The 57,671-nt window shown below is 34.0% G+C and carries 46 protein-coding genes and 1 other RNA gene (1 of these 47 running past the window's edge); 24 read left to right on the top strand and 23 right to left on the bottom strand.

Annotated features, from left to right (window positions below; genetic code table 11):
- The 12 genes from AP058_RS02245 to mobA all read right to left on the bottom strand — a co-directional run.
- Positions 1–1,440: the 5' portion of a DUF262 domain-containing protein gene (locus tag AP058_RS02245; RefSeq protein ID WP_082706549.1), read on the bottom strand. The gene continues 639 nt to the left of window position 1, outside the view; the window shows 1,440 of its 2,079 coding nt (coding positions 1–1,440); it begins with the start codon at positions 1,438–1,440; the stop codon falls past the left edge of the window.
- Positions 1,441–1,465: 25 nt separating this feature from the next.
- Complete coding sequence (locus AP058_RS02240) at positions 1,466–2,710, bottom strand: restriction endonuclease subunit S (RefSeq protein WP_082706546.1); 1,245 nt, start codon at positions 2,708–2,710, stop codon at positions 1,466–1,468.
- Positions 2,710–4,428, bottom strand: a complete 1,719-nt coding sequence (locus tag AP058_RS02235; protein WP_066306448.1) for a class I SAM-dependent DNA methyltransferase — start codon at positions 4,426–4,428, stop codon at positions 2,710–2,712. Before AP058_RS02235 ends, AP058_RS02240 begins: the two co-directional genes overlap by 1 nt.
- Before the next feature lie 19 nt (positions 4,429–4,447).
- Positions 4,448–5,629: a hypothetical protein gene (locus tag AP058_RS02230; protein ID WP_066306446.1), complete on the bottom strand. Its 1,182-nt coding sequence runs from the start codon at positions 5,627–5,629 to the stop codon at positions 4,448–4,450.
- Between the two features lie 2 nt (positions 5,630–5,631).
- Positions 5,632–8,232 (bottom strand): N-6 DNA methylase, encoded by a 2,601-nt coding sequence (locus AP058_RS02225; RefSeq protein WP_066306441.1) that lies wholly within the window; start codon positions 8,230–8,232, stop codon positions 5,632–5,634.
- A 68-nt stretch (positions 8,233–8,300) separates the two neighbouring features.
- The gene (locus AP058_RS02220) at positions 8,301–9,311 is read right to left on the bottom strand and encodes a YafY family protein (RefSeq protein ID WP_066306437.1); all 1,011 of its coding nucleotides are present in this window, start codon (positions 9,309–9,311) and stop codon (positions 8,301–8,303) included.
- A 172-nt stretch (positions 9,312–9,483) separates the two neighbouring features.
- Positions 9,484–10,374 (bottom strand): type II toxin-antitoxin system HipA family toxin, encoded by an 891-nt coding sequence (locus tag AP058_RS02215; protein WP_231739473.1) that lies wholly within the window; start codon positions 10,372–10,374, stop codon positions 9,484–9,486.
- Positions 10,375–10,542: 168 nt separating this feature from the next.
- Positions 10,543–10,689: a hypothetical protein gene (locus AP058_RS17055; RefSeq protein WP_231739471.1), complete on the bottom strand. Its 147-nt coding sequence runs from the start codon at positions 10,687–10,689 to the stop codon at positions 10,543–10,545.
- 130 nt (positions 10,690–10,819) lie between these two features.
- Entirely contained in the window at positions 10,820–11,110 is a 291-nt protein-coding gene (locus AP058_RS02210; protein WP_066306435.1) for a helix-turn-helix domain-containing protein, read from the bottom strand.
- A gap of 159 nt (positions 11,111–11,269) precedes the next feature.
- Positions 11,270–13,270 (bottom strand): conjugal transfer protein MobC, encoded by a 2,001-nt coding sequence (gene mobC, locus AP058_RS02205; RefSeq protein ID WP_066306514.1) that lies wholly within the window; start codon positions 13,268–13,270, stop codon positions 11,270–11,272.
- A gap of 116 nt (positions 13,271–13,386) precedes the next feature.
- Positions 13,387–14,691, bottom strand: a complete 1,305-nt coding sequence (gene mobB, locus AP058_RS02200) for a conjugal transfer protein MobB (protein WP_066306431.1) — start codon at positions 14,689–14,691, stop codon at positions 13,387–13,389.
- Complete coding sequence (mobA, locus tag AP058_RS02195) at positions 14,688–15,137, bottom strand: conjugal transfer protein MobA (protein ID WP_197413371.1); 450 nt, start codon at positions 15,135–15,137, stop codon at positions 14,688–14,690. Before mobA ends, mobB begins: the two co-directional genes overlap by 4 nt.
- A 723-nt stretch (positions 15,138–15,860) precedes the next feature.
- Between mobA and AP058_RS02190 the strand changes: the two genes are divergently transcribed.
- From AP058_RS02190 to AP058_RS02180, 3 genes are read left to right on the top strand one after another with little or no spacing between them, the layout of a single operon-like run.
- Positions 15,861–16,628: a ParA family protein gene (locus tag AP058_RS02190; protein ID WP_066306425.1), complete on the top strand. Its 768-nt coding sequence runs from the start codon at positions 15,861–15,863 to the stop codon at positions 16,626–16,628.
- Positions 16,629–16,632: 4 nt separating this feature from the next.
- Positions 16,633–17,058, top strand: coding sequence for a DUF3408 domain-containing protein (locus AP058_RS02185; RefSeq protein ID WP_066306423.1), 426 nt, complete (start codon positions 16,633–16,635; stop codon positions 17,056–17,058).
- A 7-nt stretch (positions 17,059–17,065) separates the two neighbouring features.
- Entirely contained in the window at positions 17,066–17,695 is a 630-nt protein-coding gene (locus AP058_RS02180; protein WP_066306513.1) for a conjugal transfer protein TraD, read from the top strand.
- Between the two features lie 363 nt (positions 17,696–18,058).
- Here AP058_RS02180 and AP058_RS02175 read toward each other — a convergent pair whose 3' ends face one another.
- Genes AP058_RS02175 through AP058_RS02155 form a run of 5 tightly spaced genes read right to left on the bottom strand, consistent with a single transcriptional unit; the run spans position 18,059 to position 24,180 of the window.
- Complete coding sequence (locus tag AP058_RS02175) at positions 18,059–20,140, bottom strand: hypothetical protein (RefSeq protein ID WP_066306413.1); 2,082 nt, start codon at positions 20,138–20,140, stop codon at positions 18,059–18,061.
- A complete protein-coding gene (locus AP058_RS02170; RefSeq protein WP_157492585.1) occupies positions 20,124–20,978 on the bottom strand; it encodes a hypothetical protein in 855 nt (284 codons plus the stop codon). The genes AP058_RS02175 and AP058_RS02170 overlap by 17 nt, the downstream gene beginning before the upstream one ends.
- Positions 20,968–21,984, bottom strand: coding sequence for a hypothetical protein (locus tag AP058_RS02165; RefSeq protein WP_066306407.1), 1,017 nt, complete (start codon positions 21,982–21,984; stop codon positions 20,968–20,970). The genes AP058_RS02170 and AP058_RS02165 overlap by 11 nt, the downstream gene beginning before the upstream one ends.
- A gap of 1 nt (position 21,985) precedes the next feature.
- Positions 21,986–23,038: a GTPase-associated system all-helical protein GASH gene (locus tag AP058_RS02160; RefSeq protein WP_066306404.1), complete on the bottom strand. Its 1,053-nt coding sequence runs from the start codon at positions 23,036–23,038 to the stop codon at positions 21,986–21,988.
- Positions 23,035–24,180 (bottom strand): hypothetical protein, encoded by a 1,146-nt coding sequence (locus tag AP058_RS02155; RefSeq protein ID WP_066306402.1) that lies wholly within the window; start codon positions 24,178–24,180, stop codon positions 23,035–23,037. The genes AP058_RS02160 and AP058_RS02155 overlap by 4 nt, the downstream gene beginning before the upstream one ends.
- A gap of 733 nt (positions 24,181–24,913) precedes the next feature.
- Between AP058_RS02155 and AP058_RS02150 the strand changes: the two genes are divergently transcribed.
- The 9 genes from AP058_RS02150 (at position 24,914) to AP058_RS02105 (ending at position 33,372) form a co-directional block, all read left to right on the top strand.
- Entirely contained in the window at positions 24,914–25,216 is a 303-nt protein-coding gene (locus tag AP058_RS02150; protein WP_066306400.1) for a DUF4134 domain-containing protein, read from the top strand.
- A gap of 10 nt (positions 25,217–25,226) precedes the next feature.
- Positions 25,227–25,559, top strand: coding sequence for a DUF4133 domain-containing protein (locus AP058_RS02145; RefSeq protein ID WP_066306396.1), 333 nt, complete (start codon positions 25,227–25,229; stop codon positions 25,557–25,559).
- Complete coding sequence (locus AP058_RS02140; protein ID WP_066306395.1) at positions 25,556–28,060, top strand: TraG family conjugative transposon ATPase; 2,505 nt, start codon at positions 25,556–25,558, stop codon at positions 28,058–28,060. The genes AP058_RS02145 and AP058_RS02140 overlap by 4 nt, the downstream gene beginning before the upstream one ends.
- Before the next feature lie 24 nt (positions 28,061–28,084).
- Complete coding sequence (locus AP058_RS02135; RefSeq protein ID WP_066306393.1) at positions 28,085–28,717, top strand: DUF4141 domain-containing protein; 633 nt, start codon at positions 28,085–28,087, stop codon at positions 28,715–28,717.
- Between the two features lie 2 nt (positions 28,718–28,719).
- Positions 28,720–29,712 (top strand): conjugative transposon protein TraJ, encoded by a 993-nt coding sequence (gene traJ / locus AP058_RS02130; RefSeq protein ID WP_066306387.1) that lies wholly within the window; start codon positions 28,720–28,722, stop codon positions 29,710–29,712.
- Between the two features lie 19 nt (positions 29,713–29,731).
- Positions 29,732–30,355, top strand: coding sequence for a conjugative transposon protein TraK (gene traK / locus AP058_RS02125; protein WP_066306385.1), 624 nt, complete (start codon positions 29,732–29,734; stop codon positions 30,353–30,355).
- 285 nt (positions 30,356–30,640) lie between these two features.
- Positions 30,641–31,942 carry a conjugative transposon protein TraM gene (gene traM / locus AP058_RS02115; protein WP_066306380.1) on the top strand — a complete coding sequence of 434 codons (1,302 nt, stop codon included), beginning with the start codon at positions 30,641–30,643 and terminating at the stop codon, positions 31,940–31,942.
- Positions 31,943–31,975: 33 nt separating this feature from the next.
- Positions 31,976–32,878, top strand: coding sequence for a conjugative transposon protein TraN (gene traN / locus AP058_RS02110; protein WP_066306511.1), 903 nt, complete (start codon positions 31,976–31,978; stop codon positions 32,876–32,878).
- Positions 32,879–33,093: 215 nt separating this feature from the next.
- A complete protein-coding gene (locus AP058_RS02105) occupies positions 33,094–33,372 on the top strand; it encodes a molybdenum ABC transporter permease (RefSeq protein WP_066306379.1) in 279 nt (92 codons plus the stop codon).
- 377 nt (positions 33,373–33,749) lie between these two features.
- Here AP058_RS02105 and AP058_RS02095 read toward each other — a convergent pair whose 3' ends face one another.
- Together AP058_RS02095 and AP058_RS02090 are read right to left on the bottom strand one after the other, a co-directional pair.
- A complete protein-coding gene (locus AP058_RS02095; protein ID WP_066306375.1) occupies positions 33,750–34,823 on the bottom strand; it encodes a DUF932 domain-containing protein in 1,074 nt (357 codons plus the stop codon).
- Positions 34,824–34,868: 45 nt separating this feature from the next.
- Positions 34,869–35,261 (bottom strand): single-stranded DNA-binding protein, encoded by a 393-nt coding sequence (locus tag AP058_RS02090; protein ID WP_066306372.1) that lies wholly within the window; start codon positions 35,259–35,261, stop codon positions 34,869–34,871.
- Positions 35,262–36,595: 1,334 nt separating this feature from the next.
- Here AP058_RS02090 and AP058_RS16820 point away from each other — a divergent pair.
- Positions 36,596–36,745 carry a hypothetical protein gene (locus tag AP058_RS16820; protein ID WP_157492583.1) on the top strand — a complete coding sequence of 50 codons (150 nt, stop codon included), beginning with the start codon at positions 36,596–36,598 and terminating at the stop codon, positions 36,743–36,745.
- A complete protein-coding gene (locus tag AP058_RS16815) occupies positions 36,729–38,285 on the top strand; it encodes a recombinase family protein (protein WP_157492581.1) in 1,557 nt (518 codons plus the stop codon). The genes AP058_RS16820 and AP058_RS16815 overlap by 17 nt, the downstream gene beginning before the upstream one ends.
- Here the strand turns inward: AP058_RS16815 and ssrA are convergent.
- Positions 38,240–38,636: a transfer-messenger RNA gene (ssrA, locus tag AP058_RS02085) on the bottom strand. The two genes, AP058_RS16815 and ssrA, sit on opposite strands and share 46 nt — an antisense overlap.
- 72 nt (positions 38,637–38,708) lie before the next feature.
- Positions 38,709–39,905, bottom strand: coding sequence for a serine hydrolase (locus tag AP058_RS02080; protein ID WP_066306369.1), 1,197 nt, complete (start codon positions 39,903–39,905; stop codon positions 38,709–38,711).
- A gap of 226 nt (positions 39,906–40,131) precedes the next feature.
- Between AP058_RS02080 and AP058_RS02075 the strand changes: the two genes are divergently transcribed.
- From AP058_RS02075 to AP058_RS02055, 5 genes are all read left to right on the top strand, one after another.
- Entirely contained in the window at positions 40,132–41,328 is a 1,197-nt protein-coding gene (locus AP058_RS02075; RefSeq protein WP_066306366.1) for an NAD(P)-dependent oxidoreductase, read from the top strand.
- A gap of 145 nt (positions 41,329–41,473) precedes the next feature.
- Positions 41,474–41,911 carry a response regulator gene (locus AP058_RS02070; protein WP_066306364.1) on the top strand — a complete coding sequence of 146 codons (438 nt, stop codon included), beginning with the start codon at positions 41,474–41,476 and terminating at the stop codon, positions 41,909–41,911.
- A gap of 12 nt (positions 41,912–41,923) precedes the next feature.
- Positions 41,924–45,892, top strand: coding sequence for a PAS domain S-box protein (locus AP058_RS02065; RefSeq protein ID WP_066306362.1), 3,969 nt, complete (start codon positions 41,924–41,926; stop codon positions 45,890–45,892).
- Between the two features lie 126 nt (positions 45,893–46,018).
- Positions 46,019–47,152: an N-acetyl-alpha-D-glucosaminyl L-malate synthase BshA gene (gene bshA, locus AP058_RS02060; RefSeq protein WP_066306358.1), complete on the top strand. Its 1,134-nt coding sequence runs from the start codon at positions 46,019–46,021 to the stop codon at positions 47,150–47,152.
- Between the two features lie 18 nt (positions 47,153–47,170).
- On the top strand, positions 47,171–47,626 hold the full coding sequence (locus AP058_RS02055) for a protease complex subunit PrcB family protein (RefSeq protein WP_066306355.1): 456 nt from the start codon (positions 47,171–47,173) through the stop codon (positions 47,624–47,626).
- Here AP058_RS02055 and AP058_RS02050 read toward each other — a convergent pair.
- Positions 47,592–49,364 carry a DNA mismatch repair protein gene (locus tag AP058_RS02050; protein ID WP_066306348.1) on the bottom strand — a complete coding sequence of 591 codons (1,773 nt, stop codon included), beginning with the start codon at positions 49,362–49,364 and terminating at the stop codon, positions 47,592–47,594. The genes AP058_RS02055 and AP058_RS02050 overlap by 35 nt on opposite strands.
- Before the next feature lie 116 nt (positions 49,365–49,480).
- Positions 49,481–50,314 (bottom strand): universal stress protein, encoded by an 834-nt coding sequence (locus AP058_RS02045; protein ID WP_066306346.1) that lies wholly within the window; start codon positions 50,312–50,314, stop codon positions 49,481–49,483.
- Positions 50,315–50,526: 212 nt separating this feature from the next.
- On the opposite strand from AP058_RS02045, the gene mnmE reads away from it, so the two are divergent.
- The 5 genes from mnmE to AP058_RS02025 form a co-directional block, all read left to right on the top strand.
- On the top strand, positions 50,527–51,927 hold the full coding sequence (gene mnmE, locus AP058_RS02040) for a tRNA uridine-5-carboxymethylaminomethyl(34) synthesis GTPase MnmE (RefSeq protein WP_066306344.1): 1,401 nt from the start codon (positions 50,527–50,529) through the stop codon (positions 51,925–51,927).
- A 337-nt stretch (positions 51,928–52,264) separates the two neighbouring features.
- Positions 52,265–52,834: a helix-turn-helix domain-containing protein gene (locus AP058_RS02035; protein WP_066306339.1), complete on the top strand. Its 570-nt coding sequence runs from the start codon at positions 52,265–52,267 to the stop codon at positions 52,832–52,834.
- On the top strand, positions 52,827–53,969 hold the full coding sequence (locus AP058_RS02030) for a site-specific integrase (RefSeq protein WP_066306335.1): 1,143 nt from the start codon (positions 52,827–52,829) through the stop codon (positions 53,967–53,969). Before AP058_RS02035 ends, AP058_RS02030 begins: the two co-directional genes overlap by 8 nt.
- Before the next feature lie 339 nt (positions 53,970–54,308).
- Positions 54,309–54,443 (top strand): hypothetical protein, encoded by a 135-nt coding sequence (locus tag AP058_RS17190; protein ID WP_255357067.1) that lies wholly within the window; start codon positions 54,309–54,311, stop codon positions 54,441–54,443.
- Positions 54,444–55,032: 589 nt separating this feature from the next.
- On the top strand, positions 55,033–57,671 hold a 2,639-nt coding region (locus AP058_RS02025; RefSeq protein WP_369815128.1), incomplete at its 3' end, for a lectin-like protein.

Raw genomic sequence — 57,671 nt, 5'->3', positions numbered from 1 at the left:
CTTTGGTTGTAAATAATATTCTCGCAATAAATCTGGTTTGATTAGAAAGTGTATACCATACTTATCATCCCACCACATTAATTCATTCAGTGGTTCCTCCCAGAAGTTCTTATTGCTGATTTTTTCGTTCCATAAACGAGGAATATTGTCAAAATCAAACCAAGCAAATGCCATTAGCTTAGCCACCATTTTAAGTTTAGTCTGATCGGTTAGCTCTATCTTGTTGATGTGTAACCAATACACTAAAAATAAAAACAAATCTTGATTTCTCTTGATGAACTGTTTGATAATGACTGGAGGAATTTTACCGTCAAACAAGGAATTATCTTCACAGGATAGAATACCTATTGCTTGAGCGAATAACTCTTTTAATTGTTGTGTTTGAATTTGATTTTTTAAGCCTTCTTTAAATTCTTCGTTTTTTATTCTACGTTGAAAATCTCTAACATTAATTTTTTTTACAAAGGCATTTTCACTTAAATCAGAAGCAACTATACGAGATGCTAATGAAAGGACTTGTGTAGGTGCAATAAAATCTAACCCTATATTTTCCATCAAAGTTTTGGCTTCTGGAAAAATTGCTTTGTAAATCGAATAGATTAAGTCGTCACCGTTTAAAGTGGTTCCTGAAGAATTTATCCTTACAAAAAGAGTGGGGTTTTCGGTCTCGTTTTCTTCTTGTAAAACTCGATCTTCAATAATGTTTGACTTAATCAGTAATTGATTAAGATGTTTTACATTCTCAAAAATATTGTCTAACTCTGGTTTTAATTCTGTTTTGAGTAAAGTAATAAATTCACTTTTATCTTGAAAGTTCCCTCTTAAGGTAGCAAAATAATCTGGTAAATATTGTTCTACCATTTCTATCACTTCATCCGTGTTTTTTGCCTCCAAAATAAAAGTTAGAGGTATTGGATGCGCAGCATCAAACGGAAAGGTTGTGGTGTTTTTAAACGAAGTATAGCCACCAGTATTATCAGGATGTTGCTTGAATAGTTCTAATGCTTTGCGTCTTTCTGATACGGTTAATTTTGCATCATTGTTATTTGCCTGATATCCCCAGGGATGTGAGCGGGTTGTTAAACGGAATAAATATTTGCTTGTGGTTGGCTTTGCTAAATGCTTAATATCCAACCATAAAACGGGTAATTCCCCTTTTATTGACCATGCTTTGGTAGCATCTGTCGCATTGTAGGGGTTGAAATGCCCTAAAAAAATAGATGTTGCTCTTTGTTGGCCATCCATTAAATGGAGCTTGTCGCTTGTTTTTGAAAACAAAAAAGAACCAATAGGATAGCCTCGTAAAAGAGAATCCCATAAATCTTCTACTTGTTTGGGTTTCCAAACAAAGCCACGCTGAATAGAAGGCAATTCAACAGTTGAGTTTCCGGAATCTAATTGCCAGTTTGCAATATCTTGTAAAGAGAAAGTGTCTTTCATTTTCATTTTTTTTTTAATTATGATTTTACACTAATTCTCCTTTAAACGCTTTTTGCAACAAACAATTAAACAAATCGTGGCTTTCTTGAAGCTCTTGTTTTGCTAATTCTTTTTGCTTTTCGATTAATATTATTTTTTCTGCGAATTGCTTTTGGAGATCTATGGGTGGAAAAGGAGCTTCAATTTTAAGAAATTTTGACATTGAAATATTAACCATTGATCCAGATGTTCCAGTAGATACTTTCTCAATATTATATCTAAAACCACTATGTGATAATATAAATTTTAAAAACGTTTTATTCAAAAGATGGTTAGTATCTATTCTCCATAATTTATCTGGAATAAAAATATTATTATAATCTCTATCTACAGTTGCAATAGCACCAACTTTTTCTTTTGTATTAGCTCTGGAAAATAATAAATCTCCTTTTTTAGGAAAAACAAGGAATTTACTGATGTTGGTTTTATCAACAACTTTATATTCAGTATTAATAAATTCACCAGTTGTAATTGCACTTATTTTCAATACTGCAATTTCTCCTTCTTTCAAGTCTCTTTCCTCACCAGATAAACTTAAACCTGATTGGAGATTAATAATACCATTTTTCAACTTTCTTTTTTCCCAATTTTGAGGATTAATAACTGGATCTCCAAACATGTCTAAAAAGATAGATTGTGCTAAAGCATCATATTCTTTAAGAAGTTGCTCTGTTTTATCGCGTAAAGCAGCTGCATCGTCTTGAATTTGTGCGATGTGTTTTTGTGTTTCTAGTGGAGGTAATAACAAGTCAATTTTCTTGATATGGCTTGGACCAAAATTAAGTTGTGCAGAACCTGTAATTAATTTTCTTAATTGTGCCGTAAAATGAACTGTTTGTAAATAATATTTGAAATAATTTAAATCTACCTTATCATTCAATGCTTTAAAACGCATTGTACTTGTATTTAAACACAGTGGTAAATGTTCTTTTTTAGCAAAAGCAATTTTGTTATGAAAATTATCTACAACAATGCCAGAGCAAGCAATTAATAAATCGCCATCATCCACTAGAAAATGCTTGTATTTTCCATTAGCTTCTTCATCGGATAAGTGAATACTTGTTTTGCTTAAATCAATCTTTCCTAGATTGATATTACCAACATTAAGTAATTTGACACCTGTCTCTGTAAACTGCCAATTTCTAACACCTGGTCCTTCTTGAAAAAATAAGACTTTAGGTATTTTAATTTTTTTCCAACCTTTTGGAACGTAATTTAAATCAACTATCACTATAAATTACTTTTTAGATTAGACATTAATTTTGCTCTTTCCTTTTCAGTTTCTAATATTCTATCGATAATAATTTTAGGCGCATCGTATACGACTTCTTCATACACTATTTTCTTGTATGAGTTTATCGATAAATCCCAATCGTTTTCTTTTATTTCTTTAAAAGGCACTAAGAAACTTTGAGAGGTTCTGTCGCTGTAATCGTGGGTACACGTACCGTTCATAAACTTGTCCCATCCTAAATTTTCTGGTACATCATGAACATGTAACACTTCTCCGTTTTTACCGTGCATTTTTTTGAAATAATCACTTTTTAAATAACGGTAATGATCAAGAATTTGCGGTAAATTGAATTTAGCGTGTAGGGTATCTTGTTTTTCTTTTTTATTAGGCAAAAAGTCAAACTCATCTTCACTGTCGTTGTCTCCTTTTTTTGGAGTACTTGCATCTGCATCTTTAATAATTTCTTTTCTTTTTGAAAAGGCATCACCAAAGGCAAAATCCATGAATAAGTCTTCGTCTACTAATAAACTACGTTTGTCGTCTAATGATTTTCCATCGGCAAGCATATCGTAGAACCAAACATTATCAGTTCCACCAGTTCCTGTTTTTGTAAAAATGATTATGGCAGTGCTTACTCCGGCATAAGGTTTAAAAACTCCACTAGGCATTGAGATAACTGCTTCTAGTTTGTTATTAGCTATGATTTCTTCTCTAATACTTTTGTACGCTTTTCCGCTTCCGAATAATACACCATCAGGTACAATTACTGCTGCACGACCACCGGTTTTTAATTGTCGAAGCATAAGGGCTAAAAATAACAATTCGGTTTTCGAGGTATCGGTAACATTTTTTAATCCCGGAGCAATACTTTCTTTGTCGATTGTTCCTTTAAACGGAGGATTTGCTAATACTAAGGTATAGGCATTTGAAATTGTATTGTCTTTAGAAACAGCATCGACATCTATAATATTTGGTTCTTCAACACCGTGCAGGTATAAGTTCATAGAAGCAATACGCAACATCGTCGCATCGAATTCTGTACCGTTGAACATCTTTGTATTGATGTGGTTTGCGTATCGGTCCAATTTAGTGACGTCGTTGTGTTTGTCGATGTATTCTTTGGCAGCTACTAAAAACCCCGCAGTCCCTACTGATGGATCACACACTGTGTCTTCTAAAGTAGGTTGCATCAGCTCTACCATTAATTTAATAATGTGTCGTGGTGTACGGAATTGTCCAGCTGTTCCACCGCCTTCTAATTTTGACAATAGGTATTCGTAAATATCTCCTTTTGTGTCTTGCTTAGACATGTCGATATTTTCTAGCTTCTCCATTACTTGGTCCAATACAGCAGGTTTAGAAATGCCAAATGTCGCTCCTTTCATGTGGGTAGCGAAAAGACTTGTTTCTTTCCCTAAGGAACGAATGAATGGAAAAATTCCATCAACTGTATTGGTAAAGAGATTATGTCGTGCATTTACATCTAGTTCTTTTATATTTTTCCAACGGAACTGTTGTTGTTCTTGGTTAAAAATAGGTGTGTATTTGAAACCGTGTCGTGCTTTTAACTCGTTTCTTACCTCTGACTCGTCTAAATCTTTAATGAAGATGAGGTATGTAAGTTGCTCTACGATTGTTATGGTGTTGGTAACTCCTCCTGTCCAAAAGGTGCTCCATATTGCGTCTATTGATGATTTGAGGTCGCCTGTTATCATGGGTATTATTGTATTTATTTTAAATTTTTGTTATGTTTTGTGCTAAAGAAGAGTCTTTAACATTGAACTTAATTTGATCTCCGACAGCCAAATTACTTTGCGTAATAGCATCTTTGTGTATACTAATTTTTTTAGTTCCGTTATTGATTTCAACTGTTCCCCAACCGCTATGAGTAATGTTTGTTATTTTTTCTATCTCAATTTTGTTACCAAATTGGTCTCTATTAAAACTTTTCCACAATGATCGATTTAATGCAATATCATCATTGGTTTTGCTATAGCTATCAAACCATAATAAAACATCCATTAATTGGAAAGCTAAAGAATATAAGAGGTATGGTGATATTATGTCCTTTCTGTAAGCTTGTATATCGATATTTTGAGTTACATTGACATTAGAAGTGTGAGATGCAGCTCCTGTGGTATAAATTATGTTTTTTACATTTTCAGCGATTAACTTCGGAAAATGGGTTATGGCACAGTTAACATTCAAATGTTTTGTATCAAAACCAGCTAAAAACAAACTTGACTCTGTTAAGTTAACTTGATTATTTCCTTTTTGAACACAGGCATCGTGCAGTATTCCAATATCGTTTGCTTTTCTAAATAAATGTTCTAAAATAATTCTTAATTGCGTAAAGTATAATTGATCATCAAATTGATTATTACCTTCTTTTTGATTTCTGAAAATAGTAATAAATGTGTCTCTAACTTCGTCGGGATATTCTTTTAAAACATTAAAAAGTAATTGATTTTCATGCTTAATTTGAGTTACAATTTGATTATCCGCTTCAGTCTTAATATTGATTAACAACTCTTTAACATCATCGGGATTCTTTTTGTTGTAACATCTAATCTTGAAAGCTTCAAGTATAGGATTGGTAACATCCGTAAAATGAGTTTGTCCAGACAATACAAAATATGGAAATGTTTTTCTGCTTCTTAATTCATGTATTTTCTGAATAGCAGAGCCTAAACCTGCAGGGTTAGGAGTTTCTGATGTTTCATCTTCAAAAAATAATGCATCAAGAAGAATAAGATCGTAATTATTTATATTTGATTCAAGCGCATAAAAACCTTCTTTAAAGGAACCATATCCTTCTAATATAATGCCCTGAGCTTCAGCTTGAAGAATAAATGGTAATAATGCATCGTCATCATGTTCATCATCTATCCAAAGTATTTTATATATTTTACTCATAATTAAATTATTGGTATTAAAAATGAAACAGTTGAACTGTATTTTTTATCATCTTCTGAAGAAGATATATTCAGCGCTTTTTTTCCTTCATTGTGAGCTTTAATTATCTCATTAACTTCATAACCACCCAAACCTCTGTTACGAGTTTTTCCAACAGCAAAATTTTTTCTTGTGTAGTCTTCTAATGTAAAATCTTTTGGAAAAGGTTTTCCTGTATTTGAAATTCTTATCTCAACATATGATTTTCGTCCATTAATATCATAATTTAACAAATAGGCCTCTCTTTCATTTCTGGTAAAAGGAAGTATTTCAATATTTATTTTATTTTCCATGTCTGGCTCTATGAAAGCATGATTTTTAGCATTATCGATAAGGTTTATCAAAACAATTTTTAGTTTTTGTTCGTTACCAAAAACGAAAACTTTATTGTTCATTTGTTCTTTTATATCTTCATGAATATCTAGTTTAATGTCAATATTGTTTTTTAGACTTTTCTTTTCATTTTTGACGAATTCAGATAGAAATTTCAGAAAATTAATTTCTATTAAATTGAATGAATATACACTTACTAAAGCAGTATTTTCATCTGCTAGTTCTTGAATATATTTGACATTTTTAGAAATGGATTCAAATGCATCAATCATATAAAATTGTTTGGTTTCACTAATTAATAAATCTTTCCATTCTGGATATACTTTAGATAAAGTATTTTGAATTATTTCAAGAGAAGATCCTATACTTAATAAAGGTTTTCCTAAAATATGACTTAAAGAAGTTGAACTTTCGGTTTCTTCTTTTTTAATACCTTTTAATAAATTTTCTTTCTCTACCTCAAGTTCCTTTAGTTTTGAAGAAAGTTCAATAATTCCACTAACTTTTGCATGTTGTTCCTCCAATGAAGGTAATTTAATTACCACATTGAGTAAATCAACCTGACGAATAAAAGGAATAGTAGCACCCAAGCGATATGAATCCAATTGCTTCTGAACATATTCTGATTGAAGCTCATTGATTAAATAAGCTATGTTAACTTCATCAATTTTTACTTGTTTAATTTTGGCTGAAAAAATATCCTGACTTTTGAAAATTGGGCTACCCTTATACTCAAAAAAAGTAGGCTTTAATGTTTTCCAACGTATTGCCAATAATAAACATGATTCATCAATTTGGTGAATCATGTGTCTATTCAATTCTGTTTCTTCAACAGCTTTATCATCTAATAAAAAATTTACATTATCATCTTTTAAATCACGAATACGAATTAGCTTTCCAGTTTCAGGAAGATTTCCTCGTAGCCCTCTGTATGGTTCAATAATATCTCTAAGTTTTACACCTTCAATATGTTCTTGGAAATAGCGTGTAACACTCAGATTGTAATCATTTTCTTTTATTTGACTGTTGTCAACCAAACGAACTAAATAATTAATCTTTGCTGAACTAGTTGAATTATATGTTTCAGAAGGTTCATTAACCACGTTTTGATTGTCAGAATAATCGATAATTGAAGTGTCCATTATTTGACTAAGTAATTCTTGGTCATTCAATACCTTTTCTCTTGGTCCTTTAAGATTGACAAAATTCTTAGCATCAACAAATTTTACTCTACCAGGTAGTTTCTTGTTTCTATCAAGAACTAAAATAATTAATGGTATTCCCGTATTTAATAACAAGCCTCCGGGTAAGGAAATAATAGTGTCTATTAAATCTTCTTCAATTAGCAACGTTCTTAATCGTTCTTCTTGCATTCCTCTAAATAAAAAACCTTGTGGTAAAAGGACAATTAATTTGCCATTTTCAGATAAAGAATCTACTCCATTTTTAATTAAAAATTGTTCAATAGTCCTAAATTCATGCTCAACACCTTTATAATTATTGCCAAATCTAACACCGTAAGGAGGATTCGAAATAATCAAATCAAACTTTTCTGTATTTTTAGGCCAATTTAAAATAGAATCCTCGCAAATATATTCTGAACTTACTCGTTTACCGTAAGCCATAAGTCTTAAAGCACCAAGTGCCCAGGTCTTTTTATTTAGCTCTTGGCCAAAAAATTCTTGATTTTTATTAAGATAAATATCAAACGAAGCTAAACCTGCAAAAGGATTGAATACTTTTGAATTCATACTTAAGTTTGCTAAGCCACACATTAATCGAGTCAATTCTAAAGGTTGAATAAATTCACCCGCATGACGCCCTTGCGATTTAGAAATCTTATAAATAATGTCGTCTATTACATTTGAAAAATTTTCTGAAAGCATTTCTTTCCCGTTTTGAAAAAGATGAAAGTTTAGATAACCAAGTGGTTGACTAAATACTTTTGACAAAGAATCACTAAGTACATCAAAAATCAATAAATAAGTATCCTTAGTCTCTTTATCTAGATTTGACTCAAAAATGAGTGTTTTAAGATCTGAAAGACTGAAATTATTAGTGAACGTTTTTTCACAAATTACACCATCTTTATATAATGATACAAGCAAAAGAACAACTGGTACAGAATCCTCTAAATGACTTAATTTAGGATTTGTTCTAAAAGCATCGAAAATACCAAAAATTTTGAATGAGATAACTTCCACTGGGTTTGAGTATACTACTTTCGCCATAAAATCAATTGTTTTTTAATTACAGTTCAAAGGTCTTAACTATTTGTGCATTATGAGTGCACAGTTCATTAATAACTTTCAAATTGCCTATTTATTCTATTTAAAATAATATTGAGTAATACAGCTGGCTCTACAACTTTTACCTTTTCTCCAAAGGAAAGTATTCTAGTTTCTAATTCATAATTTAGAATAACATTGATCCGAACTTCTAAAGTACCATCCTCCTGTATTTTAATTTTTTGTGTACTATGTATCGGTTTTGTTTTAATATAAGGAGCTTGCTCTTTGCTGAATAATAATTTAACTTCTGTCACTTTGTTTCCTATAGGTTTTGTAACTCCAATTATCTCCTCAAAATATTCTTCCCAGTCCGTTGTGTCGATATTATATTTATAAGAAGTAGTTGAGATTTCACCTTTTATTCTATCTAAGGCTAAGTTCCAATGAAGACTTTGGTTAAACTCATTATAACCTAATACAAACCAACGATTGTTATATTGTTTTAAAAAATAAGGATGAAATATCACATCAAAAGGTTCTTTGCCAAATGGCTCGTAATTTATTTTAACTACAGTTTTATTAATGATCGCATTAAATAATGGGGTAATATAATCGTAACCGCTGTAATCAATATTAGATTCCAAAGACATTACTTTCTTTTCTTGACTTTTTAATCCAAATTTATCATTAAGTAAAGGAGCAATTTCATTTACCCATTCAAATTCTGGACTGCCTTCAAAACGGCTTAAAATAGAAATAGCATTTTTTAATTGTTCAGCTTCAGTATCATTTAAAGGACTTTTATTTATAGAAAAAATTTTATCATCATATCGATAATAATTAATTCCATTACTGCTTTTATAAGTTTCTATAGGTGCATTGTATCCCGCTTCCGAACGCATAAATGCAATGTCTTTTCTTAAAGTTCTAAGTTGTATTCCTGCACTTTTAGAATCATAGTCAATAATCGCTTGGTTTACATTAGCTAAAAGAGCATCAATAGTATATTCTTTTCCAAAGTTTTGAAAGCATCGATCTAATCTATTATACCTAATAATTTGATATTTTGTAGTTGACATATTTTAATTTAGACTAACCAATTTAAAGTAGTAATTTGTAAATCTAGAAAAATTAACCAAATGAACCTATTCAAATTTTGACTGGAATTTTGAAACTGGTCATTCTTACGAAAGGTTTTTTTGTATATTTATTAGGAAACAAATTTACAAAACAACTTAGTATTATATGAAACTAATTAAATAGAAAAGCCTTTGTCATCAATTCCTGTTCTGATCTAGAAATCCCAATTTCTTTAGCTATCAATTTCCAGTCTATTAACGCATTATGTATATCAGCAAAGATCTTGTCCATTTGAGAATTATTTGATCTATAATACTCTCCCACACTTCTAGCCAATTCGAAATCGAGTTCGTTATTATCGATATCAATATTGAGGGCTAAACCATATTTGTTAATAGAGGGATTGAGGTCGTAAGCTGGAGATAGAATCCAACCTTGATTGCTTAGGATAAATCCATGGTTGCGTAAATGGTCGTCAGTATTAGAAATAGCTATATTGAAGACTAATCTTCTCCATAATTGGTACAGATTAGCTTCTACATTTGCCCCATGATTGCTGATGAATTCGGCTATATCTAAATAGCTAGCAGGATTATCTCTTATAGTATCTTCATTGTTGCCTGTCATGGTCATGGCTGATGCAAAATGAATTCTCGTACCATTTTCTCTGTCAAAGCGTTTCGTGAAAAAAGTGTGATGGTTTCCCATGATTTTATCGATACGGCAGGGTGCCATATTGATTCCAGCATTAATTGCTATTTGATACGCTAAAAATTCCCAAGCTGCTTTGTCTATGGTATCTGTCTTGGATGGGAATTTGGCAATCCAAAGGCTTTTATCATTATCTAAAATATTTGCTTTTGGTCTTGCTCCACCCAAAGAAGAACCTGGTGCCATGAGTATTGTTAGCCATTTATTCACTTCTTCATCGTCGTTATCATTTTCGAATAGAGAAGCTGCATTTTGTAATTCTCGAATGGAAGACCAAGGTGGAGTAGAACTGGTTTTGTTGTTGTCTAAGAAATCTCCATTTGGGTCAGTTTTAAATAGTAACGCTCCCATACGACTTTCGTCATATACACCCAATAGAAAATCAATATCATAAAGTGTTTTTCGTTTTTCATTATGTTCTCTAGCTTGTTGGGTTTCGCGACGTTTCATTAAGGTACGTCCCCAATTGTCTGGCATACTGTCTAGAAAGATTCCGAAATTTTGTTTTTGATTGGTTTATTACAGACCACCGAATAATTGTATGTCTGTATCTAAGAGAAATTTTTGTTCGGTTTTTAACCAAGTTTTATCATATTCAAAACTAAATGCCTTTTTTTCTTTGGCTTGTTTAGTTCTTTCAACACCTCTTATTTTAGGTTTCTGCATTTGTTGCCAATACGAATAAACGTAAATATCGGTTTAGGCTGGAGACGTGTTGAGTATTGTTTTTAAATATTTTTTTCCACCATGTCTAATGGGCAGCCCTCCATTGGAGGGGAATTATGAGGCAAATTGATTATTTTAGTAAGTCTAGATATTGAAGTTTTCTTCCTAGTTCATCATCCGCGGCTAGTTTTAAAAAATCATCTTGTAACCCTAATACTCTTAGTACATTGAAATAAGCACCTATTGCCACACTAGAATTTCCTTTTTCTATTTGATATAATGTGGTTCTTTCAATATCGGCTCTTTCAGAAACTTGTATAGCAGTTAATTTTCTTCTTTTTCGAGATAGTTTGATATTCTCACCCATTTGCTCTAGAAGGAGTTGGTGTTTAGGGAACAAGATTTGTTTTTTCGCACTCATTTTTACAAACGTTCGTTAATATGAACACAAACAATAAATTTGCACATAATAACAAACATTTTGCGATTGTTTCTTGAATGGTCTTATATAAACAGAATGCTTAGTTACACTATTTGAAGATTATATATAAGTCTGCTAAATAGTCGATATTCTTTTCAATTACCCCTCCTGTACCAAATGCTGCAAATCAGGATCATTTTTGATGCGTTCCAGTTCGGTTTCAATAATCAGAACAATATCCCGTTTTATCTGTTTATAATTAGCCTCAATTTCTGCTTTCATTTTATCTTCTCCATTTTCATCAACGAAAGATAAGATAACGGGTATCTTCTTATAAGCCTTTGTTTCTGCAGCTACTTTCTCATTATCGACTACAATTTCAGAATGGAAAATTTTCTGTTCAATACGTTCGTCAAAGTTATCTGCAACAGCTCCTACAAAGATTCCTTGCGTAAGTGTAGAGATTTTAGAAGCTGGAATCAGGCTGTCTAATTGTGTGGAAATCGAAGTTGATTTATCGTTTCGATTAATGGTTAGACTTTGACGTTTTTGTAATACTTTCCCAAAGCGTTCCGATAAGCTTTTCGCAGTATCTCCTACAACTTGTCCACTAAAGATATTACCCACTGTATTTTGGATCACCTTACTTTCCTTATCGCCATAATCTCGTGTCAGTTGCGAATAGTCTTGAAATCCCAAGCAGACCGCTACTTTATTACTTCTAGCTGTGGCAATCAGGTTATCCAATCCTCTAAAGTAGATCGTTGGTAATTCATCGATTATAACTGAACTTTTTAATTTACCTTTCTTATTGATGAGTTTTATAATTCGCGAATTATACAAGCCTAAGGCCGCCGAATAGATGTTTTGTCTGTCGGGATTGTTTCCAACGCAAAGAATTTTAGGTTCATCTGGATTATTAATGTCCAGCGAAAAATCATCTCCAGTCATCACCCAATACAGTTGAGGTGAAATCATTCTAGACAAAGGAATTTTTGCGGAAGCGATTTGCCCTTGCAACTGATCCTGAGCACCACCTTGCCAAGCATCCATAAACGGCGATAAATAGTTTTCGAGATCAGGGTAGGAAGTAAGGATGGTAAATACATCAACATATTTCTTGTTCAGTAATTCAATAGCATGCGGAAAAGTACAGTACTTTCCATTATCATAAATTTTCAGGTACCAGATTATAGCGGCTAGTAATATAATTGGAGATTCGACAAAGAAATCTCCTTGTTTTTGTATCCAACTTCGGTTGAGGTTTAACATAATCGTATAAGCCGATTCGTAAGCATCTGAGATATCCGTCATGAAATCCGGATTTATAGGATTACAGCGATGGCTTCTACTAGGGTCATCAAAGTTGATAATATAGAACTTTGGTTTTACCTTGTACTTATCGCTATGCTTTAGTAAATGATTGTAAGCAATAGTGGAAAGATCATCGAATTTAAAATCATAGATATACATTGAAAATCCTTTTTCGATATGCTGTTTGATATAGTTATTTATAATTGCATAACTTTTACCCGATCCAGGTGTTCCCAAAACAATAGAAGCTCGAAAAGGGTTTACCACATTAATCCATCCTTTATTCCATTTGCCCTTACAATAAAATTGCGTAGGCAGATTAACGGAATATTCATTTTGCATCAATTTGGTTTCCTGCATGAAACTTTCATTTTCGTTATTAAATACATCGTTCATGAGATTGGTACGAAGCAAACGGCTAATCCAAACGCCAGCCATCATTAACGAAATATAACCTGATGAGGTGGTCACGATATATAAAGAAGTAGCTAGGCTTGCGGATAGCTTGAGTAATGGTGTATTGAAAAAAAAAAGAATAAAACCAATAATTAAGACAACGGATATTTTAGACCAACTAATTTTTTCGTTTTTTACTCCTTTCGTTCCCAAACAGCTTAAAGCTAACAACACCAAAGCAAAAATCTTGGTGTAAAGGGTGTGAGAAAACAGACTTGCAGTCCGCTGAAAATTGCCTAGTATTTTATTAATGATTTCTAGGGTCCAACCTTTTTCTAAGAAAAAGCTATAGCAAAACCAGTAAAAGTGCATCAATAATAATAGAATGCTTACCGCACGCATGAAAGCCATTATTTTGGCGAGCCCTCTTAAATCGTCTTCTCCTTGCATGTTTAAACTAGTTAAAATTTCAGCAAGTGAATTTAATAGATAAGAGAAATCCATAAAATGAAGTGACTTAAAATGGCTTTTAGTGGCACTATTTGTCTGTAGAAGAACTTAAGAATCTATTTCTTTCCTCGATAATTTCTTCGTTTCGCCTTTTTCTTCATTTGATTCGCAAATGCCTGTTCTTCGTAATCTTCATCTTGTGAGTCGGGCAATAAACTAGCAAGGCTTTCTGTAAGTCCAAAATTAGTAACAGAATGGGTTGACTGATTTCTATCAACAAAATCAAAAAGTGAATGTGGTTTTTCTGTTTCTATCTTGGTTTCATTTTTAGATTCGAACGATGAACTTTTTATAGTTTCCTGAGGTTTATGAGATGTTGTTTCTTTCCAACAGTCGTTAAAAATAGTAGCAGATAAATTTTTGCCCAATTGTGATCCATTCCAAACGGTACGTGATTCATGGTCGATAAAAGTCATTCCGTAAATACGTCCTTGCTCATTTCTTCGAACGACCGTATTAACTCCTTGTTCTAGTAGCTGTTTCTTAAAATCGGTTTCATCATAAGAGGTATGAATCGCAACTTCGATCGTTTTTTTTAGGATTTCTTTTGCAGGTTCAGTTTTCATTTTTTCTTTCGATTTTTCGAAATATTCTTGTAAACCATCCATTCCAGCTTGTTTTCCAAAAAGAGAGGATTTAAATGGATTAGTTGCTTTTTGTCCCATTTCATTCAATGCAAAATAGACAAGGCCTTGCTTTGGTATGCCATTGAGCTCTCCTTTTACTTCTTCAGCGGTTATATTAAAAAGAGAAATTAAAGCGTTATACGCTCCTAAACTTTGATACTGGTAATACTTTGGCAGATGCCTCACTACTGATGCTATTTGGCTCTTTACATTAGCTTCTTTGTAGTCAACTGGTTTGAAAATTGCTTCTTTTGGATTTCGATTTTTTGCAGTTGCAGGTTGTAATTGGAATTGCTGTTCTAATGAACGGCAAGCTTGCATCGAACGTAATTTTTCATAGGAATCAGGTAGTTTTTTACCGTAACGATCTACACAGGTCGAAACAATATGAATGTGAGTGCGTTCAATATCTGTATGTTTGAATACGACATAGGGCTGATCTCCATAGCCCATAAGTTCCATATACTCTTTTGCAATCTTTTTAAAGTCTTCATCACTTACGTTGTCTTTGGGATTTGGATTGAGAGAGATATTCAAAACTGGTTTTTCTGTTCGTTTGTTAGCGATTAGATACGGTTCAAATGAGCTATATAATTGATTGACGGTATAGTTTCCATTAACTGTTTCTCTTATTCTATGAGTTGCTAATACTTCCCCATTTTCTTGATCTACTTTCAGCTGATTGTAAGAAAGTGCTCCAATTAGATTTGCTCCACGACCTATTTTTGCTATCATATTTCTTCTTTTTTAATCAAATGTTTAGCTTCAAATTCTTCAGTCAATTGCATAATGGCACGACATAAATGCGCTAGTTCTATTGTTTGTTTCTCTAATTTGAAGAGATAAGCGGCTGCTTTTTTTTCGGAAAAATTACGGTACAATATCTTGACAATTTGATTGTAATTAACGCCAACGGCACGAAACTGACCATACAAAGTGGTCAATCGCATGTAATAATCCATTGCTGCCATATCTACTTTTACCGTTTTTATTTGCTTTTCAAACAGCACGGAAGTAATAAAACGAGCTTTATTGTCTGCTCCTGAAGCTTCAAAAAGAGAAAGGAATTTAGCATTTTCCTGATCCGTTAAACGAAAAACATAGCGATGGATGCTAGGATCCTTTTTGGGATTCCTACCGACTTTGTTTCGTTTATTATCTTCTTGAGCTTCCATCATCATTCCATTTGTAATTTTTAGAAAACCCCGACTTCGGAGGGAGTTTTTAGCCCCGCCGCAGGGGGCAAGTTGTTTTGAGGCACGGAATTCATTTCGAGTGCCTCAAAACACAACTTGCTCTGTTCTGGTGAACAGATAATCCGTCCGCCTCTCGGCGGAACAGGATTTAGTAGAGCAGGGAATAAACGGCTTAAGGCCGTTCCAGTTCTTAGCCAAATATTGATTTGATCCTTTCATTGGTTCATTTAATTTGTATTTAAACAAAGTAAATAATAGAATTTTAAAATGTTGTATTAGGAAGCATTGCCAAACAATGCCAGTAAAAGCCAATAAATACCTTCTGCTAAAACATAGATGTATTAGCTCCTTTATTTGTACTCATAAACAAACATAAATACATATTTAGGTACGGGAGTAACAACATAACTACGCATGTAGTACTGTAGAAAAGTACTTTCATATAGCTATAATTAGCTATGGATTGTACTACCTAACTATAAGATTAAGTACAGACCTATTTAGGTTTCTAAGTACATCTGCGGGTCAATATTTATCTATTTACCTATAGATTTAAAGGCACAGATAAATGTATAGATACTTTGTTAAGTAACTAATTGACTACTTAAAACCATAGGTAGCGAGGAATAGATGTACTGTACTATGCAAATAAGTGAAGATGTACATGTACAAGTAATTGAATATATAAAAAGTTAAAACAATAGAAATATGAATGCAAATCACAAAACAAAATTTATCGCCTTTTCTTCTCAAAAAGGCGGTGTCGGAAAAAGTACCTTTACGACCTTGGTTGCAAGTACCATGCACTATCGATTGGGTTACAATGTTGCCGTATTTGATGCCGATTTTCCACAGCACAGTTTGATAAAAATGAAATCTCGGGACCTTGCGATGGTAATGGAAAATGAGCATTTGAAAAAGCTAGCGTATAAACAATTCACGACTATCAACAAAAAAGCCTATCCAATTATTCAGCACAAAGCGGAAAGCGTATTGGAAGCGGCACAAGAATTTCTAAATACCTCTAATGTTGCGATAGATGTAATATTCTTTGATCTCCCTGGAACGGTAAACACTCCCGGTATCCTGAATGCTTTGGCGGGAATGCACCACATTTTTACTCCTATTACGGCTGACCGCTTGGTAATGGAGAGTACGCTCATTTTTACACAACTTTTAAAAGATGTAATTATGAAAAAAGGAGCAACTTCTATTGAAACTATTAATCTATTTTGGAATCAGGTCGATGGCAGGGAAAGTACCCCTTTGTACAATGTTTACAACCAACTTATCGAGCAGTTGGGATTAAGTCTTATGCAAAGCCAAATCAAGAACAGTACTCGCTTCCGCAAAGAAAGCGAAGAGAATAGCAAAACCGTATTTCGTTCTACTGTAATGCCTCCTGATGAACGTTTGATGAAAGCTTGTCAGTTAGATCAATTTATGAACGAATTTTTAAAAATCATTCAATTGTAATCTAATGGAGAAAGAAAACAAGAAACAAAACACTCCCGAAATTAATGAGGAGTTGATGATGAACCTGATGGTTGATGGTATAAAAAAGGAAGGATTACAAATTCCAGTAGAAAAGGAAATAGAAAACAGCAATTCTAAAGAGTTTCCAAAAGAAAAATCTATAAGTAAGGAAAAGAGTAGGGGCAAAAGGGGAGGCGAAGATGCTTACGAAAGTATCTTTTTCAAAAGAATCGATACCAATGCTCGTGACGGAAAAACGGTCTATATCAGACCCAATTTTCACGAAAAACTTTCCCGTATCGTTCAGGTGATAGGCGAAGACAAGATCACTATCTATGCGTATTTAGACAATTTGCTGGATTATCATTTTAAGGAATTTGGAGAGCAGATAATCAAGAGTTTTAATGATAAATACAAACCAATTTTATAATGATGTTATGGAAACAGTAATCGTTATTTGTCTGATTATCGTCATTATCCTATTGGCAAAGGACAAAATTGTCATCAAGAAATATCAGGAGCAAAAGCCAATACAGGATAAAAACAATCCGAAGCTACCTGATATTATGGGACAACCCAAGCCTCAAAGAAGCCTTTTAGTGCCAAGCAATGCCGCTGAAAGTCAAAAGCAAAAGCAGGAACAAACTAATGGTAATTTTGATATTGATATCGACGAAGAAAAAGTCGATTCACAAATGCTAACAGAAGAGCTGGATGAAGTTTTTGGGAATGTACCTGATTTTGAGGAGGAAGAAGAAGAATGGAATAGCTATGGATTATCCGATGGCGATAATGGTTTTGCCCAAGGGGTTACCTTCGAAGAATTAAGCACTGTAAAAAAGTTGTTAAAAAAAGAGAAAATGAGACCCTCTCAACAGGAAACAGCAACAGTCCTACTTCAGAAAATACAAGGAACCGAATTATTCGACCTATTGGAAAATTCTATCGAAGATGCTTCTCAAAAAATAGCCATGCTATTAGACAGTACACTTTCAAAAACGGATTTTGGTTCTTCTTTTTTGCATAAAAATGATTTGGAGGGGTTTGATATTGGGGAGTTTGTGTGAGTAATTTGTAAATAAAATTAATTTAGTTCAAAGCCAATCGTGGTCACATAATGGGACAAAGAAGAAATATCCTGTGTCGTTTCATTTTTATTCAGGTCTAACCCCTTATTAAACGTATAAATAATTTTCTCAACTTCATTTATTCACGTGGTTTGTAGCTCATTTTCCAGAATTGTTGAGTCTTTAGGAAAAATCGAACAAAACAAATCTCTAGACTTCGTAAATTCTTCGATAATCCAGAATTTATCTAACTTTATAAAATTTTAATTCCAACTTATAGTACGAAGTAAAATAAAACATTGCAGCTCTTTGATTTTTAAGAACATAAAATCACTTAGACTTAGAAAATTTTGCTTGTAAAACCTATAATTCCTTTCTCAAATAATTGACTAACTTAATCTGATCTCTGCTTATAGTTATCTTTCTTTTATCGGTATTAACCAAAATATCTTTAAGAAATTTTCTCCCTTTTTTAAAACCTAGAGCATAACTAAATGCACTTTTAGTTGTTTCAAATGTCTTCAGACTGTCAAGAAAGTAATTTAATGGCCAACGAAATTTAATAAATTTATTTACTAATGTTCTAATCAATAATTCACAGTAATCCCAGCTCGGCACATCAGGTTTCTTTGGTGCAAATAAATAGCTAAAAAATGAGGACAAAGTGTCTTGATCATCTTGCTCAAATGCATCGATAGGAATCATTTGCCATTCATTATAATTAATCTTTGAATTTTTGGCAAAATTATAAACGTCATTAAAACATGCTGAAATTATTGGTACTGGATTGGAAATTTTTCTATTAAAACCAATAGAAAGTAATGCACATGATGCGAAAATTCTCGTATGGTCATCATTAATTTTTTTGTAAATAATTATCCATTGACTCGAATCTAAGTTTATAGAATGTAGATGATGATAGTTTAGATTCTGAAATATCTTACAGCAAAATTGCTCACTCAATATCTCAACATTCTTCCGAATAAAATCCTTTAAAACGGTTTTATTATTAAAAACTAATGATACAACATCTGGTGAACAATTAATAAATTTATTATTGTTACAAATTTTTATTAAATAATATAATCTTGGATCATTATTCCTTAACAAATGGAAAAGAATCGAACTTTTAGATTCTAATATTGACTGAATTATTTTTTCCCAGTTAACATTAATTGAATTTTCTAACACTTCTATCAGTTGCAACTGAACGGCATTGGGCAACTTCCATGTTTTGTATTTAGTCGCAATTTCAGGTATTTTTTTTGAAAACACTGAAATTAAACGAGAATCTCTCAGTATGAGATTAATAATTTCTGATGGTTCAATTGATATGGTATTCCAAATATTTTGGCTAATTAATTCAGGTCCAAAACTAAAATAAAAATCAATAAATTCATCAATAGTAATCTTACCAGATTTAACAGCACTTAGCAACCTTTCACTTATATTGATGTTATTAACAGTATTTATTTGTGAAGCAAAGTAATGCAAAAGATCTTTCTCTTCGAAATTAAAAAGTTGTCCATCATTATAAACCTCTTTTTTGATTAATAGGCCTTCATTATCCGCGAATACATCTGAAACTAACTTATTAATAGAAAAGAATGGAGAATCTTTTATATTTGAAAACATAAATAATTGAAGCAAAGGTTTGTAATTTCTTCTTAAACCATTAATATCTGATCCATAAAACCAAAGAAATTTGCGCAACTTATTTTTTGAACTATTACAAAAAAGATCAGACCATTTATCCTCTATTTGGTCATTTTCTTTATTTATAGTATAGCAGTTCAAACTTTGCTTTTCTATTGAGCTTATATTTCGTGCAGGTACAATTTGAAAATCAAATTCAGCACCATCAATAATTTTTAAATTTAATGATCCTGTACAAAAAGAAAAATTCCTTCTTAATCGGGGCCATTGATTACTCCACACCTGTACTATATCCTTTTCAAAATCCATAGAATTATAGGCTGGACAAATAATAGTTTTTTCAGGATAATCGTATAGAGCAGTTAATAACGGTTTAGCAGTTAAATAGTTATCAAAAAACGTACTTGAGTTTTTAAATTCATCCTTTTCAAACAATATAGGCATTGAATAATCTCCATAATCATCTTTCAATGGACGAACAAAATACGCCAATAGTTGATCTAAATCTGGTATTTTTCCTAAATCCGAAAATTGAATTAATAAAGTGTGCGTCCAAACACATCCAGGTCTTTTCATTTCATCTGCATACCACGTTTTACTAAATGCGTAGTGAGTTGCTAATGGGTATCCACTAATATATACTTTAAATCCATCATCAATATTTGAACCTGATAAATCAGACTGGACCAATAGAACCTTCTTCGCTTCACTAGACAGTGGCGAAGATGACATTAGTAATTGATGGCCATTTTGGTAGCCATGGAGCGTTTGATCAATCTGTATCTTCATTCGTTATCCAAAGTATCGGACTTAAAATATTATTTGAAATTTCTGAACCTTCAACAATTTTAATTCGTTCAAGTGCATCTTTAGAAAGAAGAGAGTCTTTAATATTAGAATTTTCATAATCTCCTCGCTGGGAACTTACCCCATAGTATTTTACTTTAAAAAGATCTTTGTTCGTTGTGAGATATTGATGTAAAAGTGGTAACTCATTTTTGCACCAAATTTCAGGGTCTTCTTTACCATCCGTTAAGTCCCAACAAGATATAACAACCGAAATTTTGCGTAAAACATCTGGTGTATTAAAATCAACCATTTGTAAAAAATCAACTAATTTAACTTGACTTGGAACTAAATCCTCTGTCCATGGCTGTTCCGAGGTAGTATTAATCATATCCTCTCCAAAATATTTAAAATTTTGATTTTCGTGATATATAAACCTTGGCTTGTTTTTCACATCCCTTGGATCAATAAAAAGTAAAATGCCGTGAACATTTTGCAGCAGATTATCAAATTCTTCGTTCCATTCTCTGTCAGTAAACTGTGTTTTAAAAGTTTCACCAGAAATGTCCGGGATATTTAATATCATGGAACTTCCGGTAAATTTATTAACAAGTTTAATATTAACATGTTCAATTTTACTTTGATTTGTTCGAATAACACTATTGCAGCTTGCCCAATTCCTACTAATCAGATTCAGGTACTCTAATTCACTATTTTCAAGACTATCACACTCAAATTCTCCTTCATCAACAGCATTGAAAACATAATACCATAAAGCAGCTAAAAACGTAGTTTTACCTGATTCAGGCAAACCAGAAAACAATATACCTTTATCGTTCATTTTCATTTACTTTATAGTTATTGATAAATCGTTCTGAAACTTCCGATTGCAAAGTTAACCTTTTTTGAAGTAAAGGAAAGTTCATCAAGTCCTCAATTAAATCTTGTAATCCAAATCCCATATCAACTGCTGTCAAGTTTTCGTCATGTGGCCTAGAAGCTATTCTTTTATAGTTGATTGCCTTTAGCTTTGCTGAAAAACGTTTATTAATTTTATTTACAACTAACTCCTCTAAATTAAAAGTGGCCAAGTTTTCTAAAAGGTCCCATTTTGAAATAAGGACATTCAGAACTGTCTCACTATTAAAGATTTTATTATCTAATGCTGATTGAATAAATAATTGAGCATCATGTAATGCTGCGGTTTTTTCGGAACCTGCTAGTTTCTCCCCATCGATTATATAAATTATATGGTTAGCTAGTTTTACCACTCCAAGGTACTCTTTCATTGCTGATCCAGAACTTCTTGCCAGCTGAATAGTTTCACCAGATATATCAGATAGTAAAAAATGCTTTTTTAAAGATAAATCGAAATTCGAAATTGCTATATGCAAAATTCTAAAATCAAGAGTTTTTGTTCGCTCTGTATCTGCTTTGATTGAACCCGATGACATTCTAGAAAGATGACTTCTTACCTCAAATGCTTTTTGAGTTAATGATCCCGCAAATAAGTGCTTTTTAAATTGTCCAATTTGAAAGAGGTCAAAAATCGTTGCCAAAAGAGTAGTTTTTCCACAATCTAAATCCCCTAAAATTGTCACAAAATCGCATGGGTATCTTTGAGTTATTGATAACATTTCTTTAAGACTCAGTTCTGCACCTTTAAAAACTTCGATTTTCGTTGAAGACTTTTTTACCACTGATGGACTTTCATTTTCTGCGATCTCTTCATCATCCGCATTGTCATCCCAATAAAAATGAGGACATTCTTGATCAAGTCCTTCCAAACACTTACCGTCATTTCGAATATCACAACCAACTTGCGAGCATGCTTTTACTTCACTCATACTATAGAGATTGAAAGGATTTGAGAAACATCATTTCAGTATAAAATTGGAATGCTAAATCTTCTGGTTTGAACTTTTTTTCACAAGTTCCAGCACCAAATTTTTTATTGAATGCACCTTTCCATATGTGCACATCTCCTAATGATTCCTCTAAACTTAAAGCATGCAAAAAAGGTGTAAATTCATTGAGCTGTCCAAGTAATAGAATTTCTCCCTTTACTTTTTGCACTGTGTCATTAATAATATCTGCTAGCGACAATTCTTTTAGTTTACTTTTATTACCATTGCTTATCATTAAAGCTTTATGCAAAATATGCTTAGAAGAAATTAAAAAACCAGTAAACTTAGTGATTTGAAATAGCTCATAAGCACTGGAAACTACTATTTTAGACAAACCAAGTTCATAAAAATATGCTTTGTTTGATGTGCTATACTGTGTAAATAGCCACCATAGAACATTTGTTTCTTCCTTTAATTTTTTATTTTCCTTGCTGATGTAAGTTAGTAAATTTATTAAATTTTGGGAGTCCTCATTTTCCATTACTTCTTCACCATCCTCGTCTTCTTCAAAAGCTTCTGCTTTTACCCTTAAATTTTCTACCGTTCCGTCAACATCAAAGTTATCTGTTGTTTCATCTACGACATTTGCTTTGTAAGCTAATTCATAGAAAGGAACTTCCGTCGCAGAATATTGCTCAAAGAAGTTAAGATTTATAACTGCAAGGCTTATAATGTGCCTTAAATCATTGCTAGACTCAAATAAGAAACAAAGACAAATTTCTGATAAGACCTTTATAATGTTATTATTCGATTGGATAGGAAATGAAAGGTCAAATTCTTTAAATATGCTTACTAAAAGATCTTTATGTTCTGGATTTCCATTAGCTATTCCATGTGCCAATTTGACAATGTCCAGCCATAATTCTGCATTTTCTTCTTCAATTATTTTTTCTATAGCACTAATTCTTTTTTGGAGAATTTCTTGAGTTAATGTTATTTCTATTGCTTTGTACCAAGTTGGGAAGTGATCTTCGCAGGTGTAATTTTTGCTCATACAAATGGATTAATACTGTTTTCAAAAGGTTTTATATTGTTAATAGCGTTCCATAAAGCTGGCAAAAGATTTCTCTCTCGAACTTGACGAAAAAGCTCCTTATTCATTTCGTGAGCACTTAAATTTATGAAATTATTCAAAGAAAGATCAAGAGAATCAATTACCTCTGCTTTTTGATAAGAACTTAATTCTAGAAATGCTGCTACGGTTAGTTGAACTGCGGAATGCATAATTTCTGGTTTTTGATTTACTTCAACAATGGCAACAATTTCATTTTCGATTTTATCGGACTGTATATTACTCAGACTTTTGTTTGATTTCTTGACTTTTTTCACTGGTTCTAAACCAATATCTGCAAATCCGAACTTCGAACTAAAAACTTTGACGGATAAAGACGTTGCACTTTGTGCAGCCAAATTTTGTCTTTGTTCCTTATCTACATCTTTATTTCCATCTCCGTAATCACAAATGCCCTTAACTAAAAGCCATTCATTTATGCTAGCTCTTTTACAAGCGGCATAGATTCCAGCGCCTTCCATTTCAGCTCCAGATGCTTGGGGAAAAACCTTTAATATTTTATTTCTTTCCTTCAGATTATCTATAAGTTTTTCGCCGGAAAGTATTTGGCTGGATAAAATTTTAGAAAACAAACCATCATCAATAGGACTAGTCCATGTTACATTTTTAAATCTATCTAAAAGTAATGCACCTCCATCTACAATTGATCCACGCTGTGTAATTCCTCCTTTTGATAACCTTTGATTTTCATACGATATAATTGTATCGGAAAGTAAAACATCTCCTATTCGTTGTTTTTTATCATCAACACCCATAGCCACACCAATCATTAATACTACTTTGGGTTTCCAATTATTAATAGATTCGAAAGCAGTTAATATTGCTCCGGCATAACTTGATGAACCCATTTTACCAAGTTGAACGTGAACAGCTAAATACTCTCCAAAAATCCCAATAAAATAAGTTTGCAGGCCATGAGGAACTTTTATTACATCGGCATCCTCACTTAAAGGCAATAAAGCTTGCCTAACATGAAAAGTTTCAATTTCATTTGCAGTTATTAAGAGTAGATTGATTTGTGGAATTAATTCCCTCACTTCATCAAATGACTTTTCTATTTCCAAATTAACATATTTTTTTTAATTATTATTTATAGAAAATTTTACTATATATACCTACAAATATAACATAATAAGTTAAAGACATCAGGACACATTATAAAATCATCCAAATAATTTATGCTTTTCAATATTCTTAACTCAGTTAATTCATGAAAGATAATCTTTAAGAACTATCAATTTAAGAATTTCAGTTTTTTTTAAAAAAGGCGTAATTAAATTTGGACTTGCAGAGTATAATATAAGTATTAACAAGCAGAAACATTTTACAAAACTATAGGAAAAGATGTAAGACTTACCCAAGAAATATAGCAGAGTAGAAAAATAGTGGGAATTTATCATTTTACAGATGATTTAGAATTTATTCAAAACATCTAATTAAGATTTTATTATTATGTCCAATTATATTATATCTAATATTAAACCACTAAATGTGAAAGTTGACCTTAATATTCAATTCCTAAAACATTGATACGCCTCTCTAAATTTTCCGACTTCCTTTTACGCTACTCATTATACCTGCCCAAATCATTTTAGCCTTATTACCATCCACAAGATGAACTATGTTAACCTACATGTAATTAGAGTATTAAGATATTAAAATTCTATTTATAAATGCCACTCAAAGTCAAAGAATTCCCTTAACTGCCACTTTATAATAACCTTAATAATTGCAAAAGATATTTGTCCATAAATCCTGCAAAGCGTAGGAATAGAGAACAAAAAAACTATTTAAATCATGGGAAATCAAAGAAAAAAACTAGTGTTGGTAGTGACTCTACTATCAACACTTGGTGCAATGGCACAAGGAAACGGAACAGCAGGAATTACAGAAGCGACGCAAATGGTAACTTCGTATTTTGATCCTGCTACAAAACTTATCTACGCTATTGGCGCAGTAGTGGGTCTCATTGGCGGGGTTAAGGTGTACAACAAGTTTAGTAGTGGTGATCCTGATACTAGCAAGACGGCAGCGAGTTGGTTTGGTGCTTGTATCTTTTTGATTGTAGCGGCAACTGTCTTACGTTCCTTCTTCCTTTAATTATTGTCTTATGAATACTTACAATATTAATAAAGGGATTGGAAGGACGGTTGAATTCAAAGGACTGAAAGCACAATATTTGTTCCTATTTGTAGGCAGTTTGCTTGGGATGCTTATCCTAATAATGATCTTGTATATGACAGGAGTCAATTCTTATCTGTGTCTGTTTATAGGAATCGGTGGTGGGTCATTACTAGTGTGGCAAACATTTTCACTAAACAAAAAGTATGGTGAACATGGCTTGATGAAAGTAGGAGCGAAAAAACGACATCCGCGATACATTATCTGCCGCAAGCCTGTACATCGTTATTTCAAGTTGAAATCTAAACTGTACGGACTATGAGAAATAAATCAAAAGCAACTACATTGGAATCTAAGTTTCCGTTGTTGGCAGTAGAACATAATTGTATTATCTCAAAGGATGCTGATATCACCGCATGTTTTCGAGTACAGCTACCAGAACTTTTCACAGTAGCCTCTGCGGAATATGAAGCCATTCATTCCGCTTGGCACAAGGCAGTAAAAACTTTGCCTGATTATACAGTGGTACACAAACAGGATTGGTACATCAGGGAAAATTATGCTCTGGATATTGCAAAAGAAGATTTGAGTTTTTTAGCAAAATCATATCAGCAACATTTTAATGAGCGTCCGTTTCTCAATCATTATTGCTATCTGTTTTTAACAAAAACGACCAAAGAGCGCATGCGAATGCAGAGTAATTTCTCTTCGCTTTGCAAAGGGGTACTTATTCCAAAAGAAATAAGAGATAAAGAAACCATTTCGCGTTTTATGGAATCGGTAGCACAATTTGAACGTATCGTGAATGATTCCGGTTTTATAAAATTGGAGCGATTGAGTGAGGAAGACATCATTGGCACAAATGACAAACAAGGATTAATGGAACAATACCTAAGTCTTTCAAGAGAGGAGGGAACACCAATGCAAGATATTGCTTTGGGAGCGGAAGAAGTTCGTATTGGAAACAAAAGACTTTGTCTGCATACGTTGTCCGATACCGATGATCTACCTAGTTCGGTTTCTGCAGAAACTCGATATGAAAAACTGTCCACCGATAGGAGTGATTGTCTCTTGTCTTTTGCCGCACCTGTCGGATTATTGTTGTCTTGCAATCACATCTACAACCAGTATCTTTTTTTGGATAACAGTGAGGACAAACTTCGGAAATTTGAGAAATCAGCAAGAAACATGCATTCTTTGGCAAGGTATAGCAGAGCCAATCAAATCAACAAAGAATGGATAGAACGCTATTTGAACGAAGCACATTCTTTCGGACATGCCTCTATTCGGGCTCATTTCAACGTGATGGCGTGGTCTGACAATCCAGCTGAACTAAAACAGTTAAAGAACGACACAGGTAGCGCTTTGGCGTTGATGGAATGCAAACCAAGGCACAACACTACCGATGTTGCGACGCTTTATTGGGCAGGAATGCCAGGCAATGCAGGAGATTTCCCGAGTGAAGAAAGTTTTTATACTTTCATAGAACCTGCGCTGTGTTTTTTTACGGAGGAAACGAATTATAAAAGTTCACCGTCTCCTTTCGGAATTAAAATGGCTGACCGACTTACAGGAAAACCGATTCACTTGGATATTTCTGATTTGCCAATGAAAAAGGGTATTATCACGAATAGGAATAAGTTCATTTTGGGGCCTTCAGGCTCTGGAAAGTCATTTTTCACCAATCACATGGTCAGACAATATTACGAGCAAGGTGCGCATGTGTTATTAGTGGATACGGGAAATTCGTATCAAGGTTTGTGCGAACTCATCAAAGGAAAAACCAAAGGAGAAGATGGGGTTTATTTCACCTACACTGAGGATAATCCTATTGCCTTTAATCCATTTTACACCGATGATGGCGTATTCGATATTGAGAAAAGAGAAAGTGTCAAAACGTTGATTCTGACATTATGGAAACGGGATGATGAACCACCAACACGTTCAGAAGAAGTCGCATTGTCCAACGCCGTGAGCGGTTATATTGAAAGGATTAAACGGACTGCCGATTTTCCGTCCTTCAATGGATTTTATGAATTTGTAAAAGGGGACTATAGAAAAGTATTACATGAAAAGCAGGTGCGTGAAAAAGACTTTGACCTTGCCAACTTCCTGAATGTATTAGAACCTTACTACAAAGGCGGTGAGTATGATTATCTGCTAAATTCCGAAAAGCAACTCGACTTACTTTCCAAACGATTTATTGTTTTCGAAATTGATGCCATTAAGGATCATAAAATCCTCTTTCCAATTGTGACCATTATCATAATGGAAGTTTTTATCAATAAGATGAGACGTTTGAAAGGAGTTCGGAAGCTTATTCTGATTGAAGAAGCTTGGAAAGCTATTGCAAAAGAGGGAATGGCAGAGTACATCAAATACCTTTTTAAAACCGTACGGAAGTTCTTTGGAGAAGCCATTGTTGTAACCCAAGAAGTAGATGATATCATCCAATCTCCAATTGTGAAAGAAAGTATCATCAATAATTCGGATTGTAAGATACTCCTTGACCAACGGAAGTACATGAACAAATTTGATGATATCCAAGCCATGCTTGGTCTGACTGAAAAAGAAAAAGCACAGGTACTTTCGATCAATATGAACAATGATTCCAATAGGTTATACAAAGAAGTTTGGATTGGATTAGGAGGTACGCATTCAGCAGTATATGCTACAGAAGTGAGTCTTGAAGAATATTTAGCCTATACCACAGAAGAAACCGAAAAGTTAGAAGTGATGCGTCTTGCTGGAGAACTGGATGGAAATGTAGAGCAAGCCATCAAAAGATTAGCTCTTGAAAAAAGAGAAAAAGAAAACAAATAGTAAACATTTTAAAAAAGAGTAAAAATGAAAAATTTAAAAATTATGGTGTGCATAGTAATTTTATTTGCTGTGATACCGACTGCTAAGGCACAATGGGTGGTAACAGATCCTACGAATTTGGCTCAAGGAATAGTCAATTCAGCAAGACAGATCATACAGACTTCGCGCACTGCGACTAATATGATTAACAACTTTAAAGAAGTCCAAAAAGTCTATAATCAAGGAAAAGAATACTATGATAAGCTAAAGGCAGTAAACAACCTTGTGAAGGATGCTCGAAAAGTTCAACAGACTGTACTACTTGTTGGTGATGTTTCTGAGATGTATGTAAAGAATTTTGGAAAAATGTTGAACGATACTAATTTCAATGAACAAGAATTAACGGCTATTGCTAATGGGTATTCCATCTTACTGAATGAAAGTACTGAACTTCTAAAAGAGCTAAAGCAAATTGTAAGCTCTTCCAGCTTGTCGCTTACGGATAAGGAGCGAATGGACATTATTGACAGTGTGTATATAAAAGTAAAAGAGTATCATAATTTGGTTCGCTATTTCACGAATAAAAATATTTCGGTTAGTTATCTGCGAGCTAAGAAAGCAAACAGTAGTCAAAGGGTATTGGAGCTTTATGGAACTGCTAACCAAAAATACTGGTAATCATGGAATTTAGTAATCTTCACGAAGTACTGCGTTCGCTGTATGATGAGATGCTGCCTCTATCAGCAGATATGGCAGCAGTAGCAAAAGGTTTAGCTGGATTGGGAGCTTTGTTTTATGTAGCGTTAAAAGTGTGGCAGGCACTCAGTAGTGCAGAACCGATAGACGTTTTTCCGTTACTTAGGCCATTTGCATTAGGCCTCTGTATTATGTTTTTTCCAACGATTGTTTTAGGAACGCTTAACGGCGTGCTTAGTCCAATTGTAAAAGGAACACATAGTATATTAGAAAACCAAGTGCTGGATTTAAATGCTTTGCAACAGCAAAAAGACCAATTGGAAAGAGAGGCTATGCTGCGCAATCCTGAGACAGCTTATTTAGTTTCGAATGAAGAATTTGATAAGAAATTGGATGAAATAGGTTGGTCACCTGCTGATTTGGCAACCATATCGGGTATGTATATTGAAAGAGAAATGTATAGTATCAAGAAAATGATTCGCGATAGTTTTCGAGAGTTTTTAGAAGTGCTTTTTCAAGCTGCTGCACTGGTAATTGATACGATACGAACTTTCTTCTTGATTGTGCTATCAATTTTAGGACCTATAGCTTTTGCTATTTCAGTCTGGGATGGGTTTCAGTCCACGCTGACGCAGTGGTTTACCCGATACATTAGTGTGTATCTCTGGTTGCCCGTTTCTGATCTTTTTAGCGCGATGTTGTCCAAGTTCCAGTCGTTAATACTGCAGAAGGATATTGACAGTTTATCCGATCCCAGTTTTATTCCAGATTCATCCAGTACAGTGTACATCATCTTTATGATTATTGGCATCATTGGCTACTTCACAATTCCTACTGTGACCGGTTGGATTATTCAGGCTGGCGGAGCAGGTAACTTTATGCGTAACCTAAACCAAACTACCACCAAAACAGGAAATATGGTTGGGGCTGGCACAGGAGCAGTTGCCGGAAATATTGGCGGTAGATTAATGCAGTAATAATTTAAAATCGAAAAAAATGGAATTTAAAACATTAAGAAACATCGAAAATAGCTTCAAGCAAATCAGACTGTATGCCATAGTATTTGCAGTACTCTGTGTTGGAGTAGCAGGATATGCAATTTGGGAATCGTATCGATTTGCAGAATTGCAGCGTCAAAAAGTTTATGTATTGGATAACGGAAAATCATTAATGCTAGCGCTGGCGCAAGATGCCTCAATCAATCGTCCTGTAGAAGCTCGTGAGCATGTACGCCGATTTCATGAGCTTTTTTTTACGCTCGCACCTGACAAGGATGCTATAGAAAATAATGTGAAAAGAGCCTTTAATCTAGCAGACAAGAGCGCTTTTAATTATTACAAAGACTTAGAGGAAAAGGGATATTACAATCGGATTATTTCAGGTAATGTACAACAGCGACTTGAAGTAGATAGTGTGGTTTGCAACTTCGAAACCTATCCTTATGCTGTAAAAACCTATGCTAAACAAATCATCATTCGCTCAAGTAATGTAACTAAACGCAATCTAATTACCTCCTGCTATCTTGTGAATTCGGTTCGTTCAGATACTAATCCGCAAGGCTTCAACATAGAAAAGTTTACTGTAGTGCAGAATAATGATTTAGAAATTATAGAACGCTAAAATAAACTAAGATGGAAAATTTACGAACAAATATTCACTTATGGTTAATACAGATTGATGCAGGCTGGAGAGTATTTCCTTTAAAGAAACAGTACAAGTACATTCTGTATTGTTTTATCAGTTATTTGATTCTTACGGTAGTTGTTACACTTAGCGTTTGGTTTGAAACCGGAAAACACAGTAGCAAGCTGGATGCGGAGCGTATTGAAAACGCTCTTATCAAAAAGAACGAATCCACAGCATCGCTAAGGGATTCATTACTATTAATTATAAAAAATAGAAAACATGAAAGAAAGTGAAAACAAAAAAAACACGGTCTTGGTTACGGATGGTAACTTAAATGAAAGTACAGATACAGTACGAGAACATTCAGATCATAAATTAGAAAAATTTAAAAAGCCAATCCTGTTCGCGTTGATGATTATAGTATTTCTTGGTTGTATGTATTTAATTTTTAAACCATCGGAAGACGTAAAAAAGAAAGAAGCAGTAGGTCTTAATGATTCAGTTCCTCAGGCTTCTACTGTCGGTTTACAACATGATAAACAAAAAGCCTATGAACAAGAATTGATGGACGAAAAAAATCAAGAAAAACAAAATGCGCTAAGCTCGCTTTCTGATTACTGGAGTGAAGGTAACACCCATGAAACTGTTGATAATGGTCCTGAAATTGAAAAAGAAGCTAATGCCAATATTTCGCTGAATAGTTATCGCAATGCACAAAAAACACTCGGTACTTTTTATGAAAACGATACTGCTGAGACACAAGAATTGCAGAAACAACTGGATGAATTAAAAGCACAACTGGCTAGAAAAGACGAAGCGCCTATGAATCCAGTAGATACCCAATTGGAGCTAATGGAAAAATCCTATCAGATGGCTGCAAAATACTTGCCTACGAATACAGCATCAACGGAACAATCAAAGGAGAAAACGGGAAGTATTGCTAGCTCTTTGAGCCAAATGGAGTCGTTTGTTTCACTTATTCCTGCAAGTAAAAGTGCGGTTTCGTCATTGCATAGAGATCTTCCTGATAGCACTTTTATAGCCAATTGGAGCGAAAGTCGCAATCGAGGATTCTTTACAGTTGGCAAAATAGAACAAGAGTCACAACGCAAAAATAGTGTTCGTGCCGTCATCCAAACCACACAGGTGGTATCAGTGGAAAGTAATGTTCGTTTACGTTTGTTAGAGCCTGCCAAAATGCAAAACCGTATTATTCCACAAGGGACAGTATTGACGGCAAATTCAAAATTTAATCAAGGAAGGCTGCAAATGAAAATTACTTCCATTGAGTTGGATGGTACTATTCTTCCGGTTAATCTTACTATTTATGGATTAGATGGACAAAAAGGATTATTTGTACCCTATTCCCCAGAAATGAGCGCTGTAAAAGACATGGCTGCCAATATGGGGCTAAGTTCAGGAAGCAGTATTATGCTTTCAAGCTCCCCTGGGCAACAGATAGCAGGCGATTTGAGCCGTGGTCTGGTACAAGGTATATCAGGTTATTTTTCAAAAAAAATGAAAACTCCAAAAGTAACATTGAAGTCAGGGCTTCAAGTGTTTCTAGTCTCAAAAAATTAAATGCTCCCCTTGATAAAACTTAATAAAAAAAATATGAAAACAACAATAAAAGCTTTAATACTAGTACTGGTCTTAGTTTTAGGATACAGTACGGAATCAGAAGGGCAAGTGACTGTTAATAATGCCCAAAAATTGAGTTTAGAAAAAATCGACCCATATAAAATAGAGGTAACTTACAATAAAACTTCACATCTACTATTTCCTGCTGCAATCCGATACGTAGATTTAGGAAGTGATTATTTGATTGCAAGCAAAGCAGAAGATGCGGAAAATGTTTTACGGGTAAAAGCTTCAGTGCGCAATTTTGAAGAGGAAACCAACTTTTCAGTAATTACCGAAGATGGTCATTTTTATAATTTCAATGTGGATTACAATCCTATAGCTGTGGATCTGAATTATAATCTTTTAGGAATGCAGAAAGGGATTAGTAGATCACCTACAAATGATGTTCTTTTTGAGGAACTCGGAAAGAATTCGCCTTCATTGGTAAGCGATTTAATGGAAACGATATATAAAAAAGACAAACGTATAATAAAAAATAAGGGTGCTAGAAGTTTTGGTATCGAATTCTTATTGAAAGGACTCTATATAGATGATGGCAAATTCTATTTCCATACTCAGCTTACTAACTTCAGTCATGTCTCCTTTAATATCGATTTTGTTGCTTTTAAAGTAGTGGACAAAAAGCTAGCTAAACGCACAGTTATACAAGAAAGGACGTTGAATCCACTGAAAGTTTATAAGCCATTGGGCGCAATTAAAGGTAAAACAGTAGAGCCAAATGTATTTATGCTGGATCAATTTACTATTGCCAATGATAAAGTACTGCTAATAGAAATTTACGAAAAAAACGGTGACAGACATCAGGTATTAAAACTTAAAAATTCAGATTTGGTCAAGTCAAAACTAATAACGAACAGTAAGTCACATGACTGAAATAGATGCTTTTGAAGGGAACTGTTTGAAAATTAATTTCTATTAGATTTCAAAATATTAAAATGGAAAGCAGGCTGTGTCACTCGTAATGACAGATCCTTTTTTTGTTAGATCGACATATTTGTCTTAATTAATTAGCTCTAAATCAATATCTTGAACTTTTTAAAAAATAATTTTGAGTAAATTTAGAAACTGAAAATTAAAATAATCAGATTATGTATGCAACATTAGTTTTAAGTATTCTAGCTTTGCTAAGTTGTTTGGGGATTCGTTATTGGATTAACAGAAGAAAATTTTATAGAAGAAGTCCTTTGGGTGCAGAAGGTTTTTCAAGTTATGAAAAATCAGTCTTTATTTTATTTCTGGAACGTACAGGAAAATGGATATCCTATATTCTAATTATTTTTGGACTACTTTTTTTGTGGAGCTATTCAAGAGAAAATAAAGATAGTAAAAAGATGATTCAAGAAGAGGTTTCGTATAAACACGTTTAAAACCAGAAGAAAATAAAGCGGCATTCTTTTGCTTCTTTTCTTTTGACGCTTATGTTGAAAGAAAAGAAGTCCAGTAAAAAAGATAGGATAATGAATATCCTATATAATAAACGCGACCTTTTTGGTGAAATAGCAAGAGCAATGGATAGCTGCGTTATTGCTGTTTTACTAAAATGGTTGCACCGTTTCCTGCAAAAAGACTTTCCCGACCATGGGAAGGGAGTGTCTTTTTGCAGCCAAATTTTGGAGTAAAGCAACCGGAAAAGGTTGTGTCCCAAAATCCTTAAGATTTAAAGAAAAACTTTATTCTGAAAAATAAGAAAAATAATTAAAGGCGACTGCTTTAGTGGGTAGTCGCCTTTAATTTTAAAATTTGTTTAATTGAAGTTGAAAACGTCAGTACCTATTTTTTGAAATGAGGCACATAGTTCAAAAGCTTTTTGTGATTTTATCTGTGCAGTACCGCCCAAAATGATAGATTGTAATTTGGCTTCATTATCCTTGTAGCTACGTACATTTTGGTAGTAGCCTGTAACTGCGTTATAAGCTCCAAATAAAGTGCCTTTTGTAGTTTCCATTTGTTGTGAGTCGCTCGTCATAGCATAAGCAAAAGCATCTTCAACCGTGTTTTTAAAAACGGTGGATATTTCGTCCTCATTCCCGCTTTTAATATGCTGTAAGGTTTCCTTGTTGGGACATAGTGCTAATTGTATCAATTTTTTTGCCTCGTTGTCATTTACTCTTACTTTTGCCCATTCATTAAAAATCCCCTCTAGTTGATTACTAAATTCGTTTGCTAATCCCATTACTTTATGAGCGTTATCCAAACGTTGTTTAGCACCCGAAGTATGGCGAATGCGTACCACATTGCTCATATTACGAAGCGAAGCATTAAGCGTATTTTGGCAAACAATTCTAACAGGAGTAAAAGCTGCCGTTATACTTCCACTACCATCATGAGAAGTGGTAAGGAAAATGTATTTTTCTGTGACATCGTCACCATTACCCACACGAATATAGTCAGGTAATTTTGCAGTAATAAAGATTCGTTCCCCATTGCCCAATGCGCCTGCAGTCTCGTACATGATTCCATCTGTACCTCCTACAATAGAATCAAAAAAACTAAAGGCCTCTCGATTTTGTACGATATGATACTCTTTGCCTACTACACCCAATACCGTATTATTGTCATTGCGGATAGTAGCAAAATAATTAGGAACTTCCAGCTCATTATATCTAATTTCGCTAGCGTTTGTATTTTCAATACTATTTGAGCCTTTTGTGAAAAGAGGGCTTTTTATTACCTCATAATCAAGTCCAGCGTGTTTAATAGCTTCCGAACTTGTAGGATAGTCTTTTACGATTTGTCCTAAACCGTGCCATGCTTTTTCTTGTACGCTAAAAAATGAATAACGTCCTGTTCTTTCGTTGAAATTTAAATTGTGTGCCATGATATTAAAATTTTAAAAGGTTGAAAAATGATTAAATAAAAGGTGTTAAAAAGGTAGGTCATCGACCGTTTCTTGTTCTGTAACTTTCCTCTTTTCTTGATTTGAGATTTCAAGTATATTGTCTGTTTTCTTACCGCCTACATGCAATTTGATAGTAGTAGTGTGAAAATTTAAACTTGCTCTTAATTCCCCGTCATTAGCTGTCCACGCTCTAGTGCTTGCTCTACCTGTAAGCTCTACCAAAGCGCCTTTGGTGAGTATCTTCGCTACATTTGGACTTATCCAATAGGAGCAATCAAAATAACTTGTTTGCTCTATGCGTTCGCCTTGTTTGTTGCGATAGCTGTCATTGATAGCTATCGAAAAGTTTACAACTTGTTTCTCTTGTGACGTTGTGCGTACTTCCGCATCCCTTGTCAGTCTTCCGATGATGTTCATGATTTTTATATTTAGGATTATTTTTTAAATTAATTTATTCGGTAATGAGAGGAGGAGCTGTTTTGTTTCACTCTAATTCCAATGTAAATGGTATTAAATTTCATTGTTGACATTTTTTTTATTCGTCCAAAGAGTCGGAGTATGCTATGTTTCGTTTCGAGAGCATAAAAGGTTAGTGTTTAGCAAAAACAAGGTTTTATCAAATAAATACTATCCGCCTCGGCGGATGGAGATTTTTTGATAAACCCGTAGGGCTTGACCTTTTTTTTGCGTTAAAAACACTAGTATACCTTTGCTCTTGAAATGGGACAATTAGCATATTGGCTTTTGAATACAGATAGGATGGAAGTAAGGTTGTCCAGCGCATTAAGTGTGATGGTAAAGAAAGAAGATAATCGACTAGAAATAATGTCTGATGGTTCTAATCTGATAATATTTGGGAATAACAAAATGGATATATAAGCCATGGAAAAGGATCTTGAAAATTATACGCAGTTAGTGGTATTAATTTTCAAAATTGTTTTATCAGATATCTGAAAAAGCTCTTTTATAATGGAGCTTAGCGGAATTATAAATGTGCTTTGATGATCAACTTTAAAAGTTCAATTCGATAATATTTTATTATAATATTTTGGTTCCAAAGCCAGATAAAAGGATCTTAAGTAAAAATGAATGGTATAACGCCAGTATTTTTTAAGACTATTTTATCAGATATCCGACAAAATCTTTTATAATGGAGCGTAGCGAAGTTATAAATGTGCTTTGATGATCAACTTTAAAAGTTCAATTGAATTATATTTTATTATAATACCTGGCTTCGAAATCGAGTTAAAAGGATCTTTTAAAATAATGAATAGTATAACGCCAGTATTTTTTAAGATTATTTTATCAGATATCCGACTAAGCTCTTTTATAATGGAGCGTAGCAGAATTTATATATGTGCTTTGAGGATTGTGCTGCGCACAAAAATGTGAGCGTTCTTAAAGTCTGAGCTGCATTTTAAAAATTAAGTAAATAATGCATAGTTAAAGGATATCTATCCACAAGAAAGAGAAATATATTCATTAGTACTAAGTATTGAAAGAAACAATTTATATAGATTGTTTATTGAGTTAATTTTTTCGGTCCTGAAATTTGGAAAGGAAATAGTTAAGTAGTAGGAGTGATAGAAATATATCGACTGATGTTAAATGCCACTAATAGTCAAAAAGAGCCCTGACCTGACATTCCCATCCGATTTACTGGCCTTGCTGTAAATTTATTTATGTGCGTTATTATAAAATTCACAAAGTAAAATAGAATTCATTTTCATAAGGAGCAAAGGAGGTAAATAATGGAACAGGAAGATAAGAGCTTGATTGATGGAAAGATAGATGAGTTAAAGTTTGATATTGAAAAGCTAAATGAGCAAAAATTCGTAAATTTACTTATTGAAATTATTGTTTCTATAACATTAAATGAATTAAATGAAAAGAGCGATTAGATACTTAAGGTTTAGTCAGTTGGGACAAAGTAATGGTTCCATTGAAAGACAGGAGCTTTATACGGATCAATGGTTGAAATTTAACAATGTTGAATTAACTGATACTTTTATTGATCGAGGGAGAAGTGCTAAGACATTTGATAGACCTGACTTTATTAAACTTCAAGAGTTTATCAGTAAACATTTTAAAACTGTTGACTATCTTTTGGTAGATCAAATGGACAGATTTAGTAGGGATGCTGGAGAAGCAATGAGTATGGTAAAAATGCTTCAGCGAAAATACAACATTCAGGTCGTCAGTGTAACCGAGGGAATAACATTCGACTATGATACTCCCGGAAGTTTTTTCAGAGCAGGATTACAACTATTGCTTGCTGAAGAGGATAATATAAACAGGAGTATTAAGATTAGAGGAGGACTCTATACCGCTAGAGCGAAAGAAGGCCGTTACATCGGAATAAAACCACCTTATGGCTATATAAAGTTTGGTGAAGGAAAGGAACGGAAGTTAATAATTGAAGAAACAGAAGCAAAGGTTGTCAAGTTTATGTATGATGCTTATATACATGATACACCACTTTATATAATTAAAGAACAAGTATTTAAATTAGGATTTAAAGCAAGAGGAAATACTGCTGTTGAGAGAGTGCTATCAAATCCTGTGTATGCAGGTATGTTGCAAGTACAAGGATTTAAAGAGTATCCTGGCGGGATTTTCCCAGCTATACACGAAGCTATTATAGATAAAGCAACTTGGCAAATAGTACAAAACAAGATGAAAAAGCCTGAAAAAGTTAGAGCAGTATTGGATGAAAATTTACCACTTCGGGGAATCTTAAAATGTCATTGTGGAAACCTACTCACAGGTGCTCCATCAAGAGGGAAATCAGGCAAGTATTTTAATTATTATAAGTGTAAGACTTCAAGGCATAATAATATAAGTGCAATAAAAGCCCATACACAGCTTGCGGAAATATTAGAATTAATGAGTCTCCCAGAAAATATTTTGTCTGAAATAGAACAGTCTTCCAATGTGGCAATAGAAGAAAAGTTAAAATCTAATAAACTGACAATAGAACAAAAGAAACTCATGTTAAAAGAGACTCAAGAAAAAATGTTTTCTGTAGAAGAAAAGTGGATTAAAAATGAGATTTCAAAAGATACTTATGATAGATGGTATGCTACTTATAACAGTACTATCCATTCATGTAAAGATGCAATTGAGCGTTTAAGTAAAGTTGAAACACATGCATTCAAAATGTTACAGAAAAAATTACACTTACTCGGAGATCTAAAATCTATATATAATAATGCAAATATTATCCAAAAAAGGGAATTTGTCAAATTGGTGTTCGACAGCAATTTATACTATCAGGAAGGTGTCTATCGAACACCTACGATGATACCAATTATGTCTCGTAATCACTTGATAATGAAGGAAAAAGGCTTGTTGATTTACAATAAAAAAAGGGATGATTTTCCAATCATCCCATCCAGTGGAGTCGGGGAGAATCGAACTCCCGTCCAAACAAGCAATTAAAGAGCTTTCTACACGTTTATTTCCTGATTGGATTTTCGTTAGTAAGCTAGGCCAGAAACAGCCACTTACCACTTATCTTCTTAATTTTGAAAACCACCCGAAGCTTATGGTAATCTAGGTCTATTTTTACGGTTCTCCTGGACTGAACGCCACAAACCAAGGCTTTCAAGGAGAATCCAGCTTTCCTATCTGATAGGAACTTGGCGTAATCGTACTATAGTTCGGATTATGCAGCTAAAGCGTAGTTATTTTCGCCGTGTAAAATTGTAAGATCTTATATTTACGAGCAAGGTCTCAATGCTCGACGTGCTTACTGTTCAATTCGACTCGCTGTCAAAACCAGTCGACCCCATTGTTTTTTGTAAGAGTGCAAACTTACAATTTTTTAATCAATCTTATTGCAAACAGCATTCCAATTTTTAATTAATCTTCATCCTTGATATTAAAAGGATAATCTCCAAAAATGGGAGATAATTTTCTAACGGCATACGTCTTTCTAGTAAATTTATTAGAGAGTGATATAATAGTCACATTTTCTTTTTGCAAAGTAACGTAAGACGATGTATTGCCGTGCCACCAACCGTTATGGAAATAAAAATTCTGACCCGAAAACCAATTGATCATTCTAATTCCTAGACCGTAATTTTTCTCACCGCGATGTTCGTTACTATATCCTACATAAATTTCTTTCAGTAACTCGGGCTTTAAGAAATCGGCAGCATAACGTGCCCTATCAAATTTAAGTAAATCGCGAGGTGTAGAATAAATATTTTTATCTCCGTAAACGGTATCAAGATAATCCCAACCGATTTGCGTATTATTTCCGCGATACGAAGGAACTGCTGTTTTTCGATCTTTTTCATAATCAAATACGAAAGTGTTTTTCATTCCCAGAGGTTTAAAAATCATTTCCTGCATGGCTACAGGATAAGAAAGTCCGGTAACTTTTTCGATAATTAAAGCCAACATCGCATAATTGGTATTGCAATACATAAAGCGTGTATCAGTTTTATATTCTAGCGTAATACCTTTTGTGGCCATTATGTCTAAAATATCGGCGTTAGTCAATTGATTTTTACGATCCCAAATCTTTTTGTCGCGGTCTGTAAAATACGAGTAATTGCGTAAACCACTGCGGTGATTCAGTAAAGATCGTACAGTAACTTCAGGATACGGAAATGTTTTTAGAATAGTGTTTACCTTCTGGTCCAATTCAATTTTATTTGCATCAACTAATTTTAGTACTGCAGAAGCGGTTATAACTTTACTTACCGATGCAATATGTAAAGGGGTGTCTTTTGTAATATCCGTTTTTTTACTTCTATCGGCGTAGCCATCGTACTTTTCGAAAATGATTTCTCCGTTTCGAGCGACCAAAAAGCCACCGTTCATACTATTGTTCGGCCACGTTTTCTCGTAAAAGTGATTGATTCTGGGTTTCACAGAAGCAACGTAACTAGCACTGAGTTTTTTTTCATTAAGGAAGGGCTTCATTTTAGCAAGCGTATCTTCAACAACTACAATTGCTGTTTTTTCTTTCTGTTTATCTTTTCCGCAAGAGCTTAAAACTAAAAGAAGGAAAAGTATTTGTGGTATATTTGTATTTTTAAGGAAGGTCATGTTTTTTGATGCTAAAGTTGGCAAATATATCAAAATGTATGGTTTTTAAAATTTGTGAAATTGTAAAATAGATAGTGTTTTAACAATTTAATTGATTTTCTATTTGAAACTGCAACGATTTGCTGCTATCACTGATTTTTTTCTTAAAATAACAACAAAAAATTAACTCAATTTGTTATATTTTTAACAAAACAAAACGAATAAGTCGCAAAATAAAAAAGGTATTATGAAATTTGGAATTATAAAAGAAAGAAAAAACCCACCTGATCGCAGAGTTGTTTTTGCTCCGGACGAATTAGCAAAAATCAAACAACAATTTACAACAGCGCAATTTGTTGTAGAAAGTTCAGACATTCGCATTTTTCCAGACGTAGCCTATACAAATATGGGCGTTTCAGTGACTGATGATCTTAGTGACTGTGATGTTTTGATTGGAGTGAAAGAAGTGCCAATTACGAACTTAATTCCAAATAAATCTTATTTTTTCTTTTCTCATACTATAAAAAAACAACCGTACAATAGAGATCTTTTGCGCTCGATATTAGAAAAAAACATCACCTTATACGATCACGAAACTATTGTAGATGCTAATAACCGCAGACTAATTGGTTTTGGTAGATACGCTGGAATGGTTGGTATTTATAACGGAATTCGTGCCTTCGGACTTAAATTTGAACTGTTTAAATTGCCTAAAGCCGAGACATTAGATGGAAGGGAAGGATTGCTAAAACAACTCAAACGCATCACTTTGCCGCCTATCAAGTTTGTCGTTACGGGTACCGGAAAAGTGGGTGGCGGTGTTAAAGAAATTTTAGATGCTATAAAAGTCAAAGAAGTAAGTAAAGAAAATTACTTGACTAAAAAATATGCGCAGCCTGTTTATGTACAGCTGGATGTCTTAGATTACAATGTCCGTAAAGATGGTAAACAGTTAGCCTATACTGATTTTTATAAAAACCCCACCGAATACGAATCTAGTTTTGATACTTTTACTAAAGTCTCTGATATTTTTGTTGCCGCTCATTTTTATGCAGCCGAAGCTCCAATAATTTTGACACGAGAGATGTTGCAAGCAATTGATTGCAATATTCGTGTGATTGCCGATATTTCATGTGACATCAATGGACCAATCGCAGCAACGTTGCGTTCTTCGACAATTGCAGAGCCATTATATGGTTATTTAGCTAGCGAAAACAAAGAAGTCGATGTTTTTCATCCTGCAGCAATTGTGGTTATGGCTGTAGATAATCTACCATGTGAAATTCCTAAAGATGCTAGTTTTGGATTTGGCGAGCAATTTTTAGAACACGTTTTGCCTGCTTTTTTTAATAATGATAAAGACGGGATTTTAGCGAGAGCTAAAGTGACAGAGAACGGAAAATTAACCAAGAGATTTGAGTATTTGCAGGATTTTATAAGCTAATATTTATTAAAAATTAGTAATAAGCAGCTATTTGTTAACCTATATTTTTGAAGATATTTTTTCTTATTTTTGAGAAGATTTTATTTTATAAATTACCTGTAGCTGTTTAGTTTTCTCTTAATACTATTTCCTCAAACAATAAAAAATGATACACCAACTTTTGCTTGCAGATGATGACATGGACGACTGCCTATTTTTTCAAGAAGCACTCGAAGATTTGCGTCTTTCGACTAATTTAACAACTGTAAGTGACGGTGTTCAATTAATGGAACTATTAACTACTGAGGGAACACAATTGCCCGATGCATTGTTTTTAGATTTAAATATGCCTCGCAAATCTGGTTTTGAGTGTTTGGCAGAAATAAAAGAAAACCAAGCTTTAAAAGAAATTCCTATTGTTATATTTTCAACTTCATTGGATAAAGATGTCGTCAATAAATTGTACGACAAAGGTGCGAACTACTACGTTCGTAAGCCAGGGGATTTTAATATTCTACAAAAGGTCATTCACGAAGCCATTATTCGACTGAAAAAAAATAAAATGCAACAACCGGACCTTGCCGACTTTATCATTGAATCTTAAAATTACTGACTTGTGATTACTTCAAACGATCAACACTATTTCTTGAATGGCGGCGGCGAAATGGGCGAGTTAATTCGCGCTAAAGACTGGACTCAAACACCTTTAGGTAGTCCTGAAAACTGGCCAAATAGTTTAAAAACGATGGTCTCGGTTTTATTAAACAATCCTTTCGGAATGTACATTGCGTGGGGAAAAGAGTACACTCAGATTTATAACGATGCCTATATTCCGATTTTAGGAAAAGTAAACCATACTCGTATAGTAGGAAATAGTACCCGAGACTCTTTCGCAGAAATCTGGGAAAGTGTTGCGTCAAATTTTGACCAGGCAATGATGGGAAATCCAGGAATTCTTCCCGACTTTCTAGTTGTCCTTGATGGGAATGAATCTACTAAAAACTCATATTTTGATTTTGCTTACAGTCCAATTCTTTTAGAAAATGGAGAAGTGGGTGGCGTTTTAGTTAATGCCATCGAAACTACTACAAAAAAAGTAGCGCAAGATAATTTAATCGAAAGTGAAGAGCGTTTTAAGGCAATGGCAGATAATATTCCAAATCTTGCTTGGATGGCGAACGCTGATGGTGCAGTATATTGGTACAACAAACAATGGTACGAATATACAGGCACCACTTTTGAAGACATGCAAGGTTGGGGTTGGCAATCGGTTTATAAGCAAGATGCGCTGTTTACTGTTGTAGACGAATGGAAGAGGTCCTTAGAATTAGGGGTTCCCTTCGAGATGAGTTATCCAATTAGACGCGCAGACGGTATGTACCGTCAATTTTTAACAAGAGCACTTCCTGTAAAAAATGAGGACGGAAATATAAGTACTTGGTTTGGAACTAATACAGATATTACAGAACAAAAAGTAGCGGAAGAAGCGCTGCTGGAAAGCAAAAACGAAATAGAATTTGTTATCGAAGCCGCTAAATTAGGAACTTTCGACTATAATCCGATCACAGATAAATTTTCTGCCAACAGCCGTTTAAAAAAATGGTTCGGACTTTCTGCCGATGAAGAAATTAATTTAAACGTAGCAACAAACGTAATTGTCGATGAGGATCGCGCCAAAGTAGTACATGCAATTACGAAATCTCTGGACTATTCTTCGGGCGGAAATTATGAAATGACTTATAATATCATTAATCCCGTTTCAAAGAAAGAAATCACCTTACATGCCAAAGGAAAAGCATTGTTTAATGCAAACAAGCAAGCTTTTAAGTTAAATGGAACGGTTGAAGACATAACAGCACAAACTATTTCGCGTAAAAAATTAGAGCAAAGTGAACGCAGCCTAAAGCTAATGATTTTGCAAGCGCCAATTGCTATATCGATTATGCGTGGTACAGATTACACAGTAGAAATTGCCAATAAAAATGCCTTAGAACTGTGGAATAGAACAGAAGAACAAGTGCTCAATAAGTCTATTTTTGAAGTACTGCCGGAGTTAAAATCACAAGGTGTAAGAGAACTTTTGGATGATGTATGCGCAACTGGAAATAGTTTTTCTACTACTGAGCTTCCAGTGGAACTGATGCGTTTTGGTCAATTAGAAACAGTTTACGTGAATTTTTCATACGAAGCACTTTTTGATCTGCAAGGCAATATTAACGGCGTTATGAGTATTGGATTTGATGTAACGGCACAAGTTTTGGCTCGACAAGAAATAGAAAAAAGTGAGCAAAGTATACGTAGTTTGGTCGAGAGTGCACCATTTCCAATAGGGGTTTACACGGGTAAAGAAATGAGAATCACCTTAGCCAATCAAGCAATTATAGATGCTTGGGGGAAACAAGGCGATGTAATAGGGAAGTTGTATACCGAAATCTTACCAGAACTTGAAAATCAAAATATTTACAAACAAATTGAAGGTGTTTTTGAATCAGGAATAGCATTTCATGCCAAAAATCAAAAAGTAGAGATAGAAATAAACGGTATTTTAAAAGCGTTTTATTTTAATTATAGTTTTACGCCGCTAAGAGATTCTACTGGAAATATATACGGTGTAATGAATACCGCGGCCGAAGTGACCGCACTGCATGAAGCCAAACAAAAAATTGAAGAAAGTGAAAAACGTTTCCGCGATGCTGTGCAACAAGCACCAACGGCTATGGTTATTTTTAGAGGAAAAGACAATGTTGTAGATATGGTGAATACTCCGTATTTAGAATTAGTAGATAAAACTGAAGAAGAATTTTTAGGCAAACCATTATTTGAATCCTTACCAGAAGTAGAGGAGGTAATTAAGCCAATTATCGACGGTATTTATGAAACAGAAAATGCATATTATGGATATGAGTTTCCCGTTACCTTAGTGCGCTATGGCAAAAAAGAAATCACCTATTTTAACTTTGTCTATCATCCATTAAAAGAAGGAAATGTTGTTACAGGTATTATGGTCGTAGCGACAGAAGTTACGTCCAATGTTGTGGCAAAAAAATCTTTAAAAGAAAATGAGCAAAGGCTAAGTATTATTATTGAGGCTAGTGAGCTAGGCGTTTGGGAATTGGATTTACTAACCTATGAAACAACAATTTCAGATCAAGCACTCGAAGTTTTAGGATTGGCAAATGAAAAATTTGAGAGCCATGAGCAATTGATGAGTAAGATGCATCCCGATGATTTAGGCATCCGAAAAGCTGCTTTTGAAAAAGCCTTGCAAACCAGTATTTTACATTATGAAATTAGAACTATTGTAGACGACGTAATACATTGGATTGAAGCCAAAGGAAAAGTTTTTTACGACGCAGACAAAAAACCGATTCGTATGCTTGGAACCTTACGTGATGTGAGCGACGAAAAAAATATTCAGTCGCAATTAGTCGAGCGAGAGCAAAAATTTAGATTATTAGCAGACTCGATGCCACAATTCGTGTGGACTGCAAATCCTGAAGGAAAATTAAACTATTTCAACCAGTCGGTTTTTGATTTTTCGGGAATATCGAGAGAAGAAATAACCGAAAAAGGATGGTTGCAAATTGTACATTTTGATGAAAGAGAAGAAAACACCATTAAGTGGATGGAATCGATTTGTACCGAAAAAGACTTTCTTATCGAACACCGTTTTCGTAAAAATGACGGCACGTATCGTTGGCAGTTAAGCCGAGCGATTCCGCAACGCGATCCCGATGGTAAAATTACGATGTGGGTAGGAACGAGTACCGATATTCAGGATCAAAAAATGTTTACAAATGAGTTAGAAAAACAAGTTTTGGAACGCACAAAAGAGCTGAATCAAAAGAATGATGATCTTGAAAAAATGAACAGGGAGTTGCAGTCTTTTGCTTATATTTCGAGTCATGATTTACAGGAACCTTTGCGTAAAATTCAAACCTTTGCTACACAAATCAATCAAAGAGAGGCAGAGAATTTATCAGATAATGGAAAGGATAAATTCAGAAGAATGCAAAATGCAGCCAATAGAATGCAAATGCTGATACAAGATTTATTAGCGTATTCAAGAACAAGTGTGCAAGAGCGTATCTTCGAAAAAGCAACACTTTCAGAAATTATTGAAGAAGTAAAGGAAGATTTAGAGCAAGATTCATTAGATAAAAATACAACTATAACAGTAGTTACAGATTGTTCTCTTGAAGTGATTCCGTTTCAATTCAGACAATTACTTTTTAACTTAATTAGTAATTCTTTAAAATTTACTAGAGAAGGTACGATTCCCAAAATTGTAATTGAATGCAACTTTGCCTTAGGTTCTGATTTGCCAAATGATAAATTGAATAAGAATAAGGAGTATTGCCATATAAGTATTCAAGACAATGGAATTGGTTTTGAAGAAGAGTACAATGAAAAAATATTCGAAGTCTTTCAGCGTTTGCACGGAAAGGAAAAGTTTGACGGTACAGGAATCGGATTAGCAATTGTTAAAAAAATTGTAGACAATCACAACGGAGTAATTACGGCCACAGGTGTGCTGAATGAAGGAGCTACTTTTGATATTTATTTACCAGTTTCAATTGTATAACAATTATTTTAAACCGAAAAAAGCATCTTCTCAGCTCTTGGGTAATTGATCATCATGTAATATTTAACGTTATTTAACGAATGATTGCGTCATTTTTAATTAATTTCGTAATTCTAAAAATGATAGATGAAAATAGCAATAGTTTGTTACCCAACATTTGGAGGAAGTGGTGTTGTTGCAACCGAATTAGGATTGGAACTGGCACGAAGAGGACATGAAATTCACTTTATAACGTACAGCCAACCAGTTCGTTTGGCTTTATTAAATCCAAATGTGCATTATCACGAAGTAAACGTTCCTGAGTATCCTTTGTTTCATTATCAGCCATACGAATTGGCTTTATCGAGCAAATTGGTTGACATGGTAAAACTTTATAAGATCGAAGTATTGCATGTTCACTATGCCATTCCTCACGCTTACGCGGGTTATATGGCTAAACAAATGCTAAAAAACGAAGGAATCTATATTCCGATGATTACTACATTGCACGGTACAGACATTACATTGGTAGGAAATCATCCTTTTTACAAGCCTGCTGTCACGTTTAGCATTAATAAATCAGATTATGTTACCTCTGTGTCAGAAAGCTTAAAAGCCGACACACTGAAGCTCTTTAAAATCAAAAATAAAATTAAGGTGATTCCAAATTTCATTGAGATTGCTAAAATCAGAAAAGATCCTGATGCACCTTGTCACCGTTACGTAATGGCGCATGAAAATGAGCGTATTATTACCCACATTAGTAACTTTCGAAAAGTAAAGAGAATTCCAGATATTGTCAAGATTTTTTATAAAATTCAACAAGAAATTCCAGCCAAATTGATGATGGTTGGTGACGGACCTGAAAAGGAAGTTGCCGAACAGATGTGTCATGAATTGGGGATACACGACAAAGTTATTTTCTTTGGAAATAGTAATGAAATTGATAAAATCTTGTGTTTTACTGATTTGTTTTTACTACCTTCAGAAACAGAAAGTTTTGGTTTAGCGGCTCTTGAAGCAATGTCGATGGGCGTTCCTGTCATTTCTAGTAATTCTGGTGGTTTACCTGAAGTGAATCATGACGGGGTTTCTGGGTTTTTAAGTGATGTGGGTAATGTAGACGAGATGGCAGAAAATGCGTTACGAATTTTAAGAGATGAGGAAGTTTTAAAGGAATTTAAACGAAATGCATTTGAAGTGGCTAAGAAGTTTGACATTCATAATATTCTTCCGAAATATGAAGCCTTGTATGAAAAAGCCATAAACGATTATAAATAAGTTCTAATTTTGTTTGTTATGAAAAAATCAATTTTGCTTTTGCTACTTGTGGGACTTAGTTCTTGCACTGGTACTAAAGAAGTAAGTGCTGAAACTGGTAAGTTGTATGAAGTATTGACGGAACAATCAAATGGTGGTGGAAACATTCAATTTTATGAAATATTATCAGAACCACGTGAAATTAGAATGTTGATGAACGACGAGTTGCTGAAAGATAAAATCGATGAAAAAGATATTGTAAAATCAAATTTCGTTGTTTTAAATATGGGCGAAAGAAATTCGGGCGGTTACAGCATAACCGTTGTCAACGCCGAAGAAACTGCAACTAGCATAATACTAACAGTAAAAGAAAGTACACCACCTACAGATGCAATGGTCACACAAAATATTACCTACCCGTACACGGTTGTGAAAATTAATTCTAAAAAAGAAATTAGTATTAAATCACGCCCATTTTCTGCATTAAGAAAGTAGCACTTTTATTTCGGCAAATTCCGTCGCGCAATTTGTAATCAAAATGCAAGTCATCATTCACGATCTCTACTTCAAAACATTGATTTTTTAAGATATCTGGATAATTATCGGTCGTAAGGCAAACTTCAATATCGTGGGTTGCGATGGCGCCAATTGCTTTCTTAGCAATCACTTTCTTAACTACTTCAATTGTTCCGTCTCGCTTGTCATCAGAGTTAGTTCCCCTTAAGATTTCATCTAATAAGACGAAAGCAGGTTGCTCTTCTAAGGCATCCATAATTTGTTTCAAACGTTTTATTTCTGCAAAAAAGTACGATTCGCTATCGGATAAAGAATCCGACAATCGCATGGAAACCAGAATCGGTAACGGATGAATATTTCCTTGGGTTGCACAAACAGCAGCGCCAATACCACCTAAAACCATGTTGACACCCAAACTTCTTAAAAAGGTACTTTTTCCCGACATATTCGAGCCCGTCAAAATTACAAACGACTGCGGATGAAAAGAAACAGCATTACCAACGCGTGTTTCTGGATTCAGCAACGGGTGACTCAACTCTGTAAAATCAATTTTATAATCGGTATTTAAAGTAGGGAAAGCGAAATCTGGATTGTTGTAACTGTTATTGGCCAAACTATTCAACGCTTCAAATTCGCCAACCACTTCCAGCCAGTCTTCTAAGACTTCATGGTGCTCTTTTTTCCAATTTAGCAAGGCTTTTAGAACATGCAGATTGAACAAAACAGTTCCGTTAAAAAAGATGGCGGTTACAAAATTGTTAATTGAATCCATTTTAGAGAATAACTCAGAAAGCTTTTTTAAATGATTACTTGCAGTTGCATTTTTATATTTTAATTTCTCCTGTAATTCAAGCAATTTAGGAGATTGAAAACTTTCTTTTTCTATTTTTTGAACCAACAAACTATATTGATTGATGATAGCATCTATGGCTGAGGTTTGAGAGATTTCTGCCTGAATTTGCTTCATGTACCGGCCTAAAATGATCATATTTAGAATAAATACATAGGTAACATACGATAACAAAACCAAATTTGAGGTAATGAAATAAGCCACAATAAAACCGATAAATAAGGCCGGAACTGCAAACATCAAAAATGTCATCCACTTGGAGAAAGTAAAATTATCGCGCTTGTTCCAACGCAATAAAACCTCATATTGTGATTTTGAATCTTGACCTACTTTGGCCAAAGCCAAAAATTCTTGACGCCAATCTATTTTAGTTGCCAATTCCTGAATCGCTTTTTGATTGGCCAGAATTGCCGAATTGGGCTGTACTTTTAAAAGCAAATTAGCCAATGTCGTTTTTCCAATATGAGTAGCCGTGCGGTTCAGGCTTTGAAACAAAGAATGTTCGCCAAAAATATCCAAATCGTAAGCATAAGGATGCTGGAAATCGATAAATTCTACACCATTTTCAAAAGGAAGTTTTTCTCTATTTAAAAAATCAATTTCATTTTGATTGATGTTGACTAAAGCGGTCAGAATTTTTTTCTGAAAAGACAATTTAGCATGTATTTTCATCAGAATAAAAAAACCAATAAAAAAAGAAATAGCAGCAATACTATATAAATTATCGCTGCTATCTAAGTAAAAGTAGCCCATTACAAGAATTGCAAGAATACTCAAAGTTCTTAAAATACTAATCGTGTTGTACTTTTTATTGCAAGTATGAAGCTGGGAGCTGTAGTCCGTAATTTTATTTTTGTAAATCGTCATGATTGAAACTGATATTCGGGAATTAAAAAACATTTTATTCCTACAAATATAACTTTCAATCCTTGATAACCCGCACAAATAAACAGAATGTTTAAACTTTTATTTTAAAAATAAGATCAATGTTCATGCATAATCAAAATTGGAATTTGGACTTCTTTGACGATTTTTTTTGAAAAACTGGGATTCATTATCGACTCAAAAAAGTTGCGCTTGTAGGCAATAACGGCCAAGACGTCAATTTCTTTATAAAGCACAAAATCCAGTACGGTTTCTTTAACGTCATCGTCTGGAATAATAGAAAAAACAACAGGTTCATCGCTGAACTCCATGGCCCATTCTTTTATGGTTTCGTCCTTTACATCAGAATCATTTGTTTTCACATACAAACATTTGACCTGCGCTTTCAGTTGTTTTGCAATTTTAAGCACTTTGATCAACTCATTTTTATCCTTGTCTCTAAATCTTGTGGTAAAACCGATAATTTCTATTTTCTGGTGGCGCACTTCAGCAGGAATACACAAAACTGGCACATTTACTGCCGAGATAATCGATTCTGTATTGGATCCGATAAAGAAAGTTGTCCAATCTGAAACACCCGAAGTGCCCATTACAACAAAGTCGATATGCTCTTCTTCGATTGCTTTTTTTATATTGTAAATTAAATTACCATCCATCAAACGGTGCTGAATCTGGATGTTTTCTAAGTTTTGCTCTTTGGCAATCGCCCTAAGTTTTGGCACCTCATCTTTGAACATATTAAATTGCGACAATTCAATCGAATTGTAAATTGCACCATAATTTTCTGGAAAAAACTGGCTGTCATAAATTGGCAATTCAAAGGTATGAAGCAATAATAATTCAGCATTGATATGATTGGCAAATTCTAGAGCATGCACAAAAGCATTTTGCGCAGTATCAGAAAAATCAGTAGGGAAAAGGATCTTTTTCATAGGAGTAAAACTTAACGTTGTTACCAAATATACATTATTTTTGTAGGTTTTTAAATGATAATTATTAGATTTTTTATAATTTAAGGAGAATTATTAAACCAAATTGAGATTTGCCTTATTACTCAAATAAAGAAGATTTTCAGTAGCATTTTTTTCTTGAAGAGCATAAATCTAAACTAAAACAATCTGTCAAAATTTTATACCTTTGCGGCATGATAAATCAAGATGCTATTGTAGCCTTAGCAACACCTTCGGGCGCTGGAGCGATTGCTATTATTCGTATTTCGGGGCACGATGCCATCACTATAGGAAATGGTGTTTTTAAATCGATTAGAAACAAAGATTTAACCAAACAGAAATCGCATACGCTGCATTTGGGCCACATTGTAGATGGCAATAAAACCTTAGACGAAGTTTTGGTTTCTGTTTTCAAAGGGCCAAATTCGTATTCAGGCGAAAATACAATCGAAATTTCTTGTCACGGATCTACTTATATTCAACAGCAAATTATTCAGTTATTGCTTCGCAAAGGCTGCCGAATGGCCGATGCAGGTGAGTTTACGTTGCGCGCCTTTTTGAACGGAAAATTAGATTTATCTCAAGCCGAAGCCGTTGCCGATTTAATTTCGTCAGACAATGAAGCATCGCATCAAATTGCCATGCAGCAAATGCGCGGTGGTTTCTCTAACGAAATTGCCAAACTTCGTGAGGAATTGCTCAATTTTGCTTCACTAATCGAGCTCGAATTGGACTTTGCCGAAGAAGATGTAGAATTTGCGGATCGCACACAATTTCATGAATTGTTAAACCGAATCGAGTTTGTTTTAAAAAGATTAATCGATTCGTTTGCGGTTGGGAACGTTATTAAAAACGGAATTCCAGTCGCTATTGTTGGTGAACCCAATGTGGGAAAATCAACATTGTTAAATGCACTTTTAAACGAAGAACGCGCTATTGTATCTCACATCGCGGGAACGACGCGCGACACCATCGAAGACGAATTGGTAATTGGCGGAATCGGTTTTCGATTTATTGATACCGCCGGAATTCGCGAAACCCAAGACCATATCGAAAGTATCGGAATCAAGAAAACCTTCGAAAAAATTGAGCAAGCGCAAGTGGTTTTGTATTTGTTTGAAAGTTTAAAATTCAAAGTTCAAAGTTCAGAATATATCGTGGAAATTGAGAAGATAAAAAATCAATTTCCACTGAAACCACTGGTTGTAATTATCAATAAAATCGAATTATTAACAGCAGCCGAAGTGGCCGAAATTAAAAAGCAATTGCTGCCCTTAAATGTAATTTTGGAAACAATTTCGGCCAAAGAAAAAATCGGAATCGACGCGCTCAAAAACACCTTGCTTTCTTTTGTCAATACCGGAGCGTTGCGCAATAACGAAACCATCGTCACCAACACCCGCCATTACGACTCGTTACTCAAAGCGCTAAACGAAATTCAGAATGTAAATTACGGCCTCGAAACCAATATTTCTAGCGATTTAATTGCCTTAGACATCCGCGAAGCCTTGTATCAATTTGGCTTGATTACCGGCCAAGTTTCCAACGATGAATTGTTAGGAAATATATTTGCTAATTTTTGTATCGGCAAATAAATAGCACAAAGTACTACAAAGTATCTATAAGTTAAAGAGATAAAATGTTGACAATTAACATTTTATCTCTTTTTTTTGTGATTTGCAATTTTCGATTTTTCGTGTTAATTGGATTATATTTGTACCTTATTTGTACCTTATTTGTACCTTATTTGTACCTTATTTTTAAAAGAGTAATTAAAATTTTTAAATGGACACATTATGGCACGTCTAGCCACAGGCAGACACATTTGGACATGTTGAGGCGTTAATTCGCAATGCAAACTATACTTGAATGAAACATAGATAATAGTATTAAAATAAATATTGATAGTAGGACACATAAATATATTTAATTATGAGTTCCAACATTAAAATCACCAGAATTTGTCAATTTTGTAATATTGAGTTTACCGCTAAAACGACCAAAACAAAATATTGTTCGCTAAAATGCGGCAGTAAAAATTATAAAATAGCGACGCGAAAGAAGAAAATTAACATTAGCAATGAAGAAACAAACAAAATGCGTTATGGAGATGTAGAATTACTTAAGAAGCTTGAATTTCTGAGCATAAAAGATACTTGCGAATTATTTGGTATAAGCAAAAGGACTCTATATAGAATTATTGAAAGAGGAGAATTAGATGTAGCCAAACTTGGAAGTAGAACTATAATAAGAAGGTGTGATATGGATAATTTCTTTGCTCTTCCTCAAACAAGTAAAATAATAAATGAGGTTACGCAAAAGTTTCCTGGAATTGAAAAATGTTATACAATTACTGAGGCTCAAAAATCCTTTAATATTAGCCCTAGTGCTCTATATTTAATAATTCAGCGACAAGGTATAATGAAATATAATTTGGGGAAATTTACATATGTTGCAAAACATGATCTTGATTTAATTTTTAATTCCGTTAGCAATGAGTAAAAGTATAGTAACATTGAGAAAAAAAAATATTTCAAATGGTCGCTTGTCATTGTATCTTGATTTTTATCCAGCTATATGGGATCATAAAAGCAATGCTTTGAGCAGAAGAGAGTTTCTAAAATTATACATATTTCAAAAGCCCGAAAATCAATTTCAAAAGCGATCAAATTTAGAAAATTTGCGTATAGCTGAGCTTATAATGGCTAGGAGACAAAATGAATTAAGTAAAGCAGAAATATACAATACATTTGAAAAGGAGCAGCTAACCCTACAAGCTATTGGTCGCGAGTCATTTTTAAAATATTTTAAAGTTTTAGGTGAAAAAAAAATAGGAAATAATCTTGGCATTTGGAAGTGTGCAATAATTCATTTTGAAAAATTTTTACAAGGCGATGATCTTTGTTTTGGTGATGTAACGGTTTCTCTTATTGAGGACTACAAAGAGTACTTATTGAATGCAAAAAGTTTAAGAGAAACTGGCAGTAGTTTATCAAGAAATACAGCGTTGTCGTATTATAATAAGATTAAAGCAACTTTAAAAAAAGCATATAAAGAAGATAAGTTAAAAATAGATATTAATTCTCGAATTGGAATCATTAAAGAACAGGAGTCTCAACGTAATTTTCTTACTTTGGAGGAAGCCAAAAAATTATTTTCAACTCCTTGTCCCAAAAACATAGTGCTTCAAATCTCTATGTTTTCTGTTTTAACTGGTTTAAGATATTCAGATATTGCTAAATTAAAATGGAGTGAAGTAGAATATATTGAAAGTGATGGTTATTATATACGATTTAGGCAAAAGAAAACTGACGGAGCAGTAACATTTCCTATATCGGAAGAAGCTTTTAGAATTCTTGGCAGAAGAGGACAAGATTTTCAAAAAATTTTTGAAGGTTTAAAGAAGTGGGATGTAGATAGAACTTTGCCAATATGGCTTGCTAGTTCTGGAATAAACAAACACATTACTTTTCATTGTTTTAGGCATACTTACGCAACTTTGCAATTATCACTTGGCACTGATATTTTTACAATATCTAAGATGCTTGGTCATAAAAATGTTAAAACTACTCAGATATACGTCAAAGTACTGGATCAGAAAAAAAGAGATGCTAGTGATCGAATTTCGTTGGATTAGAATCTATGTGTAAACCTTAATTAATGTCAAATTACATGTAATTATAATATTAAAACATTTTAAGTTTAATTTATTTATTATTAGAGTGGCATGTCGAACATAACTTTTCATACATAAGTCTAGCACAAGGGTGTTTATTTTCATTTATACTGCAAAACTATGTACCAATTTGGGTGCGATTGCATGCTAGATTATAGGCTTGGATTGATTTAATAATGATGATGAGATCAATGAGTGTGGAGAAGAAAATTCAGCTTAAGCAAATTTAAGTAGAACAATCGATCGATTCTAGAACAAGTAAAAAGATCGATTACTATAGCATTAGCAACAACACCAGGAATGAAAAGAATGCGTTTTAGAATAGGAGATTCTTGGTATGATTTGCCAAGCGCTTGTGTAGTAAATGTTTTTAAAATAGCATTTGATTTCTTCAATAATTCAACTGATGCAAATTCTGTAAAAAGTATTACCTGAAAAAAGAACTACTTTACAAAATGCAAAAGATGTTACAATTAATACTGAGAGTAACTTGAATTTGTTTTCGAATCTTCTTCAAGATGCGTTATATGTAGGAAGTGGAGAAGTGATCAAATCAATTATAATAAATAGCATGGCCGAAGCAAATTTCCATTTTCATTTTTAATATTAAAAATGAGCAGTCTATAGAGATAAATACAAAGGAAATATCAGTTCGAATTTAACTGGTTAAAATAGGGGACAATAAATGTAAAATTACAAACGAGAATTTATTAAAAATTAAAAAGAAAACTTTTTTGAGTTGGTTTTCCTCTATTGTACTACTACACGCACTAGAGGATTTTTTATTGTACTATATCACGCAGCGCGTTTATCATAAATTTTATCTTAGATAGTTGAACACAAGTAATTTCACCCAACGGGTTAATTTATAATAGAATTCGTCAACAAGTATCATTGCGAGGAAATACACCTGCAGAAACTTTTCAGGAAAATCTATGGTATTAAATTCATAAAAAATACATTTTCAAGAACAACAGGCTATTAGAATATCATCAAACCAACAGAATAGATGTATAAGCTGTAATTGATATCAGAAAATGGTGTTTTAAGTGGTGTTCAAGCGGGACCACCTTCTGCAATTACTACTGTAGGAGGAGACTACCTTTTAACCTATTGCTTCTATAATTTTAATTTACCTACTACAGGAAATTATACTGTCGAATTTGTAAATCCACAAAATAGTGCTGTTATGGGTACTTGTACTTTTGATAGTGCCACCGGAACGGGTTCTACGCAACCTGTACTAGATCCAAATCCAGCTCCAATTATTACAGGGCCTGGCTCTAATACTACTGTCAATGCAGCCTTAACTCAGTATGAACTTAGTACAACAATTTATAGTTATGTTGCAAATGAATCCGTTACTTGGGCTTTAGCGGGTGGTAGTGATCAAGCTCGATTTAGCATCAATAGTGGCACAGGCGTCTTAGCATTTAACGTGGCTCCAAATTATGACACCCCTTCAGATAGTGATGCAAACAATACTTATTTAGTAACTGTCAAGGCAACCGATTTGTATGGAATTAGTACCACGCAAAATTTGGTAGTTACCATAAAAAGTAATTTGCCACCTACCGTTTCTACAATTTCTAATCTTAATTTATGTGCCGGAACATCTTCGAATAGTTTAAGTCTAGTGGTTTCAGATGATGTTACTCCAGTTGCTGATTTATTAGTTTCAGGAACATCAAGCAATCCAGCATTAGTTCCAAATACTAATATCGTTTTAGGCGGATCAGGAGCTAACAGAACTGTTGTTATAACTCCTTTAGCCGGTCAATTTGGAACTAGTACAATTACTTTAACCATTAAAGACACGAATGAAAAAACTACAACACGGAGTTTTATCGTTACTGTGGATCAAAATAAGGTAGTATCCTCTAATGGAATAACTACTGTGATTGTCAATGCAGCATCAGTTTTTGTTGATAATGCGATAACAATCAATGCTTCTACCAATGTCACAAATGCAAAAGTTTTCTTTAGTACAGGATTTGTATCCGGTGACATTTTGGAATATACAGGTACATTACCCACAGGTGTTACTAATGAGTTTAATGCTGCTACGGGCGTGCTTACCTTTACAGGGTCTGTAACTCCAGTGGAATTGGAGAATATCTTTAGAAACGTAAAAATTAGAACTTCGTCCACCAACATACAAAGTAGAGAAATAACCTTTTTAGCTGGAAATGCGTTACCTTTTGAGGGTAACAATCATTATTACGAGTTTGTTACTGCACCAAATATTTCGTGGACTGCTGCAAAAACTGCTGCAGATGCTTTACTGTTCAATGGATTGCAAGGATATTTAGCCACTATTACCAGTGCTCCTGAAAATGATTTTATTTCCTCTAAACTGAGCGGCCAAGGATGGTTTGGCGCATCAGATGTAGCTGTTGAGGGCAATTGGAAATGGATGACAGGACCAGAGACAGGTCAACAATTTTGGCAAGGAACAAGTTCTGGTAACCCAGTTAATGGATTTTACAACAAATGGGCTTCGGGAGAACCTAATAATCAAGGTGACGAAGATTATGGCCACTTTTTAGCAAATGGTCAATGGAATGATTATCCATTAAGTCTATCTGGTCAAATTCAAGGTTATGTGGTTGAATATGGCGGTATGCCAAATGAACCCTGCATATCTATATCCGATATAAAAAGTGTCGTAATTGTTTTAAATCAAGTTCCAACAATTTCTGGCATAGCTAATCCAACAATTGTTTGCCCAAATTCTGCAACAGATCCATTAAGTTTTACTATTGGGGATGAAAACACAGCCTTGAGCGATTTGATAATAAGCGGAACCTCTTCTAATACGACTTTAGTACCTAATGCAAATATAGAGTTTTCAGGAACGGGAGCTTCTAGAATTGTAACTGTTACTCCAACCACCGATGAAGTTGGTACAGCAATAATAACAGTGGTGGTAACTGATTCGTATACGACTACAGCCTCTACGAATTTTACGGTTACATTTGGCGACACCACTTTACCCACTATAACCGCTCCTGTTGCCGTTGCCACGGTGACCAATATAGATTGTACCGCTACTGGTGTAGTTTTAGGAACTCCTGTTACAGCCGATAATTGTTCCGTAGCCACAGTAACAAATGATGCCCCTACTGCTTTTGTTTTAGGAGCTACCACAGTCACTTGGACAGTTACAGATGGCGCAGGAAATGTTGCCACTGCTACCCAAGTAGTAACAGTTACTGACACCACTTTACCGACTATAACCGCTCCTGTTGCCGTTGCCACGGTGACCAATATAGATTGTACCGCTACTGGTGTAGTTTTAGGAACTCCTGTTACAGCCGATAATTGTTCCGTAGCCACAGTAACAAATGATGCCCCTACTGCTTTTGTTTTAGGAGCTACCACAGTCACTTGGACAGTTACAGATGGCGCAGGAAATGTTGCCACTGCTACCCAAGTAGTAACAGTTACTGACACCACTTTACCGACTATAACCGCTCCTGTTGCCGTTGCCACGGTGACCAATACAGATTGTACCGCGACTGGTGTAGTTTTAGGAACTCCTGTTACAGCCGATAATTGTTCCGTAGCCACAGTAACAAATGATGCCCCTACTGCTTTTGTTTTAGGAGCTACCACAGTCACTTGGACAGTTACAGATGGCGCAGGAAATGTTGCCACTGC

The organism is Flavobacterium sp. TAB 87 (genome assembly GCF_001529295.1).
GTDB lineage: Bacteria > Bacteroidota > Bacteroidia > Flavobacteriales > Flavobacteriaceae > Flavobacterium.
Note: the sequence above shows the minus strand (reverse complement) of the source record. Positions and strands in the feature narration are given on the sequence as shown.

What these genes read in the sequence shown, in the direction of transcription:
- AP058_RS02235 (WP_066306448.1), bottom strand. Translation starts at nt 4,428, where the DNA reads ATGATAACAGGCGACCTCAAATCATCAATAGACGCAATATGGAGCACC.
- AP058_RS02230 (WP_066306446.1), bottom strand. Translation starts at nt 5,629, where the DNA reads ATGAGTAAAATATATAAAATACTTTGGATAGATGATGAACATGATGAC.
- AP058_RS02225 (WP_066306441.1), bottom strand. Translation starts at nt 8,232, where the DNA reads ATGGCGAAAGTAGTATACTCAAACCCAGTGGAAGTTATCTCATTCAAA.
- AP058_RS02220 (WP_066306437.1), bottom strand. Translation starts at nt 9,311, where the DNA reads ATGTCAACTACAAAATATCAAATTATTAGGTATAATAGATTAGATCGA.
- AP058_RS02215 (WP_231739473.1), bottom strand. Translation starts at nt 10,374, where the DNA reads ATGGGAGCGTTACTATTTAAAACTGACCCAAATGGAGATTTCTTAGAC.
- AP058_RS17055 (WP_231739471.1), bottom strand. Translation starts at nt 10,689, where the DNA reads ATGCAGAAACCTAAAATAAGAGGTGTTGAAAGAACTAAACAAGCCAAA.
- AP058_RS02210 (WP_066306435.1), bottom strand. Translation starts at nt 11,110, where the DNA reads ATGAGTGCGAAAAAACAAATCTTGTTCCCTAAACACCAACTCCTTCTA.
- mobC (WP_066306514.1), bottom strand. Translation starts at nt 13,270, where the DNA reads ATGCAAGGAGAAGACGATTTAAGAGGGCTCGCCAAAATAATGGCTTTC.
- mobB (WP_066306431.1), bottom strand. Translation starts at nt 14,691, where the DNA reads ATGATAGCAAAAATAGGTCGTGGAGCAAATCTAATTGGAGCACTTTCT.
- mobA (WP_197413371.1), bottom strand. Translation starts at nt 15,137, where the DNA reads ATGATGATGGAAGCTCAAGAAGATAATAAACGAAACAAAGTCGGTAGG.
- AP058_RS02190 (WP_066306425.1), top strand. Translation starts at nt 15,861, where the DNA reads ATGAATGCAAATCACAAAACAAAATTTATCGCCTTTTCTTCTCAAAAA.
- AP058_RS02185 (WP_066306423.1), top strand. Translation starts at nt 16,633, where the DNA reads ATGGAGAAAGAAAACAAGAAACAAAACACTCCCGAAATTAATGAGGAG.
- AP058_RS02180 (WP_066306513.1), top strand. Translation starts at nt 17,066, where the DNA reads ATGGAAACAGTAATCGTTATTTGTCTGATTATCGTCATTATCCTATTG.
- AP058_RS02175 (WP_066306413.1), bottom strand. Translation starts at nt 20,140, where the DNA reads ATGAAGATACAGATTGATCAAACGCTCCATGGCTACCAAAATGGCCAT.
- AP058_RS02170 (WP_157492585.1), bottom strand. Translation starts at nt 20,978, where the DNA reads ATGAACGATAAAGGTATATTGTTTTCTGGTTTGCCTGAATCAGGTAAA.
- AP058_RS02165 (WP_066306407.1), bottom strand. Translation starts at nt 21,984, where the DNA reads ATGAGTGAAGTAAAAGCATGCTCGCAAGTTGGTTGTGATATTCGAAAT.
- AP058_RS02160 (WP_066306404.1), bottom strand. Translation starts at nt 23,038, where the DNA reads ATGAGCAAAAATTACACCTGCGAAGATCACTTCCCAACTTGGTACAAA.
- AP058_RS02150 (WP_066306400.1), top strand. Translation starts at nt 24,914, where the DNA reads ATGGGAAATCAAAGAAAAAAACTAGTGTTGGTAGTGACTCTACTATCA.
- AP058_RS02145 (WP_066306396.1), top strand. Translation starts at nt 25,227, where the DNA reads ATGAATACTTACAATATTAATAAAGGGATTGGAAGGACGGTTGAATTC.
- AP058_RS02140 (WP_066306395.1), top strand. Translation starts at nt 25,556, where the DNA reads ATGAGAAATAAATCAAAAGCAACTACATTGGAATCTAAGTTTCCGTTG.
- AP058_RS02135 (WP_066306393.1), top strand. Translation starts at nt 28,085, where the DNA reads ATGAAAAATTTAAAAATTATGGTGTGCATAGTAATTTTATTTGCTGTG.
- traJ (WP_066306387.1), top strand. Translation starts at nt 28,720, where the DNA reads ATGGAATTTAGTAATCTTCACGAAGTACTGCGTTCGCTGTATGATGAG.
- traK (WP_066306385.1), top strand. Translation starts at nt 29,732, where the DNA reads ATGGAATTTAAAACATTAAGAAACATCGAAAATAGCTTCAAGCAAATC.
- traM (WP_066306380.1), top strand. Translation starts at nt 30,641, where the DNA reads ATGAAAGAAAGTGAAAACAAAAAAAACACGGTCTTGGTTACGGATGGT.
- traN (WP_066306511.1), top strand. Translation starts at nt 31,976, where the DNA reads ATGAAAACAACAATAAAAGCTTTAATACTAGTACTGGTCTTAGTTTTA.
- AP058_RS02105 (WP_066306379.1), top strand. Translation starts at nt 33,094, where the DNA reads ATGTATGCAACATTAGTTTTAAGTATTCTAGCTTTGCTAAGTTGTTTG.
- AP058_RS02095 (WP_066306375.1), bottom strand. Translation starts at nt 34,823, where the DNA reads ATGGCACACAATTTAAATTTCAACGAAAGAACAGGACGTTATTCATTT.
- AP058_RS02090 (WP_066306372.1), bottom strand. Translation starts at nt 35,261, where the DNA reads ATGAACATCATCGGAAGACTGACAAGGGATGCGGAAGTACGCACAACG.
- AP058_RS16820 (WP_157492583.1), top strand. Translation starts at nt 36,596, where the DNA reads ATGGAACAGGAAGATAAGAGCTTGATTGATGGAAAGATAGATGAGTTA.
- AP058_RS16815 (WP_157492581.1), top strand. Translation starts at nt 36,729, where the DNA reads ATGAAAAGAGCGATTAGATACTTAAGGTTTAGTCAGTTGGGACAAAGT.
- AP058_RS02080 (WP_066306369.1), bottom strand. Translation starts at nt 39,905, where the DNA reads ATGACCTTCCTTAAAAATACAAATATACCACAAATACTTTTCCTTCTT.
- AP058_RS02075 (WP_066306366.1), top strand. Translation starts at nt 40,132, where the DNA reads ATGAAATTTGGAATTATAAAAGAAAGAAAAAACCCACCTGATCGCAGA.
- AP058_RS02070 (WP_066306364.1), top strand. Translation starts at nt 41,474, where the DNA reads ATGATACACCAACTTTTGCTTGCAGATGATGACATGGACGACTGCCTA.
- bshA (WP_066306358.1), top strand. Translation starts at nt 46,019, where the DNA reads ATGAAAATAGCAATAGTTTGTTACCCAACATTTGGAGGAAGTGGTGTT.
- AP058_RS02055 (WP_066306355.1), top strand. Translation starts at nt 47,171, where the DNA reads ATGAAAAAATCAATTTTGCTTTTGCTACTTGTGGGACTTAGTTCTTGC.
- AP058_RS02050 (WP_066306348.1), bottom strand. Translation starts at nt 49,364, where the DNA reads ATGACGATTTACAAAAATAAAATTACGGACTACAGCTCCCAGCTTCAT.
- AP058_RS02045 (WP_066306346.1), bottom strand. Translation starts at nt 50,314, where the DNA reads ATGAAAAAGATCCTTTTCCCTACTGATTTTTCTGATACTGCGCAAAAT.
- mnmE (WP_066306344.1), top strand. Translation starts at nt 50,527, where the DNA reads ATGATAAATCAAGATGCTATTGTAGCCTTAGCAACACCTTCGGGCGCT.
- AP058_RS02035 (WP_066306339.1), top strand. Translation starts at nt 52,265, where the DNA reads ATGAGTTCCAACATTAAAATCACCAGAATTTGTCAATTTTGTAATATT.
- AP058_RS02030 (WP_066306335.1), top strand. Translation starts at nt 52,827, where the DNA reads ATGAGTAAAAGTATAGTAACATTGAGAAAAAAAAATATTTCAAATGGT.
- AP058_RS17190 (WP_255357067.1), top strand. Translation starts at nt 54,309, where the DNA reads ATGAAAAGAATGCGTTTTAGAATAGGAGATTCTTGGTATGATTTGCCA.